The following is a 56,529-nucleotide window of genomic DNA, read 5'->3' as shown; positions in this document are numbered from 1 at the left end:
CTGAAAAACATATCAAAATCTTTTTCAAAAAGTTCTTGACATATCACCAGAATGCTATTCTGCTACTATTTTTTGCGATCATTTCCATTCTACCAACCATTTTTTACTCTGTCAACCAAAATATCCTTCCCTTCTTTTCGCATTTTTTTCTTCTCCTTCTCATATATTTAAACAAACTTTTCGGGAGCTGACTCTATGTCTGAACTTATCAGCCTTTTTTGTGAATATGGTATTTTTGCCATGTTTGTTTTAATTCTGGCAGAATACGCCTGCTTTCCTGTATCCAGTGAAATTATTCTTCCCTTTGCCGGTGCCTTTGCAGCCTCCCAGGGAATCTCCTTTTTTCTTTTACTTCCTGTTAGTATTCTGGCAGGGCTTATTGGCACCAGTATCTGCTATTTCCTGGGTCTAAAAGGCGGAACACGTCTTTTGACATGGATTTCTACACGTTTTCCGAGCACAGAAAATGCCCTGCATTCCTCCTGCCAAACCTTTGAAAAATATGGTCTTTTTGCTGTTGGAATTGGCAGGGTCATTCCCCTATGCCGTACCTATATTGCCTTTGTTGCCGGTGCCTTCCACCAGCCCTATCCTTCTTTTTTTGCTGCTTCCTTTGCAGGAATTTCCGTCTGGAACAGTCTTCTTATTGGTGTCGGCTACTTTTTCCGCGAAAACTGGCCCCTTATCTCAGGATACTACACCCAGTATAAGGATACCTTACTTCTTATTCTGATTGTTTTCCTTTTTTTGTTTCTTTTTCACCGGATTATCAGGGACTATTTCTAACCTTTTCCCTGTCAACCTCAACAAGAACTACATCCGGACCAACTCTGCGGATACAGCGGACATCAATTACATATTCAAACTCCCGCCCCAGAATTCCCCAGACCTTGCAGGGACCTGGAATAATCACCTTGTAAATTTCTCCCTTACAAAGATCAAATTCCAGGTCCTCAATATACCCTAACTTCTGCCCATCACAGATATTAATAACTTCCTTATCCCTTAGCTCACAAAGTCGCATACCCTCACCTGAAGCATTTATTTTATTTAATGTATGCCAAGGCAGCATTTCTTATGACAGCAGATAATTTTTCATATTTTTCAATGCTGACTTTTCCAGTCTGGATACCTGTGCCTGGGAAATCTGAATTTCCTCAGCTACCTCCATCTGCGTTTTTCCTTCAAAATAGCGAAGATTAATAATTCTGTTTTCTCTTTCTGAAAGCCGATTCATTGCAGCTCTCAAAGACAGTTCTTCCACCCAGCTATCCTCCCGGTTCTTTTTATCACTTACCTGATCCATAATATACAGAGTATCACCGCCTTCTGAATATACCGGTTCGTACAAGGAAAGGGGATGCTGGATGGCATCCAGAGCATAGGTGATTTCCTCTGGACTAAGCTTCAGAATTTCAGAAAGTTCTGCAAGGGTAGGCTCTTTATCCTTTTCCTTTATATACTCTTCCTTGGCATAAATTGCCTTATAGGCTGTATCACGAAGAGAACGGCTCACCCGGATACTATTGCTAGAGTCCCTGAGATAACGCCGGATTTCTCCTATAATCATCGGTACAGCATAAGTACTGAATTTAACATTCTGTGTAACATCAAAATTATCAATTGCTTTTATCAAACCTATGCAGCCAATCTGAAACAGGTCATCTACATTTTCATTACTTCCATTAAACCTCTGGATAATACTTAAAACCAGTCTTAGATTTCCCTTAATGTAAAGCTCTCTGGCCTCCTTATCCCCCCTTTTTATCCTACCAAAAAGCTCCTCCTTTTCTTCTTCCTTCAAAAGAGGCAGCTTCGCCGTATTTACACCACAGATTTCAACCTTATAAAGAGCCATAATGAACCTCCAAGCCAATGTTAAGATGTTTATAGCTTTCTCTGGTTCATGGGAATTTATTCTATGGCTCTTTATGCAATTGTTTCCATATTTTCCTTTTATTTTCTATGCTTCAAGACGAATCATTTCTTTTCTGAGACGCTTCATAATCTTCTTTTCCAGCCTGGAAATATAGGATTGGGAAATTCCCAGATAATCTGCGACCTCCTTTTGTGTCCGTTCATTTCCATCTGCCGTATTCAGTCCAAACCGCAGCTTTATAATCGTCTGCTCCCGCTCTGTCAGCTTTTCCATTGCCTTATTCAAAAGCTTTTTATCTACCTCACTTTCTATATTCCGGTAAATGCTATCCTCCTCCGTTCCCAGAATATCTGATAATAAAAGCTCATTTCCATCCCAATCCACATTCAGAGGTTCATCAATAGAAACCTCCATTTTCGTTTTACTGGTTCGTCTCAAATACATCAGTATCTCATTTTCTATGCAACGTGAGGCATAGGTCGCCAGCTTGATATTTTTCTCGGGATTAAAGGTGTTAATAGCCTTAATGAGTCCTATTGTTCCGATAGAAATTAAATCCTCTACTCCCACACCTGTATTATCAAATTTTTTTGCTATGTAAACCACCAGCCGTAGATTGTGTTCTACCAGGCTTGCTTTTGCTGTACTATCCTCCTCTGTCCCCAGCTTTTCTATCATGGCAAGCTCCTCTTCAGCCTCCAGTGGAGCCGGTAGCACCTCCGCTCCTCCTATATAGTGAATTTCCCCCTTATTTCCGCAAATTAATCCCCGAAAGGTTGGTATCATACGGAATTGAAATTTGTTTGGCATTGATACTTTTAATAACACTGCATTTCCTCTCCTTTTTTGATTAGCACATAATGTCTTCGTGTAAAATAAACTGATATTCCCCCTGGACCGCCAGTGGCTCAAATACAAGCCCTAGTATAATGTCCTCTTTCGTAATACTTCCATTTTCTGTCCAAAGCTTAATTTTCTTTGCTTCGATTCCCGGTATCAATCCGCAGGCTGTTCCTACTGCATGATAGGGAATCCAACGGATTTTTTCCATGCCCTCCCCGGCAATGGGTATCCGCTGTTCCAAAAGATACTGCAATTTTTCGGGTATCTGCTCTCGTATCACCTGAAACTCTGCCAGCATCACCGGTTTTTTACTAATTGGCTCATACAGCCGATTTCCTGTATCCAAAAGAGCTCTTCCATGCACCCAGCCTTCTCCAAGAAAGAGTGCTACCTCATATTCACTCTTAAGCTCTTGATTCCTTTTTAGAAGTCCCGGAAGAACCAGCCATAAAAAAACCTCTAAAACCGCCATAATACTTAAAAGCTTCCATGATTTACCTCCCTCCTGTCGAAAAAAAACAAATATTCCGCCCAGAAAAAGAGTCATGGCATAAAAAGTCAAAAGCTGATAGAAAAAGCTTTTTTTATCCGAAAATCCAAAGCTTATGACAAGTATAAGCACCGGCAGCAGGCCATATTGCCAAACTGCCAGCAGACTGGGAGGAAGGGATGAAAAAACAAGTACAATGGCTGCTCCCAGCCCACCGGCCGCTGCCCCGGCTAATAACCTCAAAAGCCTTTGTCTACGCCTCTGTATCCTGCCCACCAGCAATAAAATACAGAAGTCAAAAATTCCGTTCATTAAAAAATATACGTCTATGTATACAACAAGCTTCAAAGGTCACCTCCTGTTCTGAGGATGAGCCTATTATACCCTAATTATTCCGAATTTCCTGTCATATTATAGAAGATTTGTTTTTGTTTTCATCTTGGGAAAGCTACAAGATATTGCAGGAAGTGACGAAGAAACAAAAAAAGAAAAGAGATTTTAAACCTAAAGGATTTAAAATCTCTCTTATCATCTTATTTATGTCTGTTCTTCTGTAAAAACTCTGGAATCTTGATTCCTCCGTGCTCTCCATCCTCCATCGGTTCACTCTTTGGCTGAATCGGCTGTGACTGGATGTTCACCTGTGGAATTGGATTCTGGGTCATTGTATTTTTTGTCGTCGGTCTGGCAGTACCAGGATTAATGAAGGATGGCATACTACCGCCATAGGATGGTCTTGTCTGTGTCGGAGCCTGTCCAAATCCTCCCAGTACTGGTCCACTACCCTGCGTATTTACAAACTTAGGAGTCTTAACAGTCGGCCCTGCATTACTCTCAAGACCGGTAGCAATAACAGTAATGGTAGCTACATCCGGTGCACTTTCATCATACATAGCACCAAAGATAATATTTGCACTATCACCTGCCAGCTCCTGTACATAAGTAGCTGCCTCATTTGCCTCAATCAAGCTGATATCACCGGAAATATTAATGATAACATGAGTAGCTCCCTGTATCGTAGTCTCCAGAAGAGGACTGGTAATCGCCTGCTGGACAGCCTCTACGCATTTATCATCACCGTGTCCTACACCAATACCAATATGGGCTACACCCTTGTCCTTCATAACGGTCTGGACATCAGCAAAGTCAAGGTTAATAAGACCCGGTACATTAATCAGATCCGTGATTCCCTGAACACCCTGCTGAAGCACTTCATCTGCCTTACGCAGTGCATCCGGCATCGTTGTTCTTCTGTCTACAATCTGTAACAGCTTGTCATTTGGAATAACAATCAGAGTATCTACATTTGCCTTCAGCTTTTCAATACCCTGGGTAGCATTATTCATACGAGCCTTTGCTTCAAATTTAAACGGCTTTGTTACAATACCAACCGTCAGAATACCCATCTCTTTGGCAATAGAAGCTACTACAGGAGCTGCACCTGTACCAGTACCGCCTCCCATACCACAGGTAACAAATACCATATCTGCTCCCTTAATAAGCTCGGTAAGCTCTTCCCGATTCTCTTCTGCTGCTTTTTCACCAATCTCCGGCTGTGCACCGGCACCAAGTCCCTTTGTAAGCTTTTCACCAATCTGCACACAGGTGGCAGCCTTACAGTTCTTCAAATGCTGCTTGTCCGTATTCACACAAATAAATTCAACTCCTAAAATTCCCTCTTCAATCATTCGGTTTACTGCATTGTTGCCGGCACCGCCAACACCAATAACTAAAATTTTTGCAGTGGACTCTGCTTCGTTTGTTTTTATCTCAAGCAAGGTTCTTCCTCCTTCATTTTCCTCTTCTATTTTATTAAACTAATATTCAAATTTATCTCATATGTAATACATTTCAGCCTTTTACAATCTCATAATATATAATATAGTTTTTCGCAAAAATAATCAACCCTAAATTTCAAGTTTTTTAATCCTTATGAAAAATTATGTCATCCCCCGAAGTATAATTTTCCATATAGATTTTTCCTTTTAATCCTTCCTTTAGTGCAGTCGGAAGTATTTCCGCCAGACAGGATACCCGTTCATCATAAAACTCCTGCTCACCCAGATAAATCTTGATACCTTCTGTCTGCAGCATGACTCCTCCATCTTTAGAAAAATGAATCCGATCCAGTGGAATTTCATATTTCTGCACCAGCTGGGAAAGGGAAAGAATCCGGTCAAAAATCGCTTCATCAGAAACCTTAAGCTTTTCATAAAGAGTAAAGCTCCGGTATTCGATGCCGGTAATATAAGGAATGCTGTCAATCGCCTCTTCAGAACATTCCAGCACGATACCATCCTTATCAAAATAGATATATTGATTCATATATTTTACACAGCCGGCTAAAGCCTTTTCATAAACCCGGATTTTAACTTCATTACGGCCCTTGCGAGTAATTGTCATCTTTTGTATAAAAGGATATTCCCCGGTTCCAATAAACTTATTCTTGATATAAAGAACCAAAGAATTATAATCCATGGGACTGGTAAATACCATATCCTTAATCTCTTCTTCTGTATAATAACTGCAGCCGGTTACTGTTACCGTATGAATACGGAAGCCCAAAAAAAGGAAAAGAAACAGCAAAGCTAGCAAAACCAGCAAAATCAAAATTTTCCAGTGTCGTTTCCTGCTTTTTTCCATTTCCTTTCCTCCGTTCCTATCCTTCTTTTCTTATCTGTGCTCCTAGCCCAGCCAGTACATCACAAATATTCTCATAGCCGCGTTCTATATAAGAGACACCACGAATACAGCTTTCCCCTTCTGCCTCTAAGGCAGCAATCACAAGGGCTGCACCGCCTCTTAGCTCCCTAGCCTCCACTATAGTACCAAAAAGCCTCGGAACCCCCTGAAGCCTTGCTATATTTCCCTGTATTGCAATTCTCGCACCCATCTTTTTCAGTTCTTCACAGATACGAAATCTGGATTCAAAAATCCGTTCTTCAATGCTGGAGTCTCCCCCGGCACAGGCAAGCACTGCCATCATCTGCGACTGCATATCCGTAGGAAATCCCGGATAGGTTTCTGTCACCAGACCCTTGATACCCTTTATTTTTCCTGCTGAAATAAGAGTAACATAATCTGCTCCTATGGAAAGCCTCGCTCCAGCCGCCTCAAGTACCCTTAAGGTAGACTCCATATGAGAAATACAGTCCGTCTTAAGGGTAAGACTGCCCCTTGTCGCAAGAGCTGCTGCCAGATAGGTACCTCCGACAATCCTGTCTCCCTTTACCGTATATTCTGCATCATGAAGTCGCTTTACCCCCTGAATTACAAGGGTATCGGTACCTTCTCCGGTAATCCTGGCTCCCATTTTCTTTAAAAGAAGGCAAAGCTCCGTTACCTCCGGTTCCCGTGCCGCATTCCGAATACAGGTCGTTCCCTCTGCCAATACAGCAGCCATCACAATATTTTCCGTTGCACCTACGCTTGGAAACCGCAGGCAAATCTCATTTCCCTTAAGCCCTCTTGTGGAAAGAGAAAGCATTTCTCCATCTTCCTCTATCTCAACCTGCATTTTTTGAAATGCCTCCAGATGAATATCTATCGGTCTTGCACCAATAATACATCCACCCGGATATGGTGCCGAAGCCCGCTTCATCCGCCCAAGCATAGGGCCCAGGAGAAAGAATGAGGACCGCATTTGCTTTCCGTACTCCGCAGCCACCTGGTCTGAATCCAGCCGTGAGGCATTAATTTCAATACAATCTCCTTCCCGCTTTATATGACAGCCCAGCTGCTTCAGCAAAACCAGCATATGCTCCACATCAGAGATTTGAGGACAATGAAAAAGCCTTAGGCTCCCTTGATTCAAAATACTGGCTGCCAGCATCGGAAGCACTGTATTTTTCGAGCCCTGTAAAGAAAGCTCTCCTGACAGCGGCCAGCCGCCGTCTATATATATAACCGACACCTTTGACACCCTTTCCTATACCAATCTATTATAGTATATGAAAGGACATTGCAAAGGGTACTAACGCTCGTACTTTATCTGGTTCGAAACACTTAAGGCAAGCCCCATCTCGGCCAAAAGCACAGCTACTGAGGTTCCACCATAGCTGATAAATGGCAGCGGAATACCGGTAGATGGAATCGAGTTCGTAACTACCGCAATATTAATAACTACCTGGACAGCAATATGTACTAAAATACCGGTACACATCAATCCACCATACATATCCGGTGCATTGATGGAAATAATAAACAATCTCCAAATCAGAAGGACAAACAGCAGTATAACAGTAATTGCTCCAAACAGGCCAAGTTCCTCACAGATAATCGAAAAAATCATATCGTTCTGTGCTTCCGGTACATATCCCAGCTTCTGCATACTACCACCAAGTCCTGTACCTGTAAGGCCGCCGGAAGCAATGGCATAAAGGCCTTGTAGTATCTGAAAGCCTTTTTCATGATTTTCCACATCCAGCCAGATCATAATTCGCTCCATACGGAAGCCCTCGCCAAATAAAATGAAGGCTGCACCTCCAAGTACCATAAAAAAGGCTGCCACAAAATAATACCATTTTTTCCGGCTTCCTACAAAGCAGATACCGACCATGATGCCACACAAAACGATAGCTGTACTCATATTCTCCTTAAGAACCAAGCCAACCAATGGAGACATATACAGTGCAACCCGGATAAAGCCCGCAAATTTATCCATCCGCTTTGGTGCCGTATAAATAATATAGGATACAAATAAAATTACTGCTACCTTGGAAAGATCAGAAGGCTGGAACTGTACCGGCCCCAGCTTAAGCCAACGCTTTGCACCATTATATTCCACACCAAGTCCTGGAATAAAAACTGCAATCTGTAAAATAATTGCTCCCAAATAAGCAACCGTTACTGGCTTCATATTTAAAACCGGAATCCGTTTTAGCAAAATCCGGTAATCCACTTTGGAAATAAACAGCATTGCCACAATTCCAAGAAGAGCACTCCCTCCCTGCCGTTTTAAATAAAACATGGAATCGCCGTTACGAAATACCTGGGCAGAATAAGCACTGGTGCTGTATATCATAATCAATCCAAAGCATACTAAAAACAGTGTCAGAAATAACAGACTGTAATCATAGCAGCTATACGTTTTTTCCCTTTTTCCCGCCAAGCCTACACTCTCCTGTTCTCTTACAGCTGGTTTACATACTCCTTAAACTTCCTGCCGCGTTCTTCGTAGTTTTTAAACATTCCCCAGCTCGCACAGGCTGGAGACAATAAGACGGCATCTCCTGGCTCTGCATTCATATAACACAGCTTTACCGCTTCCTTCAAATCCTCTACCATAATAATCCGGTCAAAGCCACATTCCTTTGCCTGAGCTGCAATTTTCTCCTTTGTTTGGCCCAAAAGTAGCAGATATTTTACCTTGCCGTCAAAGGAACGTATCCATTCTTTATAGTCAGAACCCTTATCATAGCCGCCGCCAATCAAAAAGGTCGGCCGTACCATAGCCTGAATACCCTTGATTGCAGCATCCGGATTGGTTCCCTTAGAATCGTTATAATAAGTCACTCCGTTTTTCTCTGTTACATACTCAATCCTATGTTCTACCGCAGTAAAGGCCATAACTGCCTTACGAATTGCCTCCATCGGTACGCCAATATGAGCAGAAATCGCAATGGCTGCCATAACATTTTCATAATTATGAGTTCCTAAAAGCTTCAAATCATGAATATTGCAGATTTTTTCTTCTTTTCCATCCTCACGATAAATAAAATCACCGTCGTTATCCAGAAAAATGCCCTCCGAAAGCTCTCTTTTACTGCTGAAAAAAAATACCTTTGGCCGCAGAGTCTTTGCCATTTCCCGAAGTACTTCATCCTCATAGTTAAGAACACAGGTATCGGTAATATCCTGATTCTTTGCAATCCGTTTTTTTGCAGCAATATAATTTTCCATCGTATGGTGACGGTTTAAATGGTCTGGTGTAATATTTAAAATTGCACTGACCTCCGGCTTAAACTCATGCACCGTCTCCAGCTGGAAGCTGCTCATCTCTGCTACTGTAATCGAACCTCCCTTGGTATTCAGAACCATTTCTGTATATGGGATACCAATATTTCCAACAACATATACAGATACATAATAGCTTTTCATAATTTCGCCAACCAAGGCCGTCGTCGTTGTTTTTCCATTGGTTCCGGTAATCGCTGCCATCTTTCCCTTAGTAAACTGGTAAGCCAGCTCTATCTCACCCCAGATAGGAATTCCAGCTTTTTTCATCTCCAGAATATATGGAAGATCTGTCGGTACACCCGGGCTTAATACAACCAAATCAATAGTGCTTATTATCTCCTTTGGAAGCTCTCCGATAATTACTGTAACCTCCAGACTTCTTGGAAGCTTATCTAAAACCTCCTGTTTTGTTAAGCTTTCATTACCATCCTGTAAAATAATCTCCGAGCCCTCGGTAGATAGAAGCTTGACTGCAGCAATACCGCTAATACCACTTCCTACTACCAGCACCTTCTTACCCACTAAATCCATAATTTCCCTCTTTTCTATAATTTTAGAGTGCAGCCAGTCCGACCAGACACAAAATCGCTGTTATGATGTCAAATACTGCTACTACCTTTGTCTCCGGCCATCCACACAATTCAAAATGATGATGGAGCGGTGCCATTTTAAAGAACCGCTTTCCATGGGTCAGCTTAAAATAGGTTACCTGAATCATAACCGATAAAACCTCAGCCAGATAAATCAGTCCCACAATTACAATAAATAATGGCATTTTAAGCATCACTGCGGAGGCAGCTACAAAGCCTCCCAGGGCTAAAGAACCTGTGTCTCCCATGAACACTCTTGCCGGATATACATTGTACATCAAAAAGCCTAACAGACTTCCTACTACCGCACAGGTAATCGGAGAAATTCCACTTCCCGTACCGATAGCTACTACAGTAAAAAAGGTCGCAACTAAAACAGTAACGCTGGAGGCCAGACCATCCAAACCATCCGTAAAGTTGACACCATTCACAGTACCCAACAACACGATAAATAAAAACGGAACAAATAAAATACCCATATCCCAGGTCCTTCCATTGGTAAATGGAAGGATAATGTCAGTTCCAAAATCAATTATATTTAAAAGATAGTACGCAAAAATTCCTGTTATCAGAATCTGTCCCAGCATTTTCTGCCATGCCCGAAGTCCCAGGGAACGCTTCATAACAATTTTAATATAGTCGTCTAAAAAGCCAATCACACCAAAGCCAAGGGTTACAAACAATACTGGCAGAATGGCCTTATTTCCTCTTATATATATAAGAGAAGTAATCAGAATACTGCTTAAAATAATGATACCGCCCATGGTTGGTGTACCTGTTTTCTTGAGATGAGCCTCTGGCCCATCATCCCGTACAAACTGTCCAAATTTCAGCTTTTTTAAAAAAGGAATAAAAATCGGACATAATACCACACTAACTGCAAAAGCAATTAAAACTGGCATCACTACTTGATAATTTACACTTTCCATTTATCTCACCTCGTATAATTTCCTGCGTATTTCGCGTATTTATCACTGACTTTTAATTATATTCCAACTTGGACGGATAATCAACTATTTTTCCTCATTGGATATATTTTCCCTTTCAATCCCAAGATAGGGAAGAATATTGTCAAATAACTCGCCTACCAATGGTGCTGCTATCGTACCACCATAATAAATTCCCTGTGGCTCATCAATTAGCACCAGTGCCATGACCTGCGGTCTTTCTGCTGGTGCAAAGCCAATAAAGGAAGCAATATATTTGCCACTCCGCCTTGGCAGCTTTTCTGAGGTTGCTGTCTTTCCGCCTATGGTAAAGCCCTCCAGATAAGCTCGGTGACCGGTTCCCTCGGATACTACCGACTCCAAAAGCTCCTTCATTGTTTCTGAAGTCTCTTTTGAAAGCTTTCCTCCCTCTTCCGGGTAGACAAGCTTTTTCACCTGGCTTCCATCCCGGCTTCGGATTTCCACACCAAAGTGGGGAGTAATCCGTCTGCCGCCATTTACGACAGTACTGACGGCCGTCAAAAGCTGCAGTGGAGTTACCTGAAAGGACTGTCCAAAGGAAATCGTTGCCAGCTCCACCGCCTTTACATTCTTTTTATCGTGCATGATAGAATTTGCTTCTCCTGGCAGGTCAACACCTGTTTTTGAGAAAAGTCCCACCTTTTCAAAGCATTTGTACATATTGTCAATACCAACCCTCGCACCGATTTCCATAAATACCGGGTTGCAGGAATTCTGAATTCCCTGCACAAAGGTCTCAGAACCATGTCCTCCTGCCTTGTGGCAGCGAATCATTCTATCCTCCACCTTTTTATAGCCCGGACAGTAGAAGCTGTCATTTAAGGAAACCACGCCCTCCTCCAAAGCTGCTGTCGCCGTTATAATCTTAAAAGCTGAGCCTGGTTCATAAGTATCACTGATACAGGCATTTCTCCACATATTATTGAGGGCATCCTGTTTTTCTTTCTCTGTCATCGCTGTTTCCGGTACATTTATCAGAGTATAAGGGTCATTTAAATTAAACTCCGGCACATTAACCATGGCATACAATTCACCATTCTGCGGGTTCATTACAATAATCCTGACACTAGCAGCCCCTTTTGCTTCCATGACCTTTTTTGCAATTTGCTCTCCATATTCCTGAATATTCATATCCAGGCTTAAATACAAATCCTTTCCTGGAAGCGGCTCTATCCGGTTTTCTGCTGCATTATTTATCTCTACACCTCTTGCCGTTGTTAGCGTCAGTATCGTACCATCCTGTCCCTGAAGCACAGGGTCATATTTTACCTCCAGTCCAATAATTCCCTGATTATCACTGCCGGTAAAACCGATTACCTTAGAAGCCAGACTGTCATAAGGGTAATACCTTTTATAATCCTCATCAACCATAACACCATCCAGGTCATATTCCCGGATACGGTCGGAAATTTCCTTATCTACATTGGTTTTAATTCGCTCGATGGAGGAAACCTTTTCTACCTTCTTCCTGATCTTTTCTTCTGAAATTCCCAGTTCCTCTGATAAAATGCGGATTACCTTTTCCGGTTCAGTTATCTGGCTATGAATAACAGAAATTGTTGAAACCGGCTTGTTTCCTGCAATCTGAATCCCCGTTCTATCATAAATACGTCCCCGCTCTGCCTTAACCGGACGTTCTCTTTCCTGAACCTGCCTGGCCAGCTTTCCATAGTGCTCACTTTGAAAAATCATCAGATAAATAAGTCGTCCTACCAGGCATGCCAGAAGAAATCCCACAACAATAATTACAATCAGCAGATTCTTTCGATTATAGGTTCTATATTTCATCGTATAAAAAACCTCATAAATCTCATCCTTTAATTTTATTATGAAATCTATGAGGTTATGAATCTTTCTTATTTAGAAGGGTATACACCCAGAAATGGAAGTACCTCCTCTAAAATCTCATGGGCAAGCTGGGTTGCGTAGCTGCTATGAGCCTGATCCTCTACATCCGGTTCATCAATAACCACATAAATAATCATCTGTGGGTCATCGGTCGGGGCAAATCCCAAAAAAGATACAATATAGTTAGACTTATCCCGGGGTGCTTTTTCAGCCGTACCGGTCTTACCACCGATAGAATAGCCTTCAACACCTGCCAATGCTGCAGTTCCAGCCTCTACCGTTTCCTTCAGGTATTGGCGGATTTTGCTGCTGGTATCTGCAGAAACAGTCTCTCTTACCAGAACACCATCTACCTTTTTCACAACAGCCCCTGCATCGTTCTGTATTTCCTTTACAATGTGAGGCTTATAATACTTTCCACCATTAATCAGGGATGCAAAGGCTGCCACCATCTGAGACATATTGACCGTCTGGCTCTGTCCAAAGCTGGAGGTAGCAAGCTCCATTGGATTTAACTGTTCCTTCGAAAAAATAATTCCCTGAGACTCTCCCGGCAAATCAATGCCAGTTTTTTCGCCAAAACCGAACAAACGGGTATAAGCCGCAAAATCCTCTCGTCCCAGCGTCTTTCCAATCGCCATCAAAGCATCATTACAGGAAAACATAAGAGACTGCTCCAGGGTAATTGTACCATGTCCCTGCCGACTGCTGCATTTTACCGGCCTTTGTCCCTCTACAACAACCTCACTTCCATCACAGACATAGGTAGAATTTTCGTTTGCCTTATCTTCCTCTAAGGCTGCTGCTACTGTAAAAGGTTTAAAGGTCGAGCCTGGCTCAAAGGCATCACTAATACAGAAGTTTCTCCAGAGGGCACTTAGCGAAGCACTCTTTTCCTCTATTGTCATCTCTGCCAGCTCCTCCTCTGTATAAAGGACAGATAAGTCACGCGGATTATTCAGATCAAAGGTCTGGTTGGAGACAGAGGCGTAAATCTCACCATTATTAGGATTGGTTATCATCACTGCAATATTCTTTGCCCCGGTTTCCTCAAGAAACTTTTCCACATGCTTTTCTGTAATTGCCTGTACATTAGCATCTATTGTTGACACGATTGTATTTCCATTGATTGCTGGCTTAACATTTCTTTCCAGCTCCAAATCTGCATTAAAATAGCCGTATTCCCTTCCATTCGTACCGTTAAGTTCTTCATTATAATACTCTTCAATTCCCCAGCTACCAACATTTCCATCGTTTTTCTGAGTAAAGCCAATAATGCTGGAGCCGACATTATTTAATGGGTAGGTCCGCACATACTCTTCCTCAAACCAAACACCATGGATATTATTGGTGCTATCTGTGTTATCATCCTTTTTACTCTTATCCTTAACCTTTAGCTTTTCAAACTGTTCTACCACGGAATAATCCAGATGCTTATACTCCTTCATCTGTACATAACGGGAATCCTTTTTTTCTACTAAAATCTGCTCCAGCTCTTCCATTGGAATGGAAAACACCTGATTAACAGCCTTAAGAGTTGGCTCCTTATAATCTTCCCTTTCCAATATGGTTACCGGGTCTAAAATCAGGTTATATACCTTTTCACTGACCGCCAGCTTTGTACCATTGCGGTCGGTAATATCCCCCCGCTTAAATGGTATCGCATTGCTTACATAGGTCTGCTGGGAAAGCACCCTTTTTTCATATTTTTCACCATTTTTGTTGCTTATGTACCAAAGTCTGACGGCTAATGCAATAAAAATAAGGATAACAACACAAAATACAAGCAAAAGATTTGCTTGCATTTTAGATGTAAATCGTTTATTTTTTCTTTTCTTCCTGTCAGCTGCTGACCGTTCTCTATAGGTAGTTCTGTTATCCATATGCTCTCCTCATTTTCTGTAAAGCCTATTCTGAAGCCTCTGGAATATCGCTGTACTGTCTGACATAGTCACTCTTCTGATTTTTATAGGAAAATACCTGGTTCTCAACCGGATGAACCATGCCAAGCTCCTCCGTTGCCACCTTATAAATATACGCCAAATCTACAGAGGTGTCAACTTTGCTGTAAGCTGCATCATTTTTATTTTTCAGCTCCATAATTTCACTTTCCATAGAAGCAATCATTTTATTCATCGTTACTACATCATGCTGTACCCGAAGGTAGGATACGCAGACATACATAGTAACACAAAGAGCTGCCACCATAAACAGAAGGGAAACCAAATCCCAACTGGTATGCTGTACCGGGCTGGCCGACGGCTGTTTTCTTCTCTCCTGCTCTCTACCCGGTCTGCGATAAGGCTCTCGTTCCGGAACTACAGCCAGATTGCTTCTCCGACCTGAATACTCTCTATCCAGTTTTCTTACGGTATTTCCCTCTACATATTCACCTGTATGATACCGCCGTGATGTCTGCGGTCTTCCTGTTCTCTGCCTCGTCGCCATCTTCTATCATCTTCCTTCTTACAATACTGCTCCTGCAAATTTCTGATTAGACGGTATGCTTTTCAAAAATACGGAGTTTTGCACTTCTGGAACGGGAATTTACTTCCTGTTCCTCCTTTGATGGTAAAATCGGTTTTTTTGTAATTACCCTGCCCTGGGACTTCTTACCACAGACGCACACCGGAAAATTCGGTGGGCATTCACATGGATCCTCATTCTTTCGGAAAATTCGTTTTACAATCCGATCCTCTAAGGAGTGAAAGGTAATAATGCAGATTCTTCCATCTTTATTTAATAATCCAATCATATCATTCAAGGTATTGTTAAGTACCTCTAATTCCTGGTTCAGTTCAATCCGGATAGCCTGAAAAGTCTTTTTTGCCGGATGTCCTCCGTTCTTTTGTACTTTCATTGGAATAGCTCCCCGGATAATTTCCGTAAGCTCTCCTGTTGTCTTGATTTCCTTTTTCTCACGGTATGCCACAATATGCTTGGCAATGTTCTTTGCAAAGGAATCCTCTCCATAATCCCGGATAACCCGGAACAGCTCTTTTTCACTGTAGCCATTAACAATATCCATTGCTGTCTTTTCCTGTCTTCTATCCATCCGCATATCTAACGGTGCATCTTCCATATAAGAAAAGCCTCTCTCCGCTGTATCCAGCTGATAGGAGGAGACTCCCAAATCCAGCACAATACCGTCTGCTCTGGCAATCCCCAGATTATGGAGCACCTGCTTCATATTGCAGTAATTGCTCCTAACAATGCTTACACGGTCACCAAATTCTCTTAACCGCTCTTTACCAGCCCAAATAGCTGCTTCATCCTGGTCAATTCCAACAAAACAGCCCTTATCAGAAAGCCTCTTACATACTTCATAGGCATGTCCTGCACCACCCAGCGTTCCATCTACATAGATGCCATCTGGCTTAATATTCAATCCTTCTATTGTCTCATCTAACAGTACGGATACATGTTTAAATTCCATCTTATCTCCATTTCTGCACATACTTTGCTAGAAACTAAGGCCCAGCTCGGACATTCTCTCTGCTGCCATATCCATATCATCAAAGGTATTATTCTTCTCCCAGCGTTCCTTGCTCCAGACCTCGATTTTATTCATCACACCAACAAACACGATATCCTTTTCCAGTCCCGCATGCTCTCTGAGCTTTTGCGGAATCAGGATTCTTCCCTGCTTGTCCACCTCACAGGAGGCTGCTCCTGCCATAAAGTATCGCTGGAGCTGTCTGGCTTCCTTACTTCCGGGAAGTGACTTCAAATCGGTAACAAAGCGGCTCCATTCTTCATTAGGGTACACGAAAAGACACCCGTCCAAGCCCATCGTCACCACAAATTCCTCTCCCAGTGACTCTCGGAACTTCGCAGGCACTATGATTCTGCCTTTGGCATCTATTCCATGGTTATATTCCCCCATGAACATAGCATTCACCTCTTTAAACCACTTTCCACCACTTTGTACCACTTATGAAGTAATTTTAATATAATTTTGGGAATAAAGCAACCCTTTTCATAAACTTTTTTTAATAATTTCGTAATAAAAAGTCCTATTTTTCGCGGTTTTTCACGGTTTTTGGAGATATTAAAAAAAAATGGATTTTGCAACCTGTACAAAATCCATTTCCTCATCTTATTCTATTTTATGCTTCTTTTCATTTTCTCCGCTTCCAAAAAATAAATCCAATTCCCGTGACTACCATGACTGCTGCTACAATCATAGACACTGGAATTGAGGTTCCCCAAAGCAAAAGCTGGTCGGTCCGCATACTCTCAATCCAGAAGCGTCCTAAACCATAGCCTGCCATATAGATGCAGAAAAGCTCACCATCAAACTTCTTATGCCTGGTATATATAAGCAGGAAAATCAGAAGGCAGAGATTCCATAACGACTCATATAAAAAGGTCGGGTGAACCAAAATAGTATTGTCTGCAGAAATATACTGGCGGAGAGTCAAGGCAGCCTCTGTTGACATATGAAGCTTTGCCTCATCCCACGGAAGCTCCATAGCAAAAAGACTGTTTCCTGCATAGCCTCCAAAGGCCTCCCGATTAAAGAAGTTACCCCAGCGGCCAATAATCTGACCGGTTATCAGGCCGATACAGCCGGTATCTACTAAGAGTCCCAACGGAACCTTTTTTACCCGGCTAAATATCACTGCGGTTATAATCGCCGCAATCACGGCACCATAAATACCAAGTCCGCCATTCCGTACATTAAAAATCTGTAAAGGATTGTCCTTATATAAATTCCAGCTAAAAATTACATAGTAAATACGGGCTGCAACTACACAGACAGGAATCGCAATCAAAGCAAAATCCAGATATAAATCCGGGTCCTGACCCGTTCTTTTTGCCTGCCAGGCTGCTAAAAGATAACCCATTACCATAGCAAAGGCCATAATCATGCCATAAAAGGCAATCCAGAATCCAAACACGCTAACTCCATTTGGAAGATTTTCCAATAAAATTCCCAGCTTCGGAAATCCAATATCATAAGTTGACATACAGCCTCCTATCTGCCTGTAAAAGCCACACAATCAAAAATCTCCAGGCAGTTTTTACACATTGAACCTAAACAGGATAACATCCCCATCCCTTACCACATATTCTTTACCCTCAGAACGTACTAATCCCTTTTCTCTGGCTGCATTATAGCTTCCACAGGCAACCAGATTATCATAATTTACAATTTCAGCACGGATAAAGCCTCTCTCAAAATCACTGTGAATCTTACCGGCAGCCTGAGGTGCTTTGGTTCCCCTTTTAATTGTCCACGCCCGGGACTCCTGAGGTCCCGCTGTCAGATAGCTGATAAGACCAAGAAGGCTGTAGCTTGCACGAATCAGCTTCTCAAGACCCGATTCCTTAAGACCTAAATCCTCTAAAAACATCTTCTTTTCATCATCATCCAGCTCTGCGATTTCCTGTTCAATCTGAGCACAGATTACAAACACCTCTGCCCCCTCTTTCCTTGCATATTCCTGCACCCTTCCTACAAAAGCATTGGAAGCACCATCATCCGCCAAATCATCCTCAGATACATTAGCCGCATAGATAACTGGCTTTCCTGTCAGCAGATTATACTCTGCAATCCATCCAAGCTCGTCCTCATCCTCCGTAACAAAGCTCTTGGCAAGTCGTCCTTCTTCTAAATGCTCCTTTAGACGCTTTAAGAGTTCAACCTCTTTTGCAAGACTCTTATCGTTTCTGGCTCCCTTAGAGGCCCTTGCAATTCTTCTCTCCAGAATCTCAATATCGGAGAAAATAAGCTCCAGATTAATCGTTTCAATATCACGCATTGGGTCAATGGAACCATCTACATGAATAATATTACTATTCTCAAAGCAGCGTACCACATGGACAATTGCATCTACCTCACGGATATTGGACAAGAACTGATTTCCCAGTCCCTCACCCTTGGAGGCTCCCTTTACAAGACCTGCAATATCTACAAATTCAATCATGGCTGGAGTCGTTTTCTCTGAATGATACAAATCCGTCAGAACCTTAAGACGCTCATCCGGTACGGGAACAATACCGATATTCGGATCTATCGTGCAGAAAGGATAGTTTGCAGATTCTGCACCAGCCTTGGTTAGTGAGTTAAATAATGTACTTTTTCCAACGTTTGGAAGTCCAACAATTCCTAATTTCATTTTCTTTTTCCTCCTTAGATTACACTCTGGTATCCCTTGCTTCGATTACAATAAATCTTCCCTGTTTAAAGGAAATATTCCCTTCCTCTGCCACAAGCTCATTGCTGATACCGAGAGATTCTCCCATGCAAAAATCAATTTCATGGGTTTCATATTTAAAACCGGTCTGGGTTACTCCTAATACATCTCCTCCAAAGGGGATAAAAGAAATATAAGGCCCATAAAGCTCCCTTTTACAGAACCGGGTTTCTTTCTCAATGAAATAGATTTTATTATATTCATCATAAATAAAGGCTGGCACTCCTGCCTTCAAGGGCTTCAAAAGGATGTGAAGATTTCCCAACAGATGGTCAATCCGGGTACCGGTCGCCCCTAAAAGGGTAATCTCGTCTGCTCCCTTAGAAAGAGCAAGGTTAATGGCAATATCCGTATCTGTATCATCCTTCTCTGCCTGAAATTGGCGTATTTCAACAGAAGGCTGCTCTTTTTTCCTACGCTCAAGAAAACCATCCAGCACTTTTTTATCAACGCTGTCAAAATCACCCACCAGATAATCAAAAGAAAGGTCAAGCTTTTCTGCCAGTGCAAGGGCTCCATCTACGCATATAACCTTTTCAAAAACATGCTCCCTTAAAAAGTCGGTAAGGAACTCTTCCCTCAGAGTTCCTCCAGTTACTATCAAACATCGGTTTTTCATCTACTGCTCGCCCCGTTCTTTTTTTAGCTGTGCCCTTTGCATCGTAAAAAGATATTTGGAAAGATTTCTGTCTACCTGATTAAAGCTGCAGCCATAAAACTCACGGTATTTACCAAAATCACCGCTTTCTGTGCGGACTACATTACCTACCATTTTTAAAACACCATCCCGTGTCGGCAGCTTCACCTCTATCAGGGTTCCAATGTCTATCTTATCGTTTGTATAAATACCAATTCCATTTTCACTTAAATTCTTAATTACGCATGGAATTTCAAAAGTCTCATACTCTTCATCTGACATGCTTTCCTTCTTCTCCGTATCCAAAGCCTTAGGAATCAGCTTGGTAATCGTATGCTCTACTCCCAGACGAACTCGAAAAGCATACCGGCGATTATAGACCTCTCCCTCCTTCAGACTCTCAAGACAGTGCAGTTGATCTCCATCCAAAGTTGCAATACTTCCTTTTAACCCTTTCCATCTCCACATCCGCTCGCCTTCTTTATAAATAAGCTCAATGTGGTCTGAAGGCAGAAAACGGAATATTCTGGTTCCTGAAGCTATGAGGGAAATATAAACCTTTCCGAATTCTGCTGCCTCAACCTTACTCAATAGTCGATAACGGTAACCCTCACGGTTTACAAATAGTTCCAGCGGTTTCCCCGGTTTCATATCTTCCATCAGCATCTGCAAACACCTCCAAAAAATCAGAAACATTCTGTTTCTTATCACCTTTAAACACCGCAGTCCCTGCTACTAATACATCAACCCCTGCTTCTAATATGCGGCTTGCATTATCAAGCTTAACTCCACCATCAATTTCAATCTCAATGTTAAGTCCTCTCTCCTTAATCATCTGACGAAGCTTCGCTACCTTTTCAATCGAATTTTCAATTAATTTCTGTCCCCCAAAGCCTGGATTTACGCTCATAATCAGCACCATATCCAAATCCTCCAGTACATAATCAAGTACGGAGAGCGGTGTTGCCGGATTCAGTGCAACGCAGGCTTTTTTCCCTAACTCCTTTATTCTCTGTACCGTCCTTTGCAAATGCCTGCAGGCCTCTGCATGAACGGTAATTCCATCTGCCCCTGCCTCGGCAAAGGCCTCCAGATAACGATCCGGATCCTCAATCATCAAATGTACATCAAAAAAGCAATCTGTAGCCGAACGAATGGATTTTATTACCGGCATGCCAAAAGAAATACTTGGTACAAACATGCCATCCATTACATCAATATGCAGGTATTCTGCTCCAGCCTTTGTTACTTCCTTAACCTCTTCTGCCAATCTTCCAAAATCAGCAGATAAAATCGAAGGTGCCAGCTTATACATAATGCTCTCTCCCTAATATTTTTTTCTATCCTTTAGCTCCTGATATAAAAGGACGTAATTATCATAACGTACCCGGCTTATTTTCCCTGCCGACAAAGCCTCCTTTACACCGCAATCCGGCTCCCCAATATGGGCACAGCCTCCAAAACGACATAAGTCTTCGTAAGGGGCAAACTCATAAAAATAATCCTTAAGCTCCTCCTTCTCCATATCCTCCAGGTAAAGAGAACTAAAGCCAGGAGTATCCATGATATAAGTATGCTCCTCTAAGTAAAACAGCTCTGAATGGCGGGTCGTATGCCTTCCCCGTTCAATTTTCTCACTAATGCTCCCCGTTTCCATCTGAGCCTCTGGCTTCAGCTGGTTAATCAGAGAAGACTTTCCTACACCAGAAGGACCTGCCAGAACTGTTGTTTTTCCCCGCAGGACTTCCCTTATTTTATCAACGCCGTTTTTTTCCTGAACACTAATACACAGCACACGGCTTCCACTGTTTTCATAAATCTGTTCCAGATTCTCTGTTTTCTCTTCTGTTACCGTATCAATTTTATTGAAGCAAATCACAGTTTCTATGTTTCTTTGCTCCATTGCTATCAAAAACCGGTCTAACAGATTAAAGTTAGGCTCCGGTTTTGCTGCCGCAAATACTACCAGGGCCTGATCAATATTGGATACTGCCGGGCGAATCAGTGTATTCGCCCTTGGCAGTATCTTTTCAATATTACCTGTTCTTTTTATTTCATCTAAAATTTCAATATCAACATTATCTCCCACCAGAGGCTTTATCTTCTGGTTTCGAAAAATGCCTTTGGCCTTACATTCATATACTCCTGTGCCTTCTGTATGCACATAGTAAAATCCCGCAATTCCTTTCATTATTTTTCCCTGCATTACTGTTTAACCTTTTCAAAGTGAATGTAATAGGTGCTTATCTTTTGTCCATCCAGGTAAAGAATAATCTCTCCTACAGAATCGCTGGTACCTTCAATGTCAGACACAGTAAGTGGGAAGCTGTAATAATTCTCTGTTTCATTATACACTTCTCTCTTCTTTCCATCCTGATCCAGTACAAGGCTTACCGTTCCTTCCTCATCCTCATATTCAAAGGGATTGTCCGGAATCGTAATACTTCCATAGTACTTATAATTTTCAGCAGGACCAGAGCTTATAACAAAGGTAATCGTTGTCTCCACATCCACCTGGGTACCATAGCTGTGGCTCTGGGAAATAACCTTACCCTTCTCCACCGTATCACTTTCCCTTGTTCCACTGACGCTTCCCTTTAATCCAGCAGCCTCCAACTTCTTCATAGCCTCTTTTTCTGTCAAATTAGATAAATCCGGTACAGTAGCTGTCTTTGTTTCTTTACCCTTGCTGATAATCAGCTTGATTTCCGTTCCCTTGGTAGTAGCCGTACCAATGGCAGGCTCTGTACCACAGACCTTACCAGCTTCTACAGTATCACTGTATTTTTCCTCTGTGCTTCCGGCAGTCAGTCCTTCTTTTGTAAGAGCCGCAACTGCCTCATCCTTACTCATATTTAATACATTCGGTACATACAGGCTGTCAGAACCGGTACTGATTGTAATCTTTACAATCATGTTCTGATTTAATTCTTCTCCCTGTGCAGGACTCTGGTCACATACAATATCCTCTGCATAAAGCTCAGAAGTATCCTCTTCAATCTCCGGAGTAATTCCAAGCTCTGCTAAAGCAGCTAAAGCCTGCTCCTTTGTAAGACCAATGACCTTAGGCATATGCTTGCCATCCTCTACTATCGGAGTCTCTGATACTATCGGTGACTCTGTTGCATCTGCTACATTCTTGCCACCACTAAAGATACCAAAGAATTTACCTATCATAAACACAATTAACAGGAACAGAATAACAGCTGCTGCAATACCTCCGCCAACCAAAAGCTTTTCTGCCTTTGGATCAATTTCAGCTGCATCACCCTCTGTCTCCTCCTTGCCCAGAGCAGAAAGGGTTTCCTCCTCATCCTCTCTCTTTGTATAATCATTCGGGCTCACCGTATGACGTACATTTTTCTTAATCGTATTTAATTCACTTTCTGACAGATTGATTGTCGGAGAATCATCTACAAGGGTCGGAACCAGCTTTACAAAATCACCATTTGGATTTACCAGTGACTGTTTTAAGTCTGAAATCAATGCAAAAGCAGACAAATATCGGCGTTCCGGCTTTTTCTGCATACATTTCTGAACAATCCTGTCCAGGCTCACCGGAATCTCCTGATTCAATGTACGAAGTGGAATCGGATCCTCCTGGATATGTGCCAGTGCTACCGACACGGTGCTGTCACCTGTAAAAGGTACTCTTCCTGACAGCATCTCATACAGAGTAACACCAAGAGAATAAATATCACTCTTCTCATCACTATAACCGCCTCTTGCCTGCTCCGGAGAGATGTAATGAACACTTCCCATGGCATTGGAGGTAATGGTATTGGAGCTGGCTGCTTTAGCAATGCCAAAATCGGTTACCTTTACCTTGCCTTCTCTGGAAATAATAATATTCTGCGGTTTAATATCCCTATGAATGATATGATTGTCATGAGCAGCTTCCATTCCCTGGGCAATCTGAATAGCAATACCGGTGGCCTCTCTAACCTCAAGACAACCCTTCCTCTCAATAAAGCTTTTTAAGGTAATGCCCTCTACCAGCTCCATTACGATATAGTATAAACCATTATCTTCTCCTACATCATATACATTAACGATATTCGGATGAGACAGGCCGGCTGCGGACTGTGCCTCCGCCCGGAATTTGTCTACAAACTTCTTATCCTCACTGTACTCCTGCTTCAGAATCTTAATTGCAACCAACCGATTCAGACGATGGCATCTTGCTTTGTATACATCAGCCATACCACCGGTTCCAATTTTATCCAGTATTTCATATCTGTCGCTGATAAATGTCCCTATACTTACCATTTCTCACCTCTCCTTTAAACTTGTATTAAAATAAGTGATATATTGTCCTTGCCGCCACATTCATTGGCTTTTTCCACCAAACGCTTTCCGGCAGCTTCCATATCCTCACAGTAGCGTCTTATAATGTACATCATATCCTCATCATCCATCATATTGCTCAATCCATCGGAGCACATCAGGATTATATCCCCAGACTTTAGCCCAACCTCAAAGAAATCTGCTTCTACCTGCCTTGTTGTACCTACTGCTCTTGTAATAATATTTTTGTTTGGATGAAACCTGGCTTCCCGCCGTTCGATTTCTCCATTCCGAATCATCGCCTCTACCAGGGAATGATCCTCTGTTATCTGCCGTATCTCTTTATCGTCTACTACATAGAGTCTGGAATCTCCAATGTTCGCCACATACAGGCAATCATCCATAATTGTGGCACCTACAAAGGTCGTGCCCATCCCTTCTAATTCCACATTTTCCTGTGCCATCTGATAGATTCTTTCATTGGCATAGGAAATTGCCTCTTCCATACAGCTGACTGGTGTTTTTTTATCGCTTTTTTTCATCTGCTCAACTACACAATCAATACAGCTTCTGGAAGCACAATCTCCTGCATTATGTCCACCCATGCCGTCTGCTACGATAAATAGATTTGGAAAGCTTCCTACAGCATTTTCTTCGCAATAGACACAGTCCTGGTTCGTTTTCCGTTTTGCACCAATATCCGTCATGGAAAATGCTTTCATTTCTATCCCTCCGAAATTTCTTTATCTATATAGCTTTTCCTAAGCTGTCCACAGGCCGCGTTAATATCGCTGCCCAGTTCTCTTCTAATTGTAACATTTATTCCGTTTCTTTCAAGTATTAATTTGAACTTTTGTATATATTTTTCCTCGGAATGCCTGTAATTACGTTCTTTGATTGGATTTACCGGAATCAGGTTCACATGACAGTTAAAGCCTTTCAAGAGTCTGGAAAGCTCTAAGGCTGCCTCCTCGCTATCATTGGAATCCTTTACCAGACTGTATTCAAAGGTAATCCGTCGTCCTGTTTTTTCGTAATAATAATGACAAGCCTCCATAATTTCCGCAATTGTATATTTATTTGCTACCGGCATCAGCTCCCTTCGCATGGTATCGTTGGGAGCATGTAAAGAAATTGCCAGTGTAATCTGTAAATTCTTCTCTGCCAGCTGGCGGATTCTCTCCACCAGACCGCAGGTCGATGCCGTTATATTTCTCTGACTGATATTTAAGCCGTTTTCATCGCTTATCCTATGTACAAATTCCAGGAAATTATCATAATTGTCCAAAGGTTCTCCTGTGCCCATCACTACGATGTTAGAAACCCGTTCTCCTGAAATGCGCTGAATTTCATATACCTGAGAAAGCATCTCAGAGGCTGTCAGGTTTCTCTCCAGGCCTCCCAGTGTCGATGCACAGAACCGACAGCCCATCCTGCAGCCTACCTGAGATGAAATACAAACACTATTTCCATGCTTGTATTTCATCAGTACACTTTCAATCACTCTTCCGTCACCTAAACGAAATAAGAACTTTGTGGTTCCATCATTTTTTGACACCAGCTTATCTACCATTGTAATCGAAATAATCTCATACTTTTGTGCAAGCTTTTCCCGCAGCGGCCTTGAGATATTAGTCATCTCATCAAAGGAGATCACCAGCTTTTTATGAAGCCATTCATAAATCTGCTTTGCCCGGAAGGGCTTTTCAGACATTGTTTCCAGCACTTTTGTAAGCTCTGGAAGGCTCAATCCTTTTATATCCTCTTTTTCCATACTATCCTCTTTTTCTTTCTTTTCTGCGGAATTTCGCCAGGAAAAATCCATCACAGCTGTGTACACCAGGATACAGCTGTAAAAATCCTTTCTCTGATACCTCATTTTTCAAAATTTCCGGTACAGCTTCCTTTAAGGATACCAGCTCAAAATCAAAATTCTGGGCAAACCACAGGGCATTTTCCTCATTTTCCTCCGGAGTTGCTGTACAGGTGCTGTACAGCAGAGTTCCTCCCGGCTTTACATACTGCCATACCACAGAGAGTATCTGTCTTTGCAGATCCCGCAGGGCTTCAATTCCCTCCTGGGAAGCGTGATATTTAATATCTGGCTTTTTGCCGATAATGCCAAGACCGGAGCATGGAAGATCCGCCAACACAACATCTGCCTTTTCCTTCCACGCCTCATCCAGAGTCAATGCATCCCACTCTTTAATCTCAACATTAGTTAAACCCAGCCGGTCTACATTTTCCCGGATCAGGGCAGTCTTTTTTTCTGTCAAATCCCGTACACTGACAAGACCTTTACCTCTAAGCTTCTGGGCAGCATGAGTTGCCTTGCCGCCAGGAGCTCCACAGACATCCACAACAATATCCTCCGGCCGTATTCCCGCACACTCACCAATCAGCATGGAGCTTTCATCCTGCACCTGAAAGCGTCCTTCCCGAAAGCTTTTTAGCTGCCGCAGATAATTATAACCGGAAATTGTCAGTGCATAAGGAAGATATGCTCCCCTTTCTGCCTCTATCCCTTCGGAAATCAGTTCCTCCAAAAGCATATTCTCTTCGCCCTCCAGACAGCGTATATGCGTCTTTCGGCTCTCCAAAAAGGCAGAAAGCATAGTCTCTGTCTTTTCTAATCCATAGACTGCTGTCCACTTTTCTACCAGCCACTCTGGCATAGAATATTTTACAGAAAGATTCCCTGGAATACTATCTTCGCCTCTGGCAACTGCCCTGAGTACTCCATTTACAAAGCCTCTAAGGCTTCCAAAGCCCTTTTTCACTGCCAGCTTTACAGATTCATTGCAGGCAGCACTGTCGGGCACCTGATCCATATATTTGAGCTGATAAACACCCATTCTTAATATTGTCCGGATTACCGGCTTCATCTTTTCCGTCTTTACCTTGGAATACTGATTGAGATAATAATCTAATGTAAGCCTCCGCTCTACAACACCCTCACACAATCTGGTAAGAAAGGCTCTGTCCTGTTTATCCAGATACTGGTATTTTTCCAGGGTCATTCCCAGAACTGAGTTTAAATAGCTATTTCTTTCCAGCACCTCTAAAAGCACTGAAAGAGCTACTTCCCGCATATTTACATCTGAATTCATGAAACCTCCAAATTTTACAGCCATTTCATGCTGTATTAATCTCTTCTTCTGCCTCCGGCTAAAATAAACAGACGAAGAATCTGCAGAATCGATGCTAAAGCCGCTGCAACATAGGTAAGAGCTGCCGCTCCTAACACCTTTTTTGTATACGGAAGCTCATCCTCCCGCAAAATTCCTGTTTCTCCCAGAATCCGTACTGCCCGGCTTGAAGCGTTAAATTCTACCGGCAGGGTAATCAGCTGGAATAACAATGCTGCCGAAAACAAAATAATACCACCCATCATCAAAGCATACCCAGTATTTCCATTGATAAACAAACCAATTAAAAACAATGGCCAGCTCAGCTGGGAGCCAAAATTTGCTACCGGTACAATAGCAGAACGGATGCTTAACGGTACATAACCAATATGATGCTGAATCGCATGGCCACACTCATGAGCTGCTACACCAATGGCTGCTACCGAAGACTGTCCATAAACAGCGTCAGAAAGCCGGAGCACCTTAGCTCTCGGATCATAGTGGTCTGTCAGACTTCCTCTGACATGGGTTACCTGTACATCATAGATACCCGCCATGTGAAGAATCTTCTCCGCAGCCTCTGCTCCAGTCATACCAGACCTGCTTCTTACTCTGGAATACTTGCTGTAGGTACTGTTTACCCTTACCGAAGCAATTGCAGAAATTACAACACCGATTAAAATTAAAATATATGTTGAATCATACCAAAACATAACTATCCCTCCAAGAAATGTTATTGTAAAAGGGTTCCCTCATTTATCTCATAACCTCTCAGAAATGCCTCTGCGCTCATCCGTTTCTTGCCCTCCAGCTGAAGCTCTGTAATCTCTAAAGCTCCGCTGCCAGTCTGTACGGCTATCGCTTTCTTTGTCACCCGGCAGATCTCTCCCGGTTTTCTTCCGGAATCTTCCGGAACAACCTCTGCCTTCCATATCTTCATAGTCTTACCATCCAAATGAGTATAGGCACTTGGCCATGGATTAAGCCCCCGGATTAATCGTTCCAGCTCTATGGCCGGTTTGCTAAAGTCAAGCTGTCCCAATGCCTTATCTAACATCCGGGCATAGCTTGAATCCTCATCCCTTTGCTTTTCTCTCACCAAACTGCCTTTTTCCAGTTCCTCAAGAGTACGCACCAAAAGCGGCCCTCCCATCTGTGCCAGACGGTCGTGAAGGCTTCCACCTGTCTCTTTCGGCAAAATTGGAGTCTCCTCCTTTAATAGCATATCACCGGTATCCAGTCCCACATCCATAAACATCGTGGTAACACCGGTTTTTTCCTCACCATTGATAACAGACCATTGAATCGGAGCTGCACCACGAAGCTTTGGAAGCAAGGATGCATGGACATTGATACAGCCGTACTTTGGAATATCTAAGACCTCCTTTGGAAGAATCTGTCCAAAGGCCACAACAACAATAACCTCCGGCTGTAAGCTTCTCAGAAGCTCAATAAATTCCGGTTCCCTTTTAATCCGTACCGGCTGATAGACCGGCACACCATATTCTAAGGCCTGCTCCTTCACCGGCGGAAACTTAATCTTCTCTCCTCGCCCCTTAGGCTTATCCGGCTGAGTCACCACGGCTAAAAGCTCATGACCGGCCTCATGAATTGCCCTAAGAGTAGGCACCGCAAAATCCGGTGTTCCCATAAAAATTACCTTCATGCTATTCCTCCTCATCCCCAGCATCCTGAAGCTGACTGTTATCTATCAAATCGCCTTCTACCCTTTCTACATAAAGGTGTCCATCCAGATGATCCGTTTCATGGCATAATGCTCTTGCCATCAAACCTTCACCTTCAACGATAATTTCCTCCATATTTTCATTCAACGCTTTTACCTTTGCATAATTTGGCCGGGTAACGATACCGGATTTTCCCGGAACACTTAAACAGCCCTCATAGCCAGTCTGTTCACCTGATGTTTCGATTACCTCCGGATTAATCAAAATCACCGGACTATCTCCCTCCTGAGAAACATCGATTACCACAATACGCTTTAAAATACCAATCTGAGGTGCTGCAAGGCCTACACCACAGGCCTCATACATAGTATCTAACATATCACCAATTAAAATCCTTGTTTTTTCATTTACTTCCTTAACCGGCTTTGCCCTCTTTTCTAATACCGGGTCACCCATTTCCCTAATATTTCTTAATGCCATCTTTCTCCTCCTAATAATGGAACATCGGGTCAAAATCAAACTGCACATTTATCCGCTTAAACTCTTCGGTACAGCTTAAATACCCTTCCATAAAATTCTTAATTTCCTTTAGTATATTATAATCCACCGACTTTATATAAAGCACCTGACGGTAAATATCATTTACCTTTCCTACCGTAGCTGCTGCCGGTCCGATAAAGGCTACCTGCTCTGTTAGAAGCTGTTTCCCTGTTATCTCCTTTAGACACTCAGCCCCCCGCCTGGCAAGCTCCTCCTCTCTGGCCGTTACAAATACCACCAGCATATGGGAAACCGGTGGGTAGGAAGCCATACTCCGGTAAAGAATTTCCTGCTCATAAAAGGCCGGATAATCCTGTCTGGCCGCTGTTACAATGCTGTAATGCTCCGGATTGTAGGTCTGTATTACGACCTCTCCCGGTTTCCTGCCACGCCCTGCCCGTCCGGCAGCCTGGCACAACAGCTGGAAGGTCTTCTCCGAAGAGCGGAAATCTCCTGCATACAAGGATAAATCTGCTGCCAGTACTCCTACCAGCGTAACATCCGGGAAATCATGTCCCTTAACAATCATCTGGGTACCTACTAAAATATCAGCTTTGTGGTTCATAAAGGCTGATAAAATCCTTTCATGCCCATCCTTGCCCTGAGTGGTATCCATATCCATCCGAAGGACTCTGGCCTCTGGAAATTCCCGGTTTAAAAGCTCCTCAATTTTCTGGGTTCCCGTACCAAAGGCCGCAATATACGGGGAACCGCACTCCGGGCACTTCTTTGGCATCGGTGCTTCATAGCCACAGTAATGGCATTTAAGACCTCCTTCTCTATGATATCCTGCCTGATGAAAGGTTAGAGACACATCGCAATGAGGACATTTTACCACATATCCACAGCTTCGACAAGAAACAAATCCCGCATACCCCCGCCGGTTGATAAAAAGCATCGACTGTTCCCCCTTCTCCAGGCGTGCCAGAAGCTTTTCCCGCAGAAGCTCCCCAAAAATAGATTTATTTCCCTTTTTTAATTCTTCCCGCAAATCAGTAATATGAACCAATGGAAGTCTTCCTTCTCCCGCCCGCTCCTTCATCGTAAACAGACGGTATTCTCCTTTTTCTGCCTTATAATAGGATTCCAGGGAAGGGGTTGCAGAGCCAAGAATAACCGATGCTCCCTGCAGTCTGGCCCGTTCTATTGCCGTTTCTCTTGCATGATATTTCGGTGAGCCTTCACTTTTATAGCTTCCCTCATGCTCCTCATCTATAATTATCAGTCCAAGTCTTTCAAAGGGAGCAAACAAAGCGGAACGCGGCCCAATAATAACATCAATATCTCCGTTTTTAGCCCGGACATACTGGTCATAACGCTCCCCCTTCGACATCCGGGAATGAAGTACTGATACCCTTTCTCCCAGTCTCCGGTAAAAACGAAGCACTGTCTGAAAGGTCAGAGCTATTTCTGGAATCAGCATGATAACCTGCTGCTTCCTTTTCAAAACCGCCTCAATAATCTCCAGATAAACCTCCGTCTTTCCGCTTCCGGTCACACCATGAATCAGATAAGTATCCCGATGCCCTGTTTCCCATTCCTTAATAATGGTATCTGCAATCCTTCTTTGTTCTCCATTTAAGATTACCCTCTTCTCCTCTCGCTGCTCCACCGAAACCGGATTCCTGTAAACTCTTTCCCTGTCCAGGTGGATATAGCCAAGCTTTTCCATATCTTTTAGCGTTGTTCTGGCAATGCCGAGCCCGGAAACTGCCTGACTAAGCTCCATAGGCTCCTTTTCTAAAAGGGCCTTTAAAAGCCGCACCCGGCCCTTATTGCTCTTTTTTTTACTTTCCTCCAGAAAAACAACGGTCTCAGCTCTGCCCTTTGCCAGAGAAATCCAGGCTCTTTCCTTTGCTTTTACTGCCTCCTTTACCGGAAGCACTGTTTTCAAGGCATCATTCATCGTAGAACCATAGTTTTCCTTCATCCACCAGGCCAGAGTAATGAGCTGTGATTCAATTACAACACCGTCCTCAATAACCCCTTCAATCGCCTTAATTCGTTCTACAGAAATAGAAGGTTTTTCAGAAAACCCTACAATATATCCTTTTATACTGCGGCTGCCTCTCCCAAAGGGAATACGCACCGGCGTACCATAGCCTACAGATGCTTCCAGCTCCTTCGGTATCTGGTACTGATAAGTCTTATCTATATTCTCATGGGAAATGTCTACAATTACATCCGCATACAACATCTCTTACCTCACTTTTAAATCAGTGCTCTTACAATCTCATCCGTATGCATACCACGGGAGCCTTTAACAATACAGCCATCTCCAGCCTTCAGATTCTCCTTCAGGTAAGCAATTGCCTGCCCATTTGTGTCAAAGGAATGTACCCGAATAGATGGAGCATTCTCCAACACGGCCTTCCCAATGGCCTTTGCTTCGCAGCCTACGGTTATGATCTCATCTACCTTTCTATCCTCCGCCTTTATTTTAGCGATGAACATTCCGACCTCATAATGACATTCATATGAAATTTCTCCCAGCTCCAGTACATCTGCCAGCACAGCAAACCGTCTTGAAAATTCCCTATGCTCTAAAAGCATCTGAATACTGCTTTTCATGGAATCCGGACTGGCATTATAGGTGTCATCAATCACCTTCCAGCCATTTTTCTCATAAATCTGCCCACGCATAGCAATCGGACGGTAATGATAGAGCCCCTGCTTCGCCTCTGCCGGTGAAATACCAAATTCCAGAGCTATGCCAAGAGCTGCCAAAGCATTCAATACATTATGATATCCCAATACAGAAAGCACAATTCTTTCCGTACCGCCCGGATAATGAAAGGTAAAATGGGTTTCCTCTCCAATTGTTTCAATGTCCGTTGCCTTCAATCTACACTCCTCGGAAATACCATAAAAAATACTTTTTCCTTTAGAAAGCTTCACCTGGGAAAGAAGCTCGTCATCACCATTTAAAAACAGCTTTCCCTTTTCCTCTGAAAAGGTATCCGTAATATGAAGCTTCTCTTCTCTGATATTTTCCTGGCTCCCCAGCTGGCCAATATGAGAAACACCAATATTGGTCATAACTGCTATCTCCGGCCGTGCAATGACCGCAAGCTTTGACATCTCACCCTTCTCGCTCATGCCCATCTCTATAACAGCCGCTTGATGCTCTTTTGTAAGCTTTAGCATCATCAGGGACAGGCCAATCTGGCTGTTCATATTCCCTTCGGTCTTTAATACCCGAAGCTTTGTCTCCAAAGCTGCTGCTACCATTTCTTTTGTTGTTGTTTTTCCAACACTTCCGGTAATACCGATAATCGGCAGTTGAAAATGGCTCCGGTAATAAGACGCCATATCCTGCAAAGCCTTCAGCGTATCTTCTACCAAAATCACCGTTTTTCCTAAATCCTTTACTTCCTCATAGGCCTCACGGCTAGAGGTAAAGGAGCACTCTGTCCCGCCTTCCAGCACTGCCTTTATAAACCGGTGTGCATCTACCCTTTCTCCTATTAAGGGCACAAAAATATCCCCTTTTTCTGCCTTTCTGGAATCCACGCAGGCTCCGGTAACCTTAAGCCTTTCACTGCCACATAAAAGAGTACCGCCGGTTGCTTCTATAATTTCCTTTACTGATAATTCCATTCCTACCTCCCAGCTAAAATATCCTGAATCAGCTCCCGCTCATCCATCCGGTATTTCTTTCCCTTTATTTCCTGATAATCCTCATGACCCTTTCCTGCCAATACGATAACATCATCCTCCTGGGCGTTGTCAATACAGTACTTGATGGCCTCCTTACGGTCAATAATCGCTACATATTTTCCCGGTCCCTTTTTCACTCCCGTAATAATATCATCGAGAATTGCCTGTGGTTCTTCATCTCTCGGATTGTCTGAAGTAACAACAGTCAAATCAGCCATCTTAGAAGAAATTTCTCCCATTTCAAACCGACGGAGCTTAGAACGGTTGCCGCCGCAGCCAAAGAGGCATACCAGCCGTTTTGGCTGATATTCTCTAAGGGTTCCCAAAAGACTTTCCAATGCCATAGCATTGTGAGCATAATCAATCATCAAGGTAAATTTATCAGAAATTGGTACCAGCTCAACTCTTCCCTTTACCCTTACCTCATTAAGAGCATGGCGGATTGTCTCCTCCTTCACACCAAAATGACGGCAGATAGCAATGGCTGTCAGAGAATTGTACACACTGAATTTACCCGGAATATCAATCTCTACATGGAAGTCAGCTAGGCCCTTAACATCATAGGCAACACCAAGATAACCCGGCTTTTTTAAAAGCCTTGTATTCTCTGCCCTAAGGTCTGCCTTTTCACTAAATCCAAGGGTTTCTACCGCACAGGTATGCCCCTTTATTACCTGCTCAAAATACTCGCTGTCACAGTTAAAGATACCCTGGCGGCACTGTTGAAAGAGCATTGCCTTGCAGGAAATATAGTCCTCCATATCCTTGTGCTCATTTGGTCCGATATGATCTGGCTCCAGGTTCGTAAAAATGCCGTAATCAAAGACAAAACCACCTACCCGGTGAAGCATCAGTCCCTGGGAGGAAACCTCCATAACAACAGCCTCACAGCCGGCAGCTGCCATCTCACGGAAGGTCTTTTGTACAATATAAGATTCCGGTGTTGTATTGCTGGCCGGAATATGCTTATCTCCAATAATTGTCTCAATGGTACCAATTAAGCCTGTTTTAAATCCTGATTGCTCTAAGATTGACTTTACCATATAAGTAGTTGTAGTCTTTCCCTTAGTTCCGGTAATACCAATGGTTTTAAGCTCTCTTGCCGGATAGCCGAACCAGGCAGCCGACAGCTGTGCCAGAGCCAACCTGCTATTTTCCACCTTAAGTACCGTAACATCTTCAGCTACATCTACATTTTTTTCCACAATCAGGGCTGTCGCTCCCTTTTCGCAGACCTCAGCCGCAAATTCATGGCCATCCCTTACTGCACCACTGATACAGACAAAGAGGCTGCTCTCTCCTGCCTTTCTGGAATCATATACTAAATCGAGAATTTCCTTTTCAAGCTCACCCTGCAGACAGGTGTAGGAAACCTCTGCCAAAAGCTCTGTTAATTTCATATTTCTATCCTTTCTACGCTTCAATATTGATTTCGCCTTCAAATACAGTTGTCGCTGGTCCTGTCATAAAAATATGTCCACTTTCCCTGTCATAACGGATATTCAGCTCCCCACCCAGTAAATGCACAGTAATCTCATCTTCTGTTTTTCCATTCACGATACATGCATAGGCACTGGCACAAGCACCGGTGCCACAGGCCAGAGTTTCACCGGCTCCTCTCTCCCAGACACGCATTTGGATATTCTTCCGGTCTATTACCTGAATAAACTCTGTATTGGTACGTTTCGGGAACAGCGGATTGTTTTCAAATAAAGGACCGGTTTTCTCAATTTCAACTGTCCTTGTGTCCTCTACAAAAACAACAGCATGGGGATTTCCCATAGAAACACAGGTCATCTCATAGTTCTTTCCATCTACAGCAATTCTTTGGGCTACCACAGCCTCCTTATCAGAAATAACAGGAATAAGCTCCGGCTGGGTTATTGGCTCTCCCATATCTACCGTTGCCGTCTTTACCCTGCCATTTTCTACTTGAAGCTCAAGGGTCTTTACCTGACCGCCGGATTCAATGGTAACTCTTGTCTTATCTGTCATACCATGGTCATAAACATATTTTCCAACACACCGGATGCCATTTCCACACATTTCACTTCCAGAACCATCTGCATTATACATATCCATCCAGAAATCTGCCTTATGGGAAGGACGAATCAGAATCAATCCATCCGAGCCAATGCCAAAATGCCGGTCGCTGACAAACCGGGACACCTCTCCTGGATTTTTCACCTGCTCTTCAAAACAGTTTACATAGACATAGTCATTTCCACAGCCATGCATCTTTGTAAATTTCATATATTGGTTACCTTCCTTTCCGAAGACTTTATTTCCTAAAATACTTAACACTTTATTATAATCCAATTTATGGGGGGTGTCAAATTTCATAACTTTATGATATAATTATAGCTACAGCAAGGAGGATAAAGCATGAAACGTAATCGAAAAAAAATAATAACCGCAGCAGCCCTCTTTATTGGGCTTCTGCTTATCCTATATCTTTCTATTTCCCTTTACTACAGGAGTCGTTTTCTCTTTGGCTCATGTATCAATGGGATTTCCTATGCCGGTAAAACGGTTGAGCAGGTAGAGCAGGATATTGATGATAAAATTGGTGCCTACTCCCTTACCCTGGAGGGCCGCAACGATATTACAGCAGTAATAAATGCAGACTCCATTAACTACCATTATGTAAAGGATGACCAGATTCGTAAATTAAAAGAACAGCAGAATTCCTTTTTATGGCCTATGGCCCTCTTTGGGCAGACAGACCTTTCCATGGAGGCTACCACAGCTTATGATGAAGCTCTTTTAGATGAGGTTTTTTCCTCCCTTCCATTTTTCAGCCCGGAAAACAATATAGCACCGGAAAATGCTGCTTTGGTCTATAGTGTCACTCAGGGATATCAGGTGGAGCCGGAAAAAGAAAACAGCCAGGTCAAAGAAACGCAGTTGAAAAGACTAATCACTGATGCTCTCAAGCAGGGTATCACCAAGCTTAAGCTTGATGATTATGGCTGCTATGAAGAGCCTGTCTACCGTACTGACTCTCCTGAGGTGAAAAAAGCTTTTAAGACAGCCAGAGCCTATACAGAGCTTACCATTACCTATGATTTTGGCAGCCGCAGTGAAATTTTGGATCGAAATACACTACACAGCTGGATTACTATTGATGATTCCCTTAATGTCACAATAGATAAAGCTAAAATAAAGGAATACGTCGGTTATTTAAACTACCACTATACCACCTTCGGCATTGCCAGGCAGTTCACAAAGCAGAATGGAGAAACTATTACCATCCGCGGCGGTGATTATGGCTGGTGGATTAACCGCACTGCGGAAGAAAGGGAGCTTCTTTCCATCTTAAAGGAAGGAAAGGATGTTACAAGAGAGCCTGTTTATTATCAGCGGGCAGCCTCCAGAGAGCTAGACGATATCGGTAATTCCTATATCGAAGTCAATCTGAAGAAGCAAAAGCTCTGGGTCTTTATTGATGGGGAGCCAAAGCTTAACTCTGATATTGTTACCGGTAATCTAAGCCGGAATTTTGGCACTCCTAAGGGTGTATATTCTATTACTTATAAAGAACGAGATGCCACTCTGGCAGGGGAAGGTTACAATACTCCTGTCAGCTACTGGATGCCTTTTAATGGAAATATCGGCTTCCATGACGCCTCTTGGCGTAGTGAATTTGGAAAGGATATCTATAAGAAATCCGGTTCTCACGGCTGCGTCAATATGCCACCAAAAAAAGCAGCCCAAATGTATGAACTGATTACAAAAGGAATGCCGGTCATTGTTTATTGACCGGCATTTTTTATACTTTCTCCCCCTAAATTTCCTTCATGGTAGTGCTTCCGGCAAAGTGCCATATAGCTTTCATTGCCGCCTAGCACAACCTGCTCACCAGCATAGACCACCTTACCATCTGAAATCCTGGCATTACAGCTGGCTCCTTTGCCACACCAGCAGACAGTCTTTAGCTCCTCAATGCTGTCAGCCCAGGCCAGAAGCCACATAGAGCCCTCAAACAGCTCATGACGAAAATCTGTACGCAAGCCATAGCAGATAACCGGTATCTCCAGGTCATCTACAATGTGTACCATGAAACGCACCTGCTCCTTCGTGATAAACTGTGCCTCATCTACAATGATACAGTCCCACTTTTTAAGCTCTTCATCGCTCATCTGTACCAGATCCTCTACAAAGTAACATTCCTTAGAAAGACCCATCCGGGACTTAATAATATATTCACCATCTCTGGACTCCAGCTTCGGTTTTGCAAGTAAAGCCCTCTTCCCTCTTTCATAATAGTTATACTCTACCATCAGTGCATTTGCTGTTTTAGAGCTTCCCATCGCTCCATAACGGAAATATAATTTAGCCATTGTTCATCTCCATATACGCTAATACCTTTTTTATGTAATTCTGTGTTTCTGTAAACGGAGGTATTCCGCCATATTTCTTTACGTTACCGCTGCCGGCATTATAAGCTGCCAGAGCAAGTTCCACATTACCGTCATACATAGCAAGCTTGTCTGCCAGATATTTTGCCCCACCCATAATATTCTGTTCTACATCAAAGGGATCTGATACACCAAGTCCCTTTGCTGTCTCCGGCATCAGCTGCATAACTCCCATTGCCCCGGAGGAAGACACCTCATTCGGGCTAAAATTGGATTCTGCCTTGGCAACTGCCTTTAACAAAGCAACCGGCACCTGGTATTTTTCAGCTGCAGCCTCAAAAATCCGGTTCATCTCCTCATTACTTACTGTTACACCTGACTTTCCCCAGCAGAAGGATACATTCGTTCCACCAGAAACAGATACTCCTGATGGTTTTTGTGCTGTCCCTGTAGCAAAGCTTCGGTTTTGCTCCCGGAAAGCATCAAACAAAAGCTTAGAAAAATCTGCATTTGCTTCCGATGCGTTTGTCTCTGTATTTTGTATCGGCCGTTGTTTATTTACCAGACGGCTTCCGGTTTCCTTAACCTGTCCTGTATACTGAATTCCTGTTATCATTAGTCAACCTCTTTCTCTCTATTTTTCATCCCTTGGCTCTCTTTCGGTTTCCGAATTATTTAAAAAATCCTATTTTATTCAAGGGCCAGATTCGCACAATGGCCTTTCCGGCTATCATATCCTTATGTACCGGTCCAATTTCCTCATACCGGCTGTCAAAGCTGACATAACGGTTATCTCCCATCAGGAAATACTCATCATCACCCAATACTAATGGCTCCTCGGCAATCCCCGAATAAACCATTTCCTGCTTTCCATAGTCTTCAGGAAGCAGCTCTCCATTAATATATATATCATCACCGATAATCTGTATTGTTTCTCCCGGCAAACCAATCACACGCTTCACATAATATTCTGACCTGTCTTCTGCATCTGGGTAAAACACCACAACATCAAATCTGCCCGGATCAGTGAAATGGTAGCTTACCTTTTCTACCATAAGACTTTCTCCATCATGCAGCGTATCTTCCATAGAAGCTCCACTGACTACTGTTCTTTGTATCACATACTTTGGAACAACAAAAACGCACAAGAGTATCAACAAAAGATAGACAAGGCCTTCTCTCAGTATCCCATAAATTTTTTCTTTATCCATGCTTATTCTCCTAGTCTATTTTACCTTTTTCCAAAAAAGGAACAGGCTGTCAAAAAAAGACAGCCGCGATTATTTCCTATTTATCCTCATCATCGCTCACAATCTTTACCTTAGATTGATAAAGCTCATCAATTGCAATAGAAAGTGGTTTTGGGCACTTTGGTGTCACTATTGGCTCGCTGCCGCTGATAATCTGTCTTGCTCTCTTTGCAGTCGCTAATACAATAGAATAGCGGGAATTTACTACCTTTTCCTCCCCTTCCTCTACTCCGCTGTTAACAACTTCCATTAAATCCGTATATGATGGATGTAACATAATTTATTCTCCTTCCTGAAATACTTTTAATTCCTCTGTAATTAACTGGATAAAATCCTGTCTGCGTTCCGTACGGTTCCTCTCATTTTCGATGATTGCATTCGTCTCCTCTACACATTCAGAAAGCTCATCATTGACAATGATATAATCATAATCCGGCATATAAAGAGCCTCTTCACACGCACGAGACAGTCTTTTATTTATGGTATCCATGTTCTCCGTACCCCGGCCGATAAGCCGTTCCTTAAGTACCTGGGCCGATGGCGGTGTCACAAACAAAAGAAGTGCATCCGGACACTGTTCCTTTACCTTTAAGGCACCCTGTATTTCAATTTCCAGAATCACATGGCTTCCAAGCTCTAACTGCTCTTCAACATAGGCTTTCGGAGTACCATAGTAATTTCCTACATACTCCGCCCATTCGAGCAGCTGATTATCTTCTATCATACTCTCAAATTCGTCTCTTGTCAAAAAGAAATATTCTCTTCCGTGTTCTTCTCCCTGCCGCGGACTACGTGTTGTTGCCGAAATGGACAGCTTATAATCGTATTTTTTAACCAATTCCTTAACCAGTGTTCCTTTTCCCGCTCCAGAAAAGCCAGAAATAATTGTCAAAATTCCCTTTTTATTCATGTCCATCCTCCCGACTGCCTGTCTGATTTACTCTAGCTGCTATCGTCTCCGGAAGCAGTGCTGAAAGCAGCAGATGACCACTGTCCATTACCAGAACAGCCTTTGTTTTTCTGCCGCAGGTAGCATCGATTGCCATTCCACTGTCTCTGCCGTTTTGTACCAGCCGTTTTACCGGAGCAGCTTCTGGACTTATGATACCTACAATCTTATCTGCATTTGCAATATTACCAAAACCGATATTTATAAAGCGGCTCATATTCTCTCCTGTTATTCAATATTTTGTATCTGTTCCCGCACCTTTTCAATCTCTGTCTTCAAATCAATGGCACAGTTGGAAACCTCAATATCATTTGCCTTAGAAAGAATCGTATTTGCCTCACGGTTCATCTCCTGAGCGATAAAATCAAGCTTCCTTCCAATACTTTCTGATAATTCCAAAGTCTCCTTCATATTGGCAATGTGGCTTCTAAGACGCACTGTTTCTTCATCTACACAGATTTTATCTGCGAAAATAGTAATCTCAGTAGCCAGCACACCTTCATCCAGCCTCGTATCACCTAAAAGCTCACTTACCTTTTCCGTCAGCTTTTCTCTGTATTCCGTTACAATCTCCGGAGAACGTGCTTCAATAAATGCAACTTTTTCAAGCATTCCATTCAGCTTGCTGCATAAATCCTCTTTCAAGCGACTACCCTCAGCAATTCTTGCTTCTACAAACTGCTCAGAAGCCTCCCGAATTCCCTGTTCCAAAATTCCCCAGAGTTTTTTCTCATCTATTGTCTGTTCCTCCAGCGTAAAAACATCCGGATACCGTGACAGGCTGCTTACCTTAATATCATTTTCCAGTCCAAAATCTTCAGCCATCTGTTTTAAGCAGTTTAAATATTCCTCTGCAATCTCTTTATTATATTTTACACATTCTGTCTTTTCAGCATAATCCTCATAGAGAATGGAAACATCTACCTTCCCTCTTCCAATATACTGCTTTAAAAGATTACGGATGCTGGCTTCAAAAAAACTCAGCTTTTTAGGCATTTTTATAGAAATTTCACAGTATCTGTGATTAACCGCCTTCATCTCCACAATCAGCTTACGCTCTACGTTAACAATCTCGCTTCTTCCGAAGCCTGTCATACTTTTCAGCATCTCTTCACACACTTTCTTAGGTTTTGGATGATCCTTATTTATTATATAAAAGTCTTATCCATTCGTCAATGTTTTCCCTCAAAAACCTCTCGAATCGTTTTTTTCAAATCCTCTGGGTCGAAAGGCTTTGGCAGAAAGGCCACAGCTCCCAGTTCTCTGCAGCTGTCCTCCAGCGGCTTTGTCGAAATCGAGGTCAGCATGATTACCGGAATGTCGAAATCTGGCAATTCATTCATCTTTTCCAATGTCTCCAAACCATCCAACCCCATCATATAAAAATCAAGTAAAATCAAATCCGGACACTGCTTTTCCAAAAAAGCAAGGGCATCCTCTCCCGATGTCACAACAAACACCTTATATTCATCTCTAAGTGTTTCTCTTACTAATGTCAATGTTGAAAAACTATCATCCACTGATAATATGTTCTTCATCTGTAATACGCCTCCTGTTTTCTAATAGTCTTTTAGCCTCACTATAATTCAACCTCTTCAGCATTTCCAGGGCTCCATTTAGAATATCCTTTTTATAATAGGGTAATTGATAACCCAAAAGCCTAGATAATATCTTTATTGCTTCTTCATCTTCATAATCTTCTACCATCCTTAAGGCCTTTATCATACACTCTTCTGCTTTTTCCAAAGGAAGTATTCCAAGTACACTCTCCGGAACCTCTTCCGGCTTCAGCACTTCACCAATGGCCTTTAGCTGCATTTCAAAGCTTTCTAAGAACCTTCCGCTAGTAGACTGCACTTTTTCCCTGTCTTCTTCTCTGGCAGCATATTCCTGCTCCATCGCCATGTAAGACAGTTCTTTTGCACCAATGCTTCCAGCCACACTTTTTATAGCATGACTTTCAACCATATAGCTGTAATAATCCAGCTGCTCCAGATAGCTTCTGAGCTTTGGAAGCTTTTCCTGTCCATCCTCATAAACCACCTTCAGAATTTCCATATATTTATCCATACTGCCATTACACTGCTTAAGTCCCACACTAATATCAATACCTTCAATCGAAAGTTCCATTTCTGGTTTACTGATTTCTGCCACCATAACTGGCTCCTTCATTTCTTCCGGAAGATATTCCGCCAGTTTTTCTTCTAAAATATCTGTATCTATTGGCTTCGAAATAAAATCCTGAAAGCCCTCAGAAAGAAACATTTTCCGGGCTTCCTTTAATGCATTGGCAGTAAGTGCAATTACCGGCAGATTAGAATAATATTCTCCGTCAAGTCCACGAATCTGATGCAATGTTTCAATTCCATCCACTTCTGGCATCATATGGTCGAGAAATACAATCTGGTACTTCTGACTTCCCATCAGCATCTGTATACATTCTGAACCACTGGATGCCGTATCAATCTGAATTCTGTATGGCTTTAAAAGTCCCTCTGCCACCTTCAAATTTACAGCATTGTCATCAACAACCAGAACACTTGCTAACGGTGCAATAAAGGATTCCTTGTAGTTTGTTTCCCTTTCCAGATGACCATTCAGCCCATTGAGTGCTGCCATCAGATTGACACAGTAAATTGGTTTTTGAATCACCTGCATTCCCTGTGGTTCTTCCAGCATTTCTCCAAAGCTTTTCATCAGAAACAGCTTTATGTGGCTCCGTTCCAATACCGTTTTCAAGGTTTCCCTTGCCTTATTATATTCCTGCCATGGTAAAAATCCATGGGTATAGTTCTTAAGCTGCAGATTCTGAATAAAATCCTCTGTCGACTCCACAAAATCAAAGGCCACAGAAAAATTCCGCAGAATACGCCCAACAATCCCCTGCTGCTCCAACGAGGTTTCCATAAACAATACCTGACAGTCTTCTTCTATCTGAAGCGAAATTAAAGAACCCTTTTCCTGTATTTCCTGTGGAAGCGAGAAGGAAAACTTACTTCCAACACCATAAAGGCTTTTTACATCAATCTATCCGCCCATAAGCTCCAGGCTCTGGCGACATATCGTAAGTCCCAGCCCAGTGCCCTCAATCATCTGATTCTGCACATTCTCTACACGGGTAAAGCTATCAAAAATATGCTCCATCTCTTTTTTTGTCATACCGATTCCGGTATCTTCCACATCACCAAACAGAGTAACCTTTTCACCCTCCTGGTTATAGCCAAGAGTAAGCTTTACATAGCCATTTTCCGTATATTTTACAGCATTATTCAAAAGGCTCACAAGCACCTGACGCACCCGCACCTCATCGCCAAATAAAAACTCCGGAATTCCCGGATCAATATCTACCAGAAGCTGTACATCCTCCTTCTTAATCCGGGTTACAACAATATTAATTACATCCCGAAGCAGCCGATGGAGCTGATAGCCTTCTCTGTGAATCTCTATTTTTCCAGATTCAATTTTGGAGATGTCCAGAATATCATTGATAATAGAAACCAGAGATTCTCCAGCCTCTCTTATATTCACAGCACTCTCCTCCACCCGGCTACTGACATCATCTCTTAAAATCAGCTCTGTCATGCCTAAAATAGCATTAAGTGGAGTATGAATCTCATGGGACATATTGGCAAGAAACTGGCTTTTTACCTTATCAGCCTCCTCAGCACGCCGTTTTGCTATATTGGCTTCCTCCGTTATCTCTGCCAGAAGACGTTTTTGCTTTTCCAGCTCTGTAATTCTTTTTTCACTCTGCTCTGCAGCCTGAATTCTTCTTCGGTAATGATACAAGAAAATACAGGCAGCTGCTGTAAAAATCCCTGAATAAATTATTCTGAAATGGCTGACTATTGTCACAAAACCCAAAAAATAACAAAAGGATGCTATCAAAACCGGTGGCATCTTCTGTCGTCCAGGACGCTTTTCCATCGCAGCAAGCTCTCGTACTGCAATCAAAAAGTAGATTAGGGAATGAAAAGACAGAAACCATATTCCTATTGCAAATTCAATATGGCCCATTTCATTCAATGTATAAATAAAACCATTAAATAGTGTTATTATAATAGCAAAGCAGGAAAGTAAAATCGGTATGCAGTACAATACAACTGCTTTTTTTGTATATCTTCTTCTACCCGTTTTTTTCTGAAAAAACAATATAAGATAAGAATACATGAAAAAGGGGATCAAAACTGAAAACAGAATGGAAGCTGCTACTACAATCTTCCGAAGCACAATCCATTCAAAATGATAGCTTGCAAGAAACACACTGCAGATATTACATAAAGAAGCAGCGATACTGTCAGCTATAAGACAGATAAAAACACTCTCTGGCCAGATAAAATTTTCTTTTTTCCGACAAAGCATAAAAAGAGGTACAAGGAGCAATAAAAGTGCAATTACTTCGTAATCAACTTTCCAATACATATGCTCCCCCCATTTGTTCATACTTTTTTATAATAGCTTACCAAATTTTTCCCCTTTTGTAAACCTGCTTTTGACTTGAGAATTGTTAAAAAAATGTTTCCTGAAACGATTTTCCTAAAATTCCTGTTTTTGCGAGCGAAATCGCAGGAAGAAGTATTGCCCACAGGTGCAAAATCTTGTCATACTCTTCTTTTTGCGGTATAATGAAAACTCAGTAAAGTGTTACAACAAAGTTTAAAAGGAGATTTATTTACCATGGCATTTGATGGAATTGTAATCGCAAATCTTGCACATGAATTAAGCCTTGCCCTGGTTGGTGGACGTATTAATAAAATTGCCCAGCCGGAAAAGGATGAGCTGATTCTCACGATAAAAAATAACAGGGAGCAGTACCGTCTTTTTATTTCTGCCGGTGCTAGTCTTCCTTTAATCTATCTTACGAAGGAAAATAAACCAAGCCCTCTGACAGCACCAAATTTTTGCATGCTGCTCAGGAAGCACTTAAACAGTGCCCGGATTCTTTCCATTACCCAGCCTGGGCTGGAACGTATTCTCCGGTTTGAAATTGAGCATTTAAATGAACTGGGTGACACCTGTATCAAATACCTGATTGTGGAAATTATGGGAAAACACAGCAACATTATTTTCTGCGATGATAACGATCAGATTATTGACAGTATCAAGCATGTTTCCGGTCTGGTAAGCTCTGTCCGGGAGGTTTTGCCTGGACGCACCTATTTTATACCGAATACCCAGGATAAGTTGGAGCCTCTTTCACTGACGGAGGAGGACTTCTCTCAGGTTGTCCTTACACATGCATCAAGCCTTTCAAAGGCCTTGTATCAGACCTTGACCGGTTTAAGTCCACTGGCTGCCAATGAACTGTGTTTCCGGGCTTCCATTGATCCGGACCGGCATGCTGCAGACCTTACCGAAGCCGAATCCCTTCACCTGTTTGGTACCTTAGGCCGGCTGATGGAGGACATCCGTGGCCACCACTTTTATCCTTCTATCATATCCCAGAATGAGGAACCGGTAGAATTTTCCTCCATCCAGCTTACCAGCTATCAGAGAGGCTTTTCAGAAAAGCATTATGACAGCATTTCAGAGGTATTAGAAGCATACTATGCAATGAAAAATACAATTACCCGTATTCGCCAGAAATCCTCTGACCTTCGTAGAATTGTTTCTACTGCTATCGAGCGTGCCAGCAAAAAATACGATTTACAAGCCCGGCAGCTGAAGGACACCCAAAAACGTGATAAATATAAAGTCTACGGTGAGCTTTTGCATACCTATGGTTACCAGGCCGAGCCCGGTGCTAAAAGTCTTACCTGCGAAAACTATTATACGGGTCAGGAAATTACAATTCCCCTTGATGGGACTTTAACTGCTTTAGAAAATGCCCAGAAGTATTTCGACCGCTATGGAAAGCTCAAACGCACCTACGAAGCTTTGACAGGACAGCTGGCAGAAACCAAGGAAGAAATGGAGCATTTAGATTCCATTAGCAACGCTCTGGATATTGCCCTTAATGAAGAAGATTTAGTTCAGATTAAAGCTGAGCTTACAGACTATGGATATATCAGAAAACACGGAAATGACCCTAAGAACAACAGAAAACGAAAAATCACCAGCAAGCCGTTTCACTATCTTTCCTCCGATGGTTATCATATTTATGTTGGAAAGAACAATTTTCAGAACGAAGAGCTTACCTTTAAATTTGCTTCCGGCAATGACTGGTGGTTTCATGCCAAAGGTATCGCCGGTTCCCATGTGATTGTAAAATCTGAGGGAAAAGAGGAGCTTCCAGACCGTGTATTTGAGGAAGCCGGTGCCCTGGCTGCCTATTATTCCAAAAACCGGGATATGGATAAGGTAGATGTAGACTATATCCAGAAAAAGCATGTAAAAAAACCAAACAGCCAAAAGCCCGGTTTTGTCATTTACCATACAAACTATTCATTAACCATCGCCCCGGACATCCGGAGCCTCACCCTTTTAGAAGACTAGGAGGTCTTTTTATGATACTTACTGACTGTCATGTTCATTCCTGCTTTTCTTCCGATAGCGAAGCCCCTGTAGAGGCCATGATAGAGCAGGCGATTTCCCGCAGTTTTCCATATTTCTATCTAACAGACCATATGGATTACGAATTTCCTATATGGGAGGAGGGCATGGATTTTCTTTTTAATCCAGAGGCTTACTTTAAAGCCCTTGCCAAATATCAGAACCAGTACGCCGATAGTATCCGTATCCGCCCTTCCATTGAGCTGGGATTAAAACCCTGTGTCGCTGAAAAATACCGTACCCTTTTATCGCAGTACCCCTTTGATTTTGTAATCGGCTCCACCCATCTGGTAAATAATGAAGACCCCTTCAACCCATCCTTCTGGGAAAGCCGTTCTGAATCAGAAGCACTTTCCTCTTATTTTGAAGCAGTTATTGAAAATATCCGTGTTTTTCCAGAATTTGACAGCTGCGGCCATCTGGATTACATTATCCGCCATGCCCCTTCTGTCCTTTCTGGTGCCAATAAAGCCGGCTATCACTATCGCGATTATTCTGATTATCTCGATACAGCTCTCCGGCTCCTGATACAGCATGGTATCGCCTTGGAGGTAAATACGGCCGGTTATGTAAAGGGCCTTAACCAGCCAAATCCGCAGACTGATGTTCTGAAACGCTACCGCGAGCTTGGCGGCGAGCTTCTTACTATTGGTTCCGATGCTCACAAGCCGGAATTTTACAGCTGCGAGTTTTCTCGGGCTGAAGAGCTTTTAAAAAGCCTGGGATTTCGGTATTATGCAATATATAAGCAAAGAAAAGCAGAAATGCTCAAGCTATAAGCGGAGCGTTTTTTATTCGATAGGATGAACTTTCCTATCGAATAAAAAAGAATTCCCGTCCATTCATGTAATGGGTGGGAATCCTTTTATATGTTTTCACTTTAAACTTATCCCAATAAACTGGAAGTGACCAATCTCTTAACATAGAGAAAATAACAATTTCCTGTCTATCACATTTAGCGAACAAATGGTTATATTTTCTATGTAATAATTATCGAAGCGGATTTGATTAAAAATTACAAAAAACATAATCTTTCACAATTCCAATAGATTCTCTTAATAAACGTCAATACAAAGAAACGCAGTGTGGATTGAAAAACAATCCACACTGCATTTTCATTCTGTTAAATACATCTTTTCTTTCTAAGCACAATCATTCCTGCTAAACTTATCACAAGTACTGCCATCCATATAATCGGCATAGCTGAATCACCTGTTGCAGGGCTTGATGTAGCTGTATCACTTGCAGCAATATTTCCAGTATTATTACCTGTAGAAGTGCCATTACCACTTCCTATATCAGTACTGCTTCCAGTACCAGAACCACTTCCACCATTACCACTTCCTATATCAGTACTGCTTCCAGTACCAGAACCACTTCCTATATCAGTACTGCTTCCAGTACCAGAACCACTTCCACCATTGCCGCCTCCCTGATTAGATACTTTTTCCTTATATGCAAGAGCATATGTAGAGAAACGATCTGTATCAAATGTTATAGTTCCATCATCTGTATCTGAATCATTTAATACAGTATATTCACCATTATGATTCCTAATAATATAATATGTACGTCCTGCTTTCTTGTATTCATTCGGTATATTAATAGTAAGTGTCAATGAATTATTCATATTGCTGATTCTTGACCATTCCGAATTTCCTATCTTCTTCTGTAAAGTTATGTCAAGATATCCTGCTACTGCTGCTGTATAACCATCTGACTTAATTTCAGAAAGTTTATTATTTGCAGCATTTTTCTCGCTATCTGTAACCTTATCTTTAAGAAGTGATACTAAGAGCTTAATCTTAACATCATGTCCTGCTCTCATCTGAATCTTATCATCTGCAGTAAGACTTCCAGCTACAATCTGCTTGATAGTCGATATATTCATATCGCTTATCACGTCACCTGATGTAGTACCATTCTTGTCAAGAAGCTGTATCTCCACAGATGCTGTTCCATATCCATCCTTGACAACTATATCATCATTAACATTTAACGAATTATCAGCAGCGGCATCATCAATCTTTATCAGAGTACCACCTGAAGCCACATTGATTTCATTACCGCTCTGTTTGGCTGTTGAAGATGTATATATCTTTCCTTCTGTATTTATTGCTCCGTTATTTACAAGTTCACCATTATTATTGATAGTTATATTGCCTGAGTTCTTACCATCATTAATATATGTACCATCTATGCTGATTCCACCTTCGCCTGTAATAGTACCCTTATTCGTTACAGTAACTCCTTCTGGAATAACAAGCTTTCCTCCCTCTGCTAATATCAGAGTCGTTCCTTCAGAGATAACTGTTCCTCCTTGAAGAATGACAGTTCCACTAACAATCACCTCATCTGTGCCAGCAGGAATTCTGCTATATGAACCATATACACGTTTAGCTGTATCGTCTGAACCTACAATCCACGAAGCCTCTGCTATAACATCAATCTGTTTATTGGCAGGAGCTATAAACATATATCCTGCAGTATCTATCCTTGCAGTATCTGGTATAACGATATCTGGTGAAGCAGCGATATCTATATTATTCTCTAACCTGATATTAACAAGCCCTGCTGCCAACGCTTTTTTAAGCTGCTCAGTATCTTTTACTGATGCATAACTTCCAAGCTTAACAACACTGATACCATCTGTATATGCATAAGAAACATTATCAACCTTATCTACTGCCTTAACATACAATATGAACTTCTTATCTGCATTGACTGTCAGATGTGTTCCTGATGTAAATGTTATATTAGCAAGTTCTTCCTCTGTTCTGATAGCTGTAGGATTCTCGTCCAGATAATAACCTGATACAACTGCTCCTCCTGCTTCATTATCAGTTGCTGTCATATCTATAGATGTTGTATCCTTAAAAAATATACCAAATGTCAGTCTGTTAAGCGTATTCTTTAATGAATCTGTTCCATGTCTGATATCTATATCGGGTCCATTGGCATCTTGCATCATTGCATCAACATTCACTTCAACAAATTCACTTGCTTCTTTATCATTAGTTTCCTTATATCGTATCTCATATTTTCCAACTGACAAACCACTTATCACTGTAGTGCCATCTGGAACTGAAGTATAATGAATATCACCACTCTTACGATACTCCATCTGAGCATTAACGCCTGATATCTTACCATTAGCAGTATCTTTTCCAGATATGCCATAATATGAAACCTTAGTCACTGTAAATATATTACTATCAGGCTTTGACTGAATTGCCTTAGTAATCCTATATGTTCCATTAACAGTAGTGACTTCATAATTATTATTAGCTCTATATATTGGTTCAATAATATAATTACCATATGTTGAATTCTGTGTTACATTGCAACTTGCCGAAATACTTCCAAGGTCACCATTATTCGCTAATGAGCCTTCTGTAATTCTTGCTGAACATGAATTTATAGCTTCTCCATAAACAGATGAATTATTCTCTGCTGTAATTGTCACCTTACGTTTATCAATAGTAAATGTACCAAGCTCAATATCTGTGACTGCTCTATTATCACTACCTTCTAATATATCAATCTTGACTGTATATACTCCAGCATCTTTAACATCTGTTATATTAGAACCATTCTGATAATATTTCACAGTAATTGTACCAAATTCATTACCTGTCTCAGGCTGAATATCAATTGAATGTGAATTACCATCATATGTAACAGATGCTAATGAATACTTAAGATACTGTGATGCATTGTCCGCAGTGATTGATATTTTCTCACCCCATACTGCGAATAATGTGATCTCAGTGCCTTCTTCTGTTGTCAGGTTACCAGCCGCTGCCTGATTAGGATATTTAACAATTCCATCTGCACTTTCAGCCCATCCTAAAAATCTACATCCTTCTTTAGTAAATGTATTCTTAGATAATTTCGTATCAGAATCATATGACACATTAGTGTTAACCATATTACCATTTCCACCATTAGCATCATATTTTATTATAAAGTTGTTAGCATTCCAATGTGCATATAATGTTATATCTTCTGCTGCATTATATGTAGTTGCTCCCAGTTTGAATTCAGTACCATTTTCACGCTCTGTAAACCAGCCCTTAAAGGTATAACCTGTTCTTGCTGGTGTATATTCATTATCTTCTGCAATAATTGTATCATAAGTTGCTGTTACTGTTGTCTTACTGCCAGATATACCTCCATTAGGGTCAAATGTAACAGTATATTCATTAGCTGACCAGCCTGCATATATGTTTACTGTATCACCTTTATGATATACTCCTGTGAAATCAAATTCATCTGTACATCCCTGTGATGTGAACCAGCCTTTAAAAGTATAGCCTGTTCTTGTAGGGGATGTAGAAGGTCTGGTAAATGAAGCCCCATCATCTACTGTCTGTGAGGCAGGCATATTCTCAGCAGTCACCCCCCCTGACAAGCTATCAACGAATGTAGCTGTAGCTCTCGGAATCTCCTCCCACTTAGCTTTTAATGTCATAGGCTTTGAAACAGGTTTGCTGAAATTCCACTTTGTATTACCATCGTACCATCCCACGAAATTATAACCCGATTTGATTGGAGCTTTTGGTTCAGATATAGCTGCTTCTTTAGTCAAAACATCCGAATATTTTCCATCTCCACTTCCTCCGTTGAGATCATATGAGACAGTGAAAAAGTATGCCTTTAATATTATCGTAACGTTATTTCCTGAAAAGTTGACAAAAAGTCTCCACAGACTGTTACCATTTATTGTTTCCACATTATATGGCTGCGGACTGCTGCCTGTTGTATCTGTCCTCGTCGTTATTGTACTACCTGAATTAGTTTGATAATAAATAGTATAATTTAAGTTTCTATCAATTCCTAAGGTCACTCCCGCCTTTAGATAATATTCTTTATCTGTATAATCAGGATTCCCATCTTTTGTTATTATCATTCCTGTTATTTCCTCAAATTCTTTTGTTGCTGCCTCTGACTTTACAGGACTTATCCATATCTGTGTCAGCACAATCGCAAGTGCCAGAATCACGCTTCCTAATCGTTTTGGTATTCTATACTTCATAAGCATATATTCTCCTTTTTCTAATGTTTTAATTGTCATAAATTTAATGACCGCTTCTAGTTATAAAATTATTATATAATATAGACACTTTTATCGTAACATAAATATTTTACAGGCATCCTATACGTGTTACCAACTAATCAATTATGTTTAAATCAAAAATTACCAAAGACAAAATCTTTCACAATTCCTATGGCTTCTCTTACCATATAATTAAGCAGCAATACGGGGTCGCTGCCTGCAGCGGCTCCGGATACATTATTAAATCCACCTCCTCCTGCAAGCTTCTTTGCACGATATATCTCCTGTTTCCGATGTGATTCCACTGACCTGTACAGATACTTTTCCCACTGCACTGCTTATATCATAAGAAGTGCCATCTTCTGTAGTCAGTCCAATCCTGTAAGAATTGAGCAGATCCCTTGCAGTTGCAAGATGTTCTCCTGTCACCAGATTGTTCTGGTCAATCTTTAGGATTGCATCTTCACTCAACTGATCTGCTGTCGCCTCGTCGGTAATCTTTTCAACATTCAGTGACACGTCTTTCTGAAGTGCACCATCCTCTGCCTGTAAAGAGAAGGTAAGTCCATCGACATTCACCTGACGCTCACCTGGTTTTGCTTCTATTATAACTGTAATCTTTGGAAGCTGTGTTCCCTCTGCGATGTTGTATTCCTCATTCAACACAGGTTTGTAGACATATGTATTTCCAGAAGCTGTGGAATCGAATGTGCCGCTGGTGCTGGCAGATGCATCCAGTTCCCATGTAACCGCTACCTGTACATTCTCTGTCTGTAATGATACACGATTTCTCTGTGTCTGCGCACCTGTTGTCTCTGCCTGTGATGCTGACTCAGTCTGTGGAAGGGATTCCTGCTGTCCGGCAGTTTCTTCCTTATCATCTGCCGAGTCTTCATTCTCTGCAGATTGTTCGTTCTCTACTGCTTCCTCATTGGATTTTACACTTGCATCCGATGATTCTGCTGAGGTTGTTTCTTCATCCACAGTTAATGATTTATCTGAGTCTTCTGCGTTTTCATCAACCATCACCTCTGACCGAAGTTCAACCACTGCATTCAATTTTTCCGGAAATGAAATTGCAGATTCACTATCACCGGTTGTCACATACTGTACAGCCAATGAATTATCCAGCGGCTCAAAAGCTGTGATCACTTTTGTCTGCTTTCCACCGCTGCTGTGTTCTTCTTCCGCAAACACTGTCATGTCAACGCTTCCTAACACCATGCACATACAAAGTATCATGGCAAGTGTTCTTGACCAAAGTTTCCGCACCCGTAAATCTAATGTTCTTGTTCCTTTCTTTTTTCTTAAGTTCATAACCATATATTTTCCTCCATGTTAAACTTTTTATTACAACCTCAAACTTCTCACTTGAACAAGTGCCTACGCACCTTGAAAATTCATGTGCGAAGTTTGAGTGACTTATTTTTCTATGATGCTTTCAGAATAAAAGAACCAGCGTTAAAAAAGCGTTAATTTTCCCCTTGTTTTGGCAAAACATATTGCACAAATCTCCCCTCCATTTTTTGTGCAATATTTGTAGATTTCTTTCAAAAAAATACCACTGAGCAAAATCTTGCTCTCCAAATTTCTTCAAAATTCTTTCTGTAATGTTTTTCCAACAAACTGAAGCATTCTATCTCCGGCTGCATGTCCCTTTGTATTATTAATCTCGTGAAGTCCATTGACATCTACATAAATGCAAGCGAACACCTGATTGCACATTGAAGAATATACTTTCAGCTTCCGCTCATAGGAATTGCGATTAAAAAGACCCGTTAGTAAGTCTGTCTCACTTAATATAGTAACTTTCCGTGCATACAAAAATCTCTGGAACTTTAAGCTCATCATGTATGTGCATATTACTGCACTGATCGTACCAAACACAGTAACATCAATATTATCCGCTACAAGCACATAATCTTCTTTAACAAATATTGCTGCTATTACAAAAGAAATAAAAAACATAATAAGCAGAAAGACAACCGTTATTGCAGAAAAGGTCAAAAGGCTTTTTCTGTTCTCTTCGTGTATATCCTTCTGAATCAAATTGTACTCTTCCTGTGATATTCCTGCACAATATAATTTTCTCGTAATGTAATCTTTAAATCTATTCATCCATCTAATTCTCCTTTATGTGTATATCTATCTGCAGTGACCAAACAAAACTCCAGTTAAATATTGAAGGATCACTATCGGTGGAAACTCGGCAGTAGGCTGCTACACAGAGTTTCGGTATTTCAGATTCTTTCTGCCTGTGATGCTAACTCAGTCTGTGGAAGGGATTCCTGCTGTCCTGTCACATTCCTTCTTAAATTTACCCATACTGAGCAATTATAAAAAACCAGCGTTAAAAAACCGTTAATTTTCCCCCTGTTTCGGCAAAAATATTGCACAAAGTATTTACTATTTTTGTTCATAATTTATAAAATTTTATAAAAAGGTCAAAAAAATCCCGCCCTGCCCTGTTTTGATGGTAAGACGGGATTTTTATAACAAATGGAATTGTTTTACGGAACCCAATATCTGATAATCTGTACGATCTGTTCCTGTCTGACCGTGATTACTGTATTGTTACAGATAAACGATATATCACTATTTTCAATGGCATTCGGCAGGTCTTTTAACTCTACTATCGGCAGGTCTGACTCCTGTTCAGAAGCTGCCTGATCTTCAAATGTTATATCATCCGCCAAAGGAATCGTTATTTTGCCAACAGAATAATAAACCGGAGAATCGTTAAAGGTCACAGTACGATACAAGCCGTCCTCTTCCATCAATTCAATTCCATCATTTTCAATGCCCCCATTAATCTGAATAAAACCTGTTTCGGAATTTTTTTCCACCTTATCCACTGTAATTTCTTTGTTGCAAAATTGAATTTTGGAACCGTTCGCTAAATTGTCTATGGCTTCCATTTCATAACGGTCATATTCATATACTTCTACCGTCAATTCATATCCGCCATCTGTTTTCATAAGGTCATCTGCTGTAAATGAAACCGAATATCCGCCATCAGCCAAGGCATCCTGCGCCGTTTCCAGAGGATATAATGGTTTTACCACAGCTTCCGATTCTTCCGTATTTGTCCCGGTTTCCGTGTTTACCCCGATTTCTGCATCCGGTGCAGAAGCTCCGCATCCGGTTGCTGCACCTACGGTCAACACTGCTCCCACTAACATAGTAACTAATAAATTCTTTTTCATAATCTTTCATACCCTTCCTTTTTATTTTTTCTGAATAATATGATCATAAAAGCCCCAGCGTTAAAAAACCATTAATTTTTCCCCTGTTTTGGTAAAATATATTGCACGAATTTTCCCATATTTTTTATGCAATATTTGTAGATTTCTTTCAGAAAAATACCACTGAGCAAAATCTTGCTCTCCAAATTTCTTCAAAATTACTTCCTGTAATCCGAAAACCTCTGATACTCCGGCACCATATATCTGCCTTTATAGCTTTCTATAAGATCCTCTGCAAACTGTTCCTCGACCGGCTCTGCACTGCTTATATCCCAGTCCCTGCTGTATGCCATATACCACGGCTGATCGGGTGACGCTGCCGCATTGTAGAGAATTGCCTGGACAACTGAAAGTTCCTTTCCATCCATGACATAATAGAACCATGCGCTGTCCGCAGCTCCCGATGATGCCTCATTTGCAATAAGATAGCCGCCTTCCTCCAGTCCGGCGATATAATAACGGTCACGCTCCTGCCCGGCAAAAATCTGTACAGGAACACCGTCTTCCAAGGTATACAATTCAAAGAGCATTTTATTCACAAATTCATCTCCGTGAATGGCTCCGATCATCAGCTCACATACCCCATCACCATTTACGTCCAGAAAAGCATATCCGACATTTTCCAGAGCGTTTCCCTCCTGACAGTAGAGGCTTAACTGGCTTAATCCTTCACTGGATAGTTTCTGTCCATCCCATTTTTCGCTCAGAGCAGCATGGTATTTATCCAAAACCTCTCCATACTGTTCCTCATAAGATCCCAAAGCATTTGCTTCCTCTTTTTTAACAGATTCCTGCACAGTGCTTTCTGTCTGTTCTGTGACACTTTCTTCTCCTGCTTTTGCCGGTTCCACGCTTTGCGTTTTAGTGCCGCAGGCAGTCAGGACAAAAAGCATCATGCCGATACTACAGGCTGACAACATCTTTTTCTTCATGACCATTTTTTCCTTTCCATGTGTTATTATCTTCTCCAGTCAACGTCCTCACAGATGACCAGCAATTCATCCCACGCTTTGAAGCGTGTCAAGGGCATAACCCAAATTCTGCTTTTGGGGATTATCTATGCCGTAAAATCCCATAAGCAACTCATCTGTCCTGTCACTTTCTTTCTTAATTTATCCGTTTTATATAATCATAAAAAAGCCGGCGTTAAAAACCCGTTAATTTTCTCTCTTGTTTCAGGAAATATTGTACAAATATTTTTTATTTCTTTTCAGGATTTTGTAAATTTCTCTTGAAAATCAAAATATTCTGCGTTCCCTGCTTTTCTATAAAGTACAGACATCCATTATCAGGCACATAGGAGCAACCTTATGATCCCCAAAATTGAAAAGTGGGCGATAACCTAAGTCATCACCCTGCTTTTTCATAATCATTATGTTGTTCTATTCCCCTACAATCCTTCCAATTACCACATACCTCGCATCATCATAGACATAAGAACAGGTAGACAGTGTCACCAGCCTGTCCCCATCCTCCACTGTGACATCGGAGATAAAAGAAGACACCATGCGGGCATGGTCAAGGATTTCATCTCTGCTCTCTTTCGTAGCAGGGATAGAATAAATCAGGTCATTCACGTTTGTCGTATATCCCGCTATCAGCTCAATCCTATAGCGTTGTTCCGGCGTGTAAAGATACATAACCGGGTGTTTATCATAGTAGCCCGGTCTGCGGTAATCAAGAAGTGTTGCAAACATTGTGCCGTTTTTCATGTTATGCCCGTAAATAACTGTGTTCCAGTCAGACAGGTCTTTATTATTGCGAAAGTCCATAAAAAGTGTGCCTCCGCTTGCCTCTGTGCCGTCTAAAAGACGGCGGAGATAATAGTCGTTGTCTTTTGCCTGCGCTATTACATAGTTGATTTCCCCGTCCGGTTCATAAATCCATGCTGCCGCATCCCCACTGATTTCATGCAGGCTGTCAAAGTCAATGAAATCCGGTGCTTCCGTCTCCTTTTCCGTGTCTGTTTCTTCTTCCTGCCCCGGCGCTGCATCGTCCGGCTCTGCCTCTCCCTCGTCCCTGATGATTACAGACTGCTGGAGGTCTTTTACAAAACTGCGGCTTTTCCAATCATCCATCAGGTAGTTTCCGATTTTCCATACGGAGATAAGCAGGACGATAATAAGCAGAATTGCGGCTGCCACAGGGAGCTTCTCCCGAAGCCCCCTGTGTTCCCGCACCCGGTTGTCATCTCCCTTCATCGGTTACTTCCATTCCTTTTTCTTTTTGGCAAATAATCCTGCCAGTGCTGTCAATGATGCAAGCAGCAGGGTAACCCAGAACGCCGGATTGCTGTCATCGCCTGTCTGCGGTGCACTTGTTGTATTACTGTTTATGTTATTTTGTTTGTTCAGGTCATTCTGATTGTTTGGTGTATTCGGATTACTCGGTGTATTCGGATTACTCGGTGTATTCGGATTACTCGGTGTATCCGGATTACTCGGTGTATCCGGATTA

At 41.9% G+C, this 56,529-nt stretch carries 54 protein-coding genes; 4 read left to right on the top strand and 50 right to left on the bottom strand.

Annotated elements, in window-relative coordinates; genetic code table 11:
* Positions 1 to 195: 195 nt before the first annotated feature.
* Complete coding sequence (locus tag ASU35_RS11470) at positions 196 to 786, top strand: DedA family protein (protein WP_058353147.1); 591 nt, start codon at positions 196 to 198, stop codon at positions 784 to 786.
* On the opposite strand, the gene ASU35_RS11465 is transcribed toward ASU35_RS11470, so the two are convergent.
* From ASU35_RS11465 to dapF, 32 genes are all read right to left on the bottom strand, one after another.
* Entirely contained in the window at positions 770 to 1,024 is a 255-nt protein-coding gene (locus tag ASU35_RS11465; protein ID WP_058353146.1) for a YlmC/YmxH family sporulation protein, read from the bottom strand. The two genes, ASU35_RS11470 and ASU35_RS11465, sit on opposite strands and share 17 nt — an antisense overlap.
* 51 nt (positions 1,025 to 1,075) lie before the next feature.
* Complete coding sequence (sigG, locus tag ASU35_RS11460; protein WP_058353145.1) at positions 1,076 to 1,858, bottom strand: RNA polymerase sporulation sigma factor SigG; 783 nt, start codon at positions 1,856 to 1,858, stop codon at positions 1,076 to 1,078.
* A gap of 105 nt (positions 1,859 to 1,963) precedes the next feature.
* The gene (gene sigE / locus ASU35_RS11455; protein ID WP_058353144.1) at positions 1,964 to 2,707 is read right to left on the bottom strand and encodes an RNA polymerase sporulation sigma factor SigE; all 744 of its coding nucleotides are present in this window, start codon (positions 2,705 to 2,707) and stop codon (positions 1,964 to 1,966) included.
* Positions 2,708 to 2,729: 22 nt separating this feature from the next.
* A complete protein-coding gene (locus tag ASU35_RS11450) occupies positions 2,730 to 3,560 on the bottom strand; it encodes a sigma-E processing peptidase SpoIIGA (protein WP_058353143.1) in 831 nt (276 codons plus the stop codon).
* A gap of 185 nt (positions 3,561 to 3,745) precedes the next feature.
* Entirely contained in the window at positions 3,746 to 4,990 is a 1,245-nt protein-coding gene (gene ftsZ / locus ASU35_RS11445; protein WP_058353142.1) for a cell division protein FtsZ, read from the bottom strand.
* Between the two features lie 145 nt (positions 4,991 to 5,135).
* A complete protein-coding gene (locus ASU35_RS11440) occupies positions 5,136 to 5,855 on the bottom strand; it encodes a cell division protein FtsQ/DivIB (protein ID WP_058353141.1) in 720 nt (239 codons plus the stop codon).
* A gap of 16 nt (positions 5,856 to 5,871) precedes the next feature.
* Complete coding sequence (murA, locus tag ASU35_RS11435; protein ID WP_058353140.1) at positions 5,872 to 7,125, bottom strand: UDP-N-acetylglucosamine 1-carboxyvinyltransferase; 1,254 nt, start codon at positions 7,123 to 7,125, stop codon at positions 5,872 to 5,874.
* A 60-nt stretch (positions 7,126 to 7,185) separates the two neighbouring features.
* Positions 7,186 to 8,322 carry an FtsW/RodA/SpoVE family cell cycle protein gene (locus ASU35_RS11430; RefSeq protein WP_058353139.1) on the bottom strand — a complete coding sequence of 379 codons (1,137 nt, stop codon included), beginning with the start codon at positions 8,320 to 8,322 and terminating at the stop codon, positions 7,186 to 7,188.
* 20 nt (positions 8,323 to 8,342) lie between these two features.
* The gene (murD, locus tag ASU35_RS11425) at positions 8,343 to 9,701 is read right to left on the bottom strand and encodes a UDP-N-acetylmuramoyl-L-alanine--D-glutamate ligase (RefSeq protein ID WP_058353138.1); all 1,359 of its coding nucleotides are present in this window, start codon (positions 9,699 to 9,701) and stop codon (positions 8,343 to 8,345) included.
* A 22-nt stretch (positions 9,702 to 9,723) separates the two neighbouring features.
* Positions 9,724 to 10,689: a phospho-N-acetylmuramoyl-pentapeptide-transferase gene (gene mraY, locus ASU35_RS11420; protein ID WP_058353137.1), complete on the bottom strand. Its 966-nt coding sequence runs from the start codon at positions 10,687 to 10,689 to the stop codon at positions 9,724 to 9,726.
* 84 nt (positions 10,690 to 10,773) lie between these two features.
* On the bottom strand, positions 10,774 to 12,516 hold the full coding sequence (locus tag ASU35_RS11415; protein ID WP_058353136.1) for a peptidoglycan D,D-transpeptidase FtsI family protein: 1,743 nt from the start codon (positions 12,514 to 12,516) through the stop codon (positions 10,774 to 10,776).
* A gap of 68 nt (positions 12,517 to 12,584) precedes the next feature.
* Complete coding sequence (locus ASU35_RS11410) at positions 12,585 to 14,459, bottom strand: peptidoglycan D,D-transpeptidase FtsI family protein (RefSeq protein WP_058353135.1); 1,875 nt, start codon at positions 14,457 to 14,459, stop codon at positions 12,585 to 12,587.
* A gap of 25 nt (positions 14,460 to 14,484) precedes the next feature.
* Positions 14,485 to 15,024 (bottom strand): septum formation initiator family protein, encoded by a 540-nt coding sequence (locus ASU35_RS11405; RefSeq protein ID WP_058353134.1) that lies wholly within the window; start codon positions 15,022 to 15,024, stop codon positions 14,485 to 14,487.
* A 46-nt stretch (positions 15,025 to 15,070) separates the two neighbouring features.
* A complete protein-coding gene (gene rsmH / locus ASU35_RS11400) occupies positions 15,071 to 16,012 on the bottom strand; it encodes a 16S rRNA (cytosine(1402)-N(4))-methyltransferase RsmH (RefSeq protein WP_058353133.1) in 942 nt (313 codons plus the stop codon).
* Positions 16,013 to 16,039: 27 nt separating this feature from the next.
* Positions 16,040 to 16,468 (bottom strand): division/cell wall cluster transcriptional repressor MraZ, encoded by a 429-nt coding sequence (mraZ, locus tag ASU35_RS11395; RefSeq protein ID WP_058353132.1) that lies wholly within the window; start codon positions 16,466 to 16,468, stop codon positions 16,040 to 16,042.
* Between the two features lie 229 nt (positions 16,469 to 16,697).
* Positions 16,698 to 17,549 (bottom strand): prolipoprotein diacylglyceryl transferase, encoded by an 852-nt coding sequence (lgt, locus tag ASU35_RS11385; protein ID WP_058353130.1) that lies wholly within the window; start codon positions 17,547 to 17,549, stop codon positions 16,698 to 16,700.
* Between the two features lie 54 nt (positions 17,550 to 17,603).
* A complete protein-coding gene (gene ychF / locus ASU35_RS11380; protein ID WP_058353129.1) occupies positions 17,604 to 18,701 on the bottom strand; it encodes a redox-regulated ATPase YchF in 1,098 nt (365 codons plus the stop codon).
* 19 nt (positions 18,702 to 18,720) lie between these two features.
* A complete protein-coding gene (locus ASU35_RS11375) occupies positions 18,721 to 19,398 on the bottom strand; it encodes a thiamine diphosphokinase (protein WP_058353128.1) in 678 nt (225 codons plus the stop codon).
* Positions 19,399 to 20,082: a PilZ domain-containing protein gene (locus ASU35_RS11370; RefSeq protein WP_058353127.1), complete on the bottom strand. Its 684-nt coding sequence runs from the start codon at positions 20,080 to 20,082 to the stop codon at positions 19,399 to 19,401.
* The gene (rpe, locus tag ASU35_RS11365) at positions 20,027 to 20,731 is read right to left on the bottom strand and encodes a ribulose-phosphate 3-epimerase (RefSeq protein WP_058353126.1); all 705 of its coding nucleotides are present in this window, start codon (positions 20,729 to 20,731) and stop codon (positions 20,027 to 20,029) included. Before rpe ends, ASU35_RS11370 begins: the two co-directional genes overlap by 56 nt.
* 12 nt (positions 20,732 to 20,743) lie before the next feature.
* A complete protein-coding gene (gene rsgA, locus ASU35_RS11360) occupies positions 20,744 to 21,622 on the bottom strand; it encodes a ribosome small subunit-dependent GTPase A (RefSeq protein WP_058353125.1) in 879 nt (292 codons plus the stop codon).
* The gene (pknB, locus tag ASU35_RS11355; protein WP_058353124.1) at positions 21,622 to 23,685 is read right to left on the bottom strand and encodes a Stk1 family PASTA domain-containing Ser/Thr kinase; all 2,064 of its coding nucleotides are present in this window, start codon (positions 23,683 to 23,685) and stop codon (positions 21,622 to 21,624) included. The genes rsgA and pknB overlap by 1 nt, the downstream gene beginning before the upstream one ends.
* Positions 23,686 to 23,699: 14 nt before the next feature.
* Positions 23,700 to 24,425 (bottom strand): Stp1/IreP family PP2C-type Ser/Thr phosphatase, encoded by a 726-nt coding sequence (locus tag ASU35_RS11350; protein ID WP_058353123.1) that lies wholly within the window; start codon positions 24,423 to 24,425, stop codon positions 23,700 to 23,702.
* A gap of 2 nt (positions 24,426 to 24,427) precedes the next feature.
* Positions 24,428 to 25,477 (bottom strand): dual-specificity RNA methyltransferase RlmN, encoded by a 1,050-nt coding sequence (gene rlmN / locus ASU35_RS11345; protein WP_058353122.1) that lies wholly within the window; start codon positions 25,475 to 25,477, stop codon positions 24,428 to 24,430.
* Position 25,478: 1 nt separating this feature from the next.
* Positions 25,479 to 26,813: a 16S rRNA (cytosine(967)-C(5))-methyltransferase RsmB gene (rsmB, locus tag ASU35_RS11340; RefSeq protein ID WP_147525432.1), complete on the bottom strand. Its 1,335-nt coding sequence runs from the start codon at positions 26,811 to 26,813 to the stop codon at positions 25,479 to 25,481.
* Between the two features lie 35 nt (positions 26,814 to 26,848).
* Positions 26,849 to 27,544 carry a zinc metallopeptidase gene (locus tag ASU35_RS11335; RefSeq protein WP_058353120.1) on the bottom strand — a complete coding sequence of 232 codons (696 nt, stop codon included), beginning with the start codon at positions 27,542 to 27,544 and terminating at the stop codon, positions 26,849 to 26,851.
* Between the two features lie 20 nt (positions 27,545 to 27,564).
* Entirely contained in the window at positions 27,565 to 28,497 is a 933-nt protein-coding gene (gene fmt / locus ASU35_RS11330) for a methionyl-tRNA formyltransferase (RefSeq protein ID WP_058353119.1), read from the bottom strand.
* Between the two features lies 1 nt (position 28,498).
* Positions 28,499 to 28,996, bottom strand: a complete 498-nt coding sequence (gene def, locus ASU35_RS11325) for a peptide deformylase (RefSeq protein ID WP_058353118.1) — start codon at positions 28,994 to 28,996, stop codon at positions 28,499 to 28,501.
* A 10-nt stretch (positions 28,997 to 29,006) separates the two neighbouring features.
* Complete coding sequence (priA, locus tag ASU35_RS11320) at positions 29,007 to 31,253, bottom strand: replication restart helicase PriA (RefSeq protein WP_242861271.1); 2,247 nt, start codon at positions 31,251 to 31,253, stop codon at positions 29,007 to 29,009.
* A gap of 14 nt (positions 31,254 to 31,267) precedes the next feature.
* Positions 31,268 to 32,656: a UDP-N-acetylmuramoyl-tripeptide--D-alanyl-D-alanine ligase gene (locus ASU35_RS11315; RefSeq protein ID WP_058353117.1), complete on the bottom strand. Its 1,389-nt coding sequence runs from the start codon at positions 32,654 to 32,656 to the stop codon at positions 31,268 to 31,270.
* Positions 32,657 to 32,658: 2 nt separating this feature from the next.
* Entirely contained in the window at positions 32,659 to 34,116 is a 1,458-nt protein-coding gene (locus ASU35_RS11310) for a UDP-N-acetylmuramoyl-L-alanyl-D-glutamate--2,6-diaminopimelate ligase (RefSeq protein ID WP_058353151.1), read from the bottom strand.
* Positions 34,117 to 34,129: 13 nt separating this feature from the next.
* Entirely contained in the window at positions 34,130 to 34,969 is an 840-nt protein-coding gene (gene dapF, locus ASU35_RS11305; RefSeq protein WP_058353116.1) for a diaminopimelate epimerase, read from the bottom strand.
* Positions 34,970 to 35,101: 132 nt separating this feature from the next.
* On the opposite strand from dapF, the gene ASU35_RS11300 reads away from it, so the two are divergent.
* Positions 35,102 to 36,478, top strand: a complete 1,377-nt coding sequence (locus ASU35_RS11300; protein WP_058353115.1) for a L,D-transpeptidase family protein — start codon at positions 35,102 to 35,104, stop codon at positions 36,476 to 36,478.
* On the opposite strand, the gene ASU35_RS11295 is transcribed toward ASU35_RS11300, so the two are convergent.
* The 10 genes from ASU35_RS11295 to ASU35_RS11250 form a co-directional block, all read right to left on the bottom strand.
* The gene (locus tag ASU35_RS11295; protein ID WP_058353114.1) at positions 36,472 to 37,059 is read right to left on the bottom strand and encodes a thymidine kinase; all 588 of its coding nucleotides are present in this window, start codon (positions 37,057 to 37,059) and stop codon (positions 36,472 to 36,474) included. The genes ASU35_RS11300 and ASU35_RS11295 overlap by 7 nt on opposite strands.
* Entirely contained in the window at positions 37,052 to 37,693 is a 642-nt protein-coding gene (locus ASU35_RS20495; RefSeq protein WP_058353113.1) for a lytic transglycosylase domain-containing protein, read from the bottom strand. Before ASU35_RS20495 ends, ASU35_RS11295 begins: the two co-directional genes overlap by 8 nt.
* Before the next feature lie 55 nt (positions 37,694 to 37,748).
* Positions 37,749 to 38,288 carry a signal peptidase I gene (lepB, locus tag ASU35_RS11285; RefSeq protein ID WP_058353112.1) on the bottom strand — a complete coding sequence of 180 codons (540 nt, stop codon included), beginning with the start codon at positions 38,286 to 38,288 and terminating at the stop codon, positions 37,749 to 37,751.
* A 76-nt stretch (positions 38,289 to 38,364) separates the two neighbouring features.
* On the bottom strand, positions 38,365 to 38,604 hold the full coding sequence (gene rpoZ / locus ASU35_RS11280; RefSeq protein ID WP_058353111.1) for a DNA-directed RNA polymerase subunit omega: 240 nt from the start codon (positions 38,602 to 38,604) through the stop codon (positions 38,365 to 38,367).
* A gap of 3 nt (positions 38,605 to 38,607) precedes the next feature.
* Positions 38,608 to 39,237, bottom strand: a complete 630-nt coding sequence (gene gmk / locus ASU35_RS11275) for a guanylate kinase (protein WP_058353110.1) — start codon at positions 39,235 to 39,237, stop codon at positions 38,608 to 38,610.
* Positions 39,230 to 39,493, bottom strand: coding sequence for a DUF370 domain-containing protein (locus ASU35_RS11270; RefSeq protein WP_058353109.1), 264 nt, complete (start codon positions 39,491 to 39,493; stop codon positions 39,230 to 39,232). The genes gmk and ASU35_RS11270 overlap by 8 nt, the downstream gene beginning before the upstream one ends.
* Before the next feature lie 11 nt (positions 39,494 to 39,504).
* Complete coding sequence (locus tag ASU35_RS11265) at positions 39,505 to 40,383, bottom strand: YicC/YloC family endoribonuclease (RefSeq protein WP_058353108.1); 879 nt, start codon at positions 40,381 to 40,383, stop codon at positions 39,505 to 39,507.
* A 65-nt stretch (positions 40,384 to 40,448) separates the two neighbouring features.
* Positions 40,449 to 40,814: a response regulator gene (locus tag ASU35_RS11260; RefSeq protein ID WP_058353107.1), complete on the bottom strand. Its 366-nt coding sequence runs from the start codon at positions 40,812 to 40,814 to the stop codon at positions 40,449 to 40,451.
* Positions 40,789 to 42,183: a response regulator gene (locus tag ASU35_RS11255; protein WP_058353106.1), complete on the bottom strand. Its 1,395-nt coding sequence runs from the start codon at positions 42,181 to 42,183 to the stop codon at positions 40,789 to 40,791. The genes ASU35_RS11260 and ASU35_RS11255 overlap by 26 nt, the downstream gene beginning before the upstream one ends.
* 120 nt (positions 42,184 to 42,303) lie before the next feature.
* The gene (locus ASU35_RS11250) at positions 42,304 to 43,698 is read right to left on the bottom strand and encodes a sensor histidine kinase (RefSeq protein ID WP_058353105.1); all 1,395 of its coding nucleotides are present in this window, start codon (positions 43,696 to 43,698) and stop codon (positions 42,304 to 42,306) included.
* 255 nt (positions 43,699 to 43,953) lie between these two features.
* Here ASU35_RS11250 and ASU35_RS11245 point away from each other — a divergent pair, with 255 nt between their 5' ends.
* Together ASU35_RS11245 and ASU35_RS11240 are read left to right on the top strand one after the other, a co-directional pair.
* Positions 43,954 to 45,711: an Rqc2 family fibronectin-binding protein gene (locus ASU35_RS11245; RefSeq protein WP_058353104.1), complete on the top strand. Its 1,758-nt coding sequence runs from the start codon at positions 43,954 to 43,956 to the stop codon at positions 45,709 to 45,711.
* An 11-nt stretch (positions 45,712 to 45,722) separates the two neighbouring features.
* The gene (locus ASU35_RS11240; protein ID WP_058353103.1) at positions 45,723 to 46,547 is read left to right on the top strand and encodes a histidinol-phosphatase HisJ family protein; all 825 of its coding nucleotides are present in this window, start codon (positions 45,723 to 45,725) and stop codon (positions 46,545 to 46,547) included.
* Positions 46,548 to 46,891: 344 nt separating this feature from the next.
* Here ASU35_RS11240 and ASU35_RS11235 read toward each other — a convergent pair whose 3' ends face one another.
* The 8 genes from ASU35_RS11235 to ASU35_RS19910 form a co-directional block, all read right to left on the bottom strand.
* On the bottom strand, positions 46,892 to 50,806 hold the full coding sequence (locus tag ASU35_RS11235; protein WP_187142716.1) for an InlB B-repeat-containing protein: 3,915 nt from the start codon (positions 50,804 to 50,806) through the stop codon (positions 46,892 to 46,894).
* Between the two features lie 261 nt (positions 50,807 to 51,067).
* Positions 51,068 to 52,150, bottom strand: coding sequence for a hypothetical protein (locus ASU35_RS11230; RefSeq protein WP_058353101.1), 1,083 nt, complete (start codon positions 52,148 to 52,150; stop codon positions 51,068 to 51,070).
* Between the two features lie 270 nt (positions 52,151 to 52,420).
* Positions 52,421 to 52,945, bottom strand: a complete 525-nt coding sequence (locus tag ASU35_RS11225; protein WP_058353100.1) for a GGDEF domain-containing protein — start codon at positions 52,943 to 52,945, stop codon at positions 52,421 to 52,423.
* A 392-nt stretch (positions 52,946 to 53,337) separates the two neighbouring features.
* A complete protein-coding gene (locus ASU35_RS11220; protein ID WP_058353099.1) occupies positions 53,338 to 54,033 on the bottom strand; it encodes a hypothetical protein in 696 nt (231 codons plus the stop codon).
* Between the two features lie 60 nt (positions 54,034 to 54,093).
* Entirely contained in the window at positions 54,094 to 54,228 is a 135-nt protein-coding gene (locus ASU35_RS20490; protein ID WP_278278073.1) for a hypothetical protein, read from the bottom strand.
* Between the two features lie 2 nt (positions 54,229 to 54,230).
* Positions 54,231 to 55,004: a hypothetical protein gene (locus ASU35_RS11215; RefSeq protein ID WP_058353098.1), complete on the bottom strand. Its 774-nt coding sequence runs from the start codon at positions 55,002 to 55,004 to the stop codon at positions 54,231 to 54,233.
* A gap of 450 nt (positions 55,005 to 55,454) precedes the next feature.
* A complete protein-coding gene (gene srtB, locus ASU35_RS11210) occupies positions 55,455 to 56,273 on the bottom strand; it encodes a class B sortase (protein ID WP_058353097.1) in 819 nt (272 codons plus the stop codon).
* Positions 56,274 to 56,276: 3 nt separating this feature from the next.
* A partial coding sequence (locus ASU35_RS19910; protein WP_187142712.1) for an LPXTG cell wall anchor domain-containing protein occupies positions 56,277 to 56,529 on the bottom strand: 253 nt, incomplete at its 5' end.

The sequence above is a fragment of the Acetivibrio ethanolgignens genome (genome assembly GCF_001461035.1).
In the GTDB taxonomy this organism is placed as follows: domain Bacteria; phylum Bacillota; class Clostridia; order Lachnospirales; family Lachnospiraceae; genus Velocimicrobium; species Velocimicrobium ethanolgignens.
This window is presented reverse-complemented; position numbering and strand designations above follow the sequence as displayed.

Bases quoted from the DNA above. Each gene is read 5' to 3' on its own strand.
- ASU35_RS11470 (WP_058353147.1), top strand. From the start codon at position 196: ATGTCTGAACTTATCAGCCTTTTTTGTGAATATGGTATTTTTGCCATG.
- ASU35_RS11465 (WP_058353146.1), bottom strand. From the start codon at position 1,024: ATGCGACTTTGTGAGCTAAGGGATAAGGAAGTTATTAATATCTGTGAT.
- sigG (WP_058353145.1), bottom strand. From the start codon at position 1,858: ATGGCTCTTTATAAGGTTGAAATCTGTGGTGTAAATACGGCGAAGCTG.
- ASU35_RS11440 (WP_058353141.1), bottom strand. From the start codon at position 5,855: ATGGAAAAAAGCAGGAAACGACACTGGAAAATTTTGATTTTGCTGGTT.
- murD (WP_058353138.1), bottom strand. From the start codon at position 9,701: ATGGATTTAGTGGGTAAGAAGGTGCTGGTAGTAGGAAGTGGTATTAGC.
- mraY (WP_058353137.1), bottom strand. From the start codon at position 10,689: ATGGAAAGTGTAAATTATCAAGTAGTGATGCCAGTTTTAATTGCTTTT.
- ASU35_RS11415 (WP_058353136.1), bottom strand. From the start codon at position 12,516: ATGAAATATAGAACCTATAATCGAAAGAATCTGCTGATTGTAATTATT.
- ASU35_RS11410 (WP_058353135.1), bottom strand. From the start codon at position 14,459: ATGGATAACAGAACTACCTATAGAGAACGGTCAGCAGCTGACAGGAAG.
- ASU35_RS11405 (WP_058353134.1), bottom strand. From the start codon at position 15,024: ATGGCGACGAGGCAGAGAACAGGAAGACCGCAGACATCACGGCGGTAT.
- rsmH (WP_058353133.1), bottom strand. From the start codon at position 16,012: ATGGAATTTAAACATGTATCCGTACTGTTAGATGAGACAATAGAAGGA.
- mraZ (WP_058353132.1), bottom strand. From the start codon at position 16,468: ATGTTCATGGGGGAATATAACCATGGAATAGATGCCAAAGGCAGAATC.
- lgt (WP_058353130.1), bottom strand. From the start codon at position 17,549: ATGTCAACTTATGATATTGGATTTCCGAAGCTGGGAATTTTATTGGAA.
- ychF (WP_058353129.1), bottom strand. From the start codon at position 18,701: ATGAAATTAGGAATTGTTGGACTTCCAAACGTTGGAAAAAGTACATTA.
- ASU35_RS11375 (WP_058353128.1), bottom strand. From the start codon at position 19,398: ATGAAAAACCGATGTTTGATAGTAACTGGAGGAACTCTGAGGGAAGAG.
- ASU35_RS11370 (WP_058353127.1), bottom strand. From the start codon at position 20,082: ATGCTGATGGAAGATATGAAACCGGGGAAACCGCTGGAACTATTTGTA.
- rpe (WP_058353126.1), bottom strand. From the start codon at position 20,731: ATGTATAAGCTGGCACCTTCGATTTTATCTGCTGATTTTGGAAGATTG.
- rsgA (WP_058353125.1), bottom strand. From the start codon at position 21,622: ATGCAGGGAAAAATAATGAAAGGAATTGCGGGATTTTACTATGTGCAT.
- pknB (WP_058353124.1), bottom strand. From the start codon at position 23,685: ATGGTAAGTATAGGGACATTTATCAGCGACAGATATGAAATACTGGAT.
- ASU35_RS11350 (WP_058353123.1), bottom strand. From the start codon at position 24,425: ATGAAAGCATTTTCCATGACGGATATTGGTGCAAAACGGAAAACGAAC.
- rlmN (WP_058353122.1), bottom strand. From the start codon at position 25,477: ATGGAAAAAGAGGATATAAAAGGATTGAGCCTTCCAGAGCTTACAAAA.
- rsmB (WP_147525432.1), bottom strand. From the start codon at position 26,813: ATGAATTCAGATGTAAATATGCGGGAAGTAGCTCTTTCAGTGCTTTTA.
- ASU35_RS11335 (WP_058353120.1), bottom strand. From the start codon at position 27,544: ATGTTTTGGTATGATTCAACATATATTTTAATTTTAATCGGTGTTGTA.
- fmt (WP_058353119.1), bottom strand. From the start codon at position 28,497: ATGAAGGTAATTTTTATGGGAACACCGGATTTTGCGGTGCCTACTCTT.
- def (WP_058353118.1), bottom strand. From the start codon at position 28,996: ATGGCATTAAGAAATATTAGGGAAATGGGTGACCCGGTATTAGAAAAG.
- priA (WP_242861271.1), bottom strand. From the start codon at position 31,253: ATGTTGTATGCGGATGTAATTGTAGACATTTCCCATGAGAATATAGAT.
- ASU35_RS11315 (WP_058353117.1), bottom strand. From the start codon at position 32,656: ATGGAATTATCAGTAAAGGAAATTATAGAAGCAACCGGCGGTACTCTT.
- ASU35_RS11310 (WP_058353151.1), bottom strand. From the start codon at position 34,116: ATGAAATTAACAGAGCTTTTGGCAGAGGTTTCCTACACCTGTCTGCAG.
- dapF (WP_058353116.1), bottom strand. From the start codon at position 34,969: ATGAAATTTACAAAGATGCATGGCTGTGGAAATGACTATGTCTATGTA.
- ASU35_RS11300 (WP_058353115.1), top strand. From the start codon at position 35,102: ATGAAACGTAATCGAAAAAAAATAATAACCGCAGCAGCCCTCTTTATT.
- ASU35_RS11295 (WP_058353114.1), bottom strand. From the start codon at position 37,059: ATGGCTAAATTATATTTCCGTTATGGAGCGATGGGAAGCTCTAAAACA.
- ASU35_RS20495 (WP_058353113.1), bottom strand. From the start codon at position 37,693: ATGATAACAGGAATTCAGTATACAGGACAGGTTAAGGAAACCGGAAGC.
- lepB (WP_058353112.1), bottom strand. From the start codon at position 38,288: ATGGATAAAGAAAAAATTTATGGGATACTGAGAGAAGGCCTTGTCTAT.
- rpoZ (WP_058353111.1), bottom strand. From the start codon at position 38,604: ATGTTACATCCATCATATACGGATTTAATGGAAGTTGTTAACAGCGGA.
- gmk (WP_058353110.1), bottom strand. From the start codon at position 39,237: ATGAATAAAAAGGGAATTTTGACAATTATTTCTGGCTTTTCTGGAGCG.
- ASU35_RS11270 (WP_058353109.1), bottom strand. From the start codon at position 39,493: ATGAGCCGCTTTATAAATATCGGTTTTGGTAATATTGCAAATGCAGAT.
- ASU35_RS11265 (WP_058353108.1), bottom strand. From the start codon at position 40,383: ATGCTGAAAAGTATGACAGGCTTCGGAAGAAGCGAGATTGTTAACGTA.
- ASU35_RS11260 (WP_058353107.1), bottom strand. From the start codon at position 40,814: ATGAAGAACATATTATCAGTGGATGATAGTTTTTCAACATTGACATTA.
- ASU35_RS11255 (WP_058353106.1), bottom strand. From the start codon at position 42,183: ATGGAAACCTCGTTGGAGCAGCAGGGGATTGTTGGGCGTATTCTGCGG.
- ASU35_RS11250 (WP_058353105.1), bottom strand. From the start codon at position 43,698: ATGTATTGGAAAGTTGATTACGAAGTAATTGCACTTTTATTGCTCCTT.
- ASU35_RS11245 (WP_058353104.1), top strand. From the start codon at position 43,954: ATGGCATTTGATGGAATTGTAATCGCAAATCTTGCACATGAATTAAGC.
- ASU35_RS11240 (WP_058353103.1), top strand. From the start codon at position 45,723: ATGATACTTACTGACTGTCATGTTCATTCCTGCTTTTCTTCCGATAGC.
- ASU35_RS11235 (WP_187142716.1), bottom strand. From the start codon at position 50,806: ATGAAGTATAGAATACCAAAACGATTAGGAAGCGTGATTCTGGCACTT.
- ASU35_RS11230 (WP_058353101.1), bottom strand. From the start codon at position 52,150: ATGGTTATGAACTTAAGAAAAAAGAAAGGAACAAGAACATTAGATTTA.
- ASU35_RS11225 (WP_058353100.1), bottom strand. From the start codon at position 52,945: ATGAATAGATTTAAAGATTACATTACGAGAAAATTATATTGTGCAGGA.
- ASU35_RS11220 (WP_058353099.1), bottom strand. From the start codon at position 54,033: ATGAAAAAGAATTTATTAGTTACTATGTTAGTGGGAGCAGTGTTGACC.
- ASU35_RS11215 (WP_058353098.1), bottom strand. From the start codon at position 55,004: ATGAAGAAAAAGATGTTGTCAGCCTGTAGTATCGGCATGATGCTTTTT.
- srtB (WP_058353097.1), bottom strand. From the start codon at position 56,273: ATGAAGGGAGATGACAACCGGGTGCGGGAACACAGGGGGCTTCGGGAG.